General features: G+C 65.3%; 58 protein-coding genes, 1 tRNA gene and 1 other RNA gene (2 of these 60 cut by a window edge). 23 read left to right on the top strand and 37 right to left on the bottom strand.

From position 1 onward, the window contains the following. The 3 genes from ACV7JP_RS10930 to ACV7JP_RS10920 form a co-directional block, all read left to right on the top strand. Positions 1 to 1,648: the 3' portion of a DUF882 domain-containing protein gene (locus tag ACV7JP_RS10930; RefSeq protein ID WP_457795712.1), read on the top strand. Its footprint begins 143 nt before the window's first position; only the last 1,648 of its 1,791 coding nucleotides appear in the window; its start codon lies off the left edge, out of view; the stop codon is at positions 1,646 to 1,648. Between the two features lie 199 nt (positions 1,649 to 1,847). After that, positions 1,848 to 2,450, top strand: coding sequence for a PAS domain-containing protein (locus ACV7JP_RS10925; RefSeq protein WP_457795711.1), 603 nt, complete (start codon positions 1,848 to 1,850; stop codon positions 2,448 to 2,450). A 141-nt stretch (positions 2,451 to 2,591) separates the two neighbouring features. Continuing rightward, a complete protein-coding gene (locus ACV7JP_RS10920) occupies positions 2,592 to 2,810 on the top strand; it encodes an alkylphosphonate utilization protein (RefSeq protein ID WP_457795710.1) in 219 nt (72 codons plus the stop codon). Between the two features lie 513 nt (positions 2,811 to 3,323). Here the strand turns inward: ACV7JP_RS10920 and ACV7JP_RS10915 are convergent. The 3 genes from ACV7JP_RS10915 to ACV7JP_RS10905 all read right to left on the bottom strand — a co-directional run bounded on the left by ACV7JP_RS10915 (position 3,324) and on the right by ACV7JP_RS10905 (position 5,585). After that, positions 3,324 to 3,515, bottom strand: a complete 192-nt coding sequence (locus ACV7JP_RS10915) for a hypothetical protein (protein ID WP_457795708.1) — start codon at positions 3,513 to 3,515, stop codon at positions 3,324 to 3,326. Positions 3,516 to 3,759: 244 nt separating this feature from the next. Next, positions 3,760 to 3,844, bottom strand: a tRNA-Tyr gene (locus ACV7JP_RS10910). Between the two features lie 103 nt (positions 3,845 to 3,947). Then, on the bottom strand, positions 3,948 to 5,585 hold the full coding sequence (locus ACV7JP_RS10905) for an alpha-keto acid decarboxylase family protein (protein ID WP_457795707.1): 1,638 nt from the start codon (positions 5,583 to 5,585) through the stop codon (positions 3,948 to 3,950). Positions 5,586 to 5,698: 113 nt separating this feature from the next. On the opposite strand from ACV7JP_RS10905, the gene ACV7JP_RS10900 reads away from it, so the two are divergent. Continuing rightward, the gene (locus ACV7JP_RS10900; protein WP_457795705.1) at positions 5,699 to 7,300 is read left to right on the top strand and encodes a phosphoenolpyruvate carboxykinase; all 1,602 of its coding nucleotides are present in this window, start codon (positions 5,699 to 5,701) and stop codon (positions 7,298 to 7,300) included. 1 nt (position 7,301) lies between these two features. On the opposite strand, the gene ACV7JP_RS10895 is transcribed toward ACV7JP_RS10900, so the two are convergent. Continuing rightward, entirely contained in the window at positions 7,302 to 10,034 is a 2,733-nt protein-coding gene (locus ACV7JP_RS10895; RefSeq protein ID WP_457795704.1) for a glycoside hydrolase family 2 protein, read from the bottom strand. A 170-nt stretch (positions 10,035 to 10,204) separates the two neighbouring features. On the opposite strand from ACV7JP_RS10895, the gene galK reads away from it, so the two are divergent. Then, complete coding sequence (gene galK / locus ACV7JP_RS10890; RefSeq protein ID WP_457795703.1) at positions 10,205 to 11,395, top strand: galactokinase; 1,191 nt, start codon at positions 10,205 to 10,207, stop codon at positions 11,393 to 11,395. 1 nt (position 11,396) lies between these two features. Next, positions 11,397 to 12,416, top strand: coding sequence for a UDP-glucose--hexose-1-phosphate uridylyltransferase (locus ACV7JP_RS10885; RefSeq protein ID WP_457795702.1), 1,020 nt, complete (start codon positions 11,397 to 11,399; stop codon positions 12,414 to 12,416). Here ACV7JP_RS10885 and ACV7JP_RS10880 read toward each other — a convergent pair. From ACV7JP_RS10880 to ACV7JP_RS10850, 7 genes are all read right to left on the bottom strand, one after another. After that, complete coding sequence (locus ACV7JP_RS10880; RefSeq protein ID WP_457795701.1) at positions 12,413 to 12,868, bottom strand: hydrogenase maturation protease; 456 nt, start codon at positions 12,866 to 12,868, stop codon at positions 12,413 to 12,415. The two genes, ACV7JP_RS10885 and ACV7JP_RS10880, sit on opposite strands and share 4 nt — an antisense overlap. A gap of 56 nt (positions 12,869 to 12,924) precedes the next feature. Continuing rightward, entirely contained in the window at positions 12,925 to 14,217 is a 1,293-nt protein-coding gene (locus ACV7JP_RS10875) for a Ni/Fe hydrogenase subunit alpha (protein WP_457795700.1), read from the bottom strand. Next, positions 14,192 to 14,983 carry an NADH-quinone oxidoreductase subunit B family protein gene (locus ACV7JP_RS10870; RefSeq protein ID WP_457795699.1) on the bottom strand — a complete coding sequence of 264 codons (792 nt, stop codon included), beginning with the start codon at positions 14,981 to 14,983 and terminating at the stop codon, positions 14,192 to 14,194. Before ACV7JP_RS10870 ends, ACV7JP_RS10875 begins: the two co-directional genes overlap by 26 nt. Positions 14,984 to 14,985: 2 nt before the next feature. Then, entirely contained in the window at positions 14,986 to 15,840 is an 855-nt protein-coding gene (locus ACV7JP_RS10865; protein ID WP_457795698.1) for an FAD/NAD(P)-binding protein, read from the bottom strand. After that, on the bottom strand, positions 15,833 to 16,294 hold the full coding sequence (locus ACV7JP_RS10860) for a cyclic nucleotide-binding domain-containing protein (protein WP_457795697.1): 462 nt from the start codon (positions 16,292 to 16,294) through the stop codon (positions 15,833 to 15,835). The genes ACV7JP_RS10865 and ACV7JP_RS10860 overlap by 8 nt, the downstream gene beginning before the upstream one ends. Further along, positions 16,281 to 17,444: a 4Fe-4S dicluster domain-containing protein gene (locus ACV7JP_RS10855; RefSeq protein WP_457795696.1), complete on the bottom strand. Its 1,164-nt coding sequence runs from the start codon at positions 17,442 to 17,444 to the stop codon at positions 16,281 to 16,283. The genes ACV7JP_RS10860 and ACV7JP_RS10855 overlap by 14 nt, the downstream gene beginning before the upstream one ends. 203 nt (positions 17,445 to 17,647) lie before the next feature. Beyond that, entirely contained in the window at positions 17,648 to 18,037 is a 390-nt protein-coding gene (locus tag ACV7JP_RS10850) for an HU family DNA-binding protein (protein ID WP_457795695.1), read from the bottom strand. Positions 18,038 to 18,318: 281 nt separating this feature from the next. Between ACV7JP_RS10850 and ACV7JP_RS10845 the strand changes: the two genes are divergently transcribed. Then, positions 18,319 to 18,768, top strand: coding sequence for a (2Fe-2S)-binding protein (locus ACV7JP_RS10845; protein WP_457795694.1), 450 nt, complete (start codon positions 18,319 to 18,321; stop codon positions 18,766 to 18,768). Positions 18,769 to 18,779: 11 nt separating this feature from the next. Then, the gene (locus ACV7JP_RS10840) at positions 18,780 to 20,954 is read left to right on the top strand and encodes a molybdopterin cofactor-binding domain-containing protein (protein WP_457795693.1); all 2,175 of its coding nucleotides are present in this window, start codon (positions 18,780 to 18,782) and stop codon (positions 20,952 to 20,954) included. On the opposite strand, the gene ACV7JP_RS10835 is transcribed toward ACV7JP_RS10840, so the two are convergent. The 7 genes from ACV7JP_RS10835 to ACV7JP_RS10805 form a co-directional block, all read right to left on the bottom strand. Beyond that, positions 20,926 to 21,534 carry a nucleotidyltransferase family protein gene (locus tag ACV7JP_RS10835; protein ID WP_457795692.1) on the bottom strand — a complete coding sequence of 203 codons (609 nt, stop codon included), beginning with the start codon at positions 21,532 to 21,534 and terminating at the stop codon, positions 20,926 to 20,928. The two genes, ACV7JP_RS10840 and ACV7JP_RS10835, sit on opposite strands and share 29 nt — an antisense overlap. Continuing rightward, positions 21,531 to 22,604 (bottom strand): XdhC family protein, encoded by a 1,074-nt coding sequence (locus ACV7JP_RS10830; RefSeq protein ID WP_457795691.1) that lies wholly within the window; start codon positions 22,602 to 22,604, stop codon positions 21,531 to 21,533. The genes ACV7JP_RS10835 and ACV7JP_RS10830 overlap by 4 nt, the downstream gene beginning before the upstream one ends. A gap of 75 nt (positions 22,605 to 22,679) precedes the next feature. Next, complete coding sequence (locus tag ACV7JP_RS10825; RefSeq protein ID WP_457795690.1) at positions 22,680 to 23,537, bottom strand: HvfC/BufC family peptide modification chaperone; 858 nt, start codon at positions 23,535 to 23,537, stop codon at positions 22,680 to 22,682. Beyond that, positions 23,534 to 24,379: an MNIO family bufferin maturase gene (gene bufB / locus ACV7JP_RS10820; protein ID WP_457795689.1), complete on the bottom strand. Its 846-nt coding sequence runs from the start codon at positions 24,377 to 24,379 to the stop codon at positions 23,534 to 23,536. The genes ACV7JP_RS10825 and bufB overlap by 4 nt, the downstream gene beginning before the upstream one ends. Before the next feature lie 61 nt (positions 24,380 to 24,440). Continuing rightward, positions 24,441 to 24,668, bottom strand: a complete 228-nt coding sequence (locus ACV7JP_RS10815; protein WP_457795688.1) for a hypothetical protein — start codon at positions 24,666 to 24,668, stop codon at positions 24,441 to 24,443. A 67-nt stretch (positions 24,669 to 24,735) separates the two neighbouring features. Continuing rightward, the gene (locus tag ACV7JP_RS10810; protein WP_457795687.1) at positions 24,736 to 25,017 is read right to left on the bottom strand and encodes a hypothetical protein; all 282 of its coding nucleotides are present in this window, start codon (positions 25,015 to 25,017) and stop codon (positions 24,736 to 24,738) included. A gap of 83 nt (positions 25,018 to 25,100) precedes the next feature. Continuing rightward, complete coding sequence (locus tag ACV7JP_RS10805) at positions 25,101 to 25,349, bottom strand: hypothetical protein (RefSeq protein WP_457795686.1); 249 nt, start codon at positions 25,347 to 25,349, stop codon at positions 25,101 to 25,103. Between the two features lie 432 nt (positions 25,350 to 25,781). Here ACV7JP_RS10805 and rpsA point away from each other — a divergent pair, with 432 nt between their 5' ends. Both rpsA and ACV7JP_RS10795 read left to right on the top strand, forming a co-directional pair. Then, positions 25,782 to 27,524, top strand: a complete 1,743-nt coding sequence (rpsA, locus tag ACV7JP_RS10800) for a 30S ribosomal protein S1 (RefSeq protein ID WP_457795685.1) — start codon at positions 25,782 to 25,784, stop codon at positions 27,522 to 27,524. Between the two features lie 132 nt (positions 27,525 to 27,656). Continuing rightward, positions 27,657 to 29,108 carry a hypothetical protein gene (locus ACV7JP_RS10795; protein WP_457795684.1) on the top strand — a complete coding sequence of 484 codons (1,452 nt, stop codon included), beginning with the start codon at positions 27,657 to 27,659 and terminating at the stop codon, positions 29,106 to 29,108. A 27-nt stretch (positions 29,109 to 29,135) separates the two neighbouring features. On the opposite strand, the gene ACV7JP_RS10790 is transcribed toward ACV7JP_RS10795, so the two are convergent. After that, the gene (locus ACV7JP_RS10790; protein WP_457795683.1) at positions 29,136 to 29,888 is read right to left on the bottom strand and encodes a class I SAM-dependent methyltransferase; all 753 of its coding nucleotides are present in this window, start codon (positions 29,886 to 29,888) and stop codon (positions 29,136 to 29,138) included. A gap of 44 nt (positions 29,889 to 29,932) precedes the next feature. Here ACV7JP_RS10790 and ACV7JP_RS10785 point away from each other — a divergent pair, with 44 nt between their 5' ends. The 6 genes from ACV7JP_RS10785 (at position 29,933) to ACV7JP_RS10760 (ending at position 34,852) form a co-directional block, all read left to right on the top strand. Further along, positions 29,933 to 30,694 carry a hypothetical protein gene (locus ACV7JP_RS10785; RefSeq protein ID WP_457795682.1) on the top strand — a complete coding sequence of 254 codons (762 nt, stop codon included), beginning with the start codon at positions 29,933 to 29,935 and terminating at the stop codon, positions 30,692 to 30,694. Positions 30,695 to 30,944: 250 nt separating this feature from the next. After that, positions 30,945 to 31,871 carry a hypothetical protein gene (locus ACV7JP_RS10780; protein WP_457795681.1) on the top strand — a complete coding sequence of 309 codons (927 nt, stop codon included), beginning with the start codon at positions 30,945 to 30,947 and terminating at the stop codon, positions 31,869 to 31,871. Between the two features lie 79 nt (positions 31,872 to 31,950). Continuing rightward, positions 31,951 to 32,322 (top strand): hypothetical protein, encoded by a 372-nt coding sequence (locus ACV7JP_RS10775; protein ID WP_457795680.1) that lies wholly within the window; start codon positions 31,951 to 31,953, stop codon positions 32,320 to 32,322. Between the two features lie 276 nt (positions 32,323 to 32,598). Further along, a complete protein-coding gene (rpsD, locus tag ACV7JP_RS10770) occupies positions 32,599 to 33,216 on the top strand; it encodes a 30S ribosomal protein S4 (RefSeq protein ID WP_457795679.1) in 618 nt (205 codons plus the stop codon). 83 nt (positions 33,217 to 33,299) lie between these two features. Next, entirely contained in the window at positions 33,300 to 34,094 is a 795-nt protein-coding gene (locus tag ACV7JP_RS10765) for a cytochrome b/b6 domain-containing protein (protein WP_457795678.1), read from the top strand. Continuing rightward, the gene (locus tag ACV7JP_RS10760) at positions 34,091 to 34,852 is read left to right on the top strand and encodes a molybdopterin-dependent oxidoreductase (protein ID WP_457795677.1); all 762 of its coding nucleotides are present in this window, start codon (positions 34,091 to 34,093) and stop codon (positions 34,850 to 34,852) included. Before ACV7JP_RS10765 ends, ACV7JP_RS10760 begins: the two co-directional genes overlap by 4 nt. Before the next feature lie 11 nt (positions 34,853 to 34,863). Here the strand turns inward: ACV7JP_RS10760 and ACV7JP_RS10755 are convergent, their stop codons facing one another. Beyond that, entirely contained in the window at positions 34,864 to 35,373 is a 510-nt protein-coding gene (locus ACV7JP_RS10755) for an HPP family protein (RefSeq protein ID WP_457795676.1), read from the bottom strand. 161 nt (positions 35,374 to 35,534) lie between these two features. Beyond that, complete coding sequence (locus ACV7JP_RS10750) at positions 35,535 to 35,966, bottom strand: nuclear transport factor 2 family protein (RefSeq protein WP_457799069.1); 432 nt, start codon at positions 35,964 to 35,966, stop codon at positions 35,535 to 35,537. 125 nt (positions 35,967 to 36,091) lie between these two features. On the opposite strand from ACV7JP_RS10750, the gene ACV7JP_RS10745 reads away from it, so the two are divergent. Then, positions 36,092 to 36,310, top strand: a complete 219-nt coding sequence (locus tag ACV7JP_RS10745; RefSeq protein WP_457795675.1) for a hypothetical protein — start codon at positions 36,092 to 36,094, stop codon at positions 36,308 to 36,310. Between the two features lie 45 nt (positions 36,311 to 36,355). After that, entirely contained in the window at positions 36,356 to 37,057 is a 702-nt protein-coding gene (locus ACV7JP_RS10740) for a thioredoxin domain-containing protein (RefSeq protein ID WP_457795674.1), read from the top strand. Between the two features lie 209 nt (positions 37,058 to 37,266). Here ACV7JP_RS10740 and recR read toward each other — a convergent pair whose 3' ends face one another. The 5 genes from recR to ffs all read right to left on the bottom strand — a co-directional run bounded on the left by recR (position 37,267) and on the right by ffs (position 40,702). Beyond that, entirely contained in the window at positions 37,267 to 37,872 is a 606-nt protein-coding gene (gene recR / locus ACV7JP_RS10735; RefSeq protein ID WP_457795673.1) for a recombination mediator RecR, read from the bottom strand. A 181-nt stretch (positions 37,873 to 38,053) separates the two neighbouring features. Continuing rightward, positions 38,054 to 38,377 (bottom strand): YbaB/EbfC family nucleoid-associated protein, encoded by a 324-nt coding sequence (locus tag ACV7JP_RS10730; protein WP_457795672.1) that lies wholly within the window; start codon positions 38,375 to 38,377, stop codon positions 38,054 to 38,056. A gap of 12 nt (positions 38,378 to 38,389) precedes the next feature. Further along, positions 38,390 to 40,171, bottom strand: coding sequence for a DNA polymerase III subunit gamma/tau (locus tag ACV7JP_RS10725; protein ID WP_457795671.1), 1,782 nt, complete (start codon positions 40,169 to 40,171; stop codon positions 38,390 to 38,392). 53 nt (positions 40,172 to 40,224) lie between these two features. Then, entirely contained in the window at positions 40,225 to 40,581 is a 357-nt protein-coding gene (locus ACV7JP_RS10720; RefSeq protein ID WP_457795670.1) for a GFA family protein, read from the bottom strand. Between the two features lie 24 nt (positions 40,582 to 40,605). Beyond that, positions 40,606 to 40,702: signal recognition particle sRNA small type (ffs, locus tag ACV7JP_RS10715), an RNA gene on the bottom strand. A gap of 194 nt (positions 40,703 to 40,896) precedes the next feature. Between ffs and ACV7JP_RS10710 the strand changes: the two genes are divergently transcribed. The 4 genes from ACV7JP_RS10710 to hisG all read left to right on the top strand — a co-directional run bounded on the left by ACV7JP_RS10710 (position 40,897) and on the right by hisG (position 45,080). Next, positions 40,897 to 41,682 (top strand): bestrophin-like domain, encoded by a 786-nt coding sequence (locus ACV7JP_RS10710; protein WP_457795669.1) that lies wholly within the window; start codon positions 40,897 to 40,899, stop codon positions 41,680 to 41,682. Positions 41,683 to 41,793: 111 nt separating this feature from the next. Further along, positions 41,794 to 42,801, top strand: coding sequence for a hemerythrin domain-containing protein (locus ACV7JP_RS10705; RefSeq protein ID WP_457795668.1), 1,008 nt, complete (start codon positions 41,794 to 41,796; stop codon positions 42,799 to 42,801). 168 nt (positions 42,802 to 42,969) lie between these two features. Beyond that, the gene (locus ACV7JP_RS10700) at positions 42,970 to 44,118 is read left to right on the top strand and encodes an ATP phosphoribosyltransferase regulatory subunit (RefSeq protein WP_457795667.1); all 1,149 of its coding nucleotides are present in this window, start codon (positions 42,970 to 42,972) and stop codon (positions 44,116 to 44,118) included. Further along, the gene (gene hisG, locus ACV7JP_RS10695; RefSeq protein ID WP_457795666.1) at positions 44,115 to 45,080 is read left to right on the top strand and encodes an ATP phosphoribosyltransferase; all 966 of its coding nucleotides are present in this window, start codon (positions 44,115 to 44,117) and stop codon (positions 45,078 to 45,080) included. Before ACV7JP_RS10700 ends, hisG begins: the two co-directional genes overlap by 4 nt. Positions 45,081 to 45,176: 96 nt before the next feature. On the opposite strand, the gene ACV7JP_RS10690 is transcribed toward hisG, so the two are convergent. The 11 genes from ACV7JP_RS10690 to coxB form a co-directional block, all read right to left on the bottom strand. Continuing rightward, complete coding sequence (locus ACV7JP_RS10690) at positions 45,177 to 45,938, bottom strand: WecB/TagA/CpsF family glycosyltransferase (protein ID WP_457795665.1); 762 nt, start codon at positions 45,936 to 45,938, stop codon at positions 45,177 to 45,179. Between the two features lie 89 nt (positions 45,939 to 46,027). Continuing rightward, positions 46,028 to 46,624 (bottom strand): GNAT family N-acetyltransferase, encoded by a 597-nt coding sequence (locus tag ACV7JP_RS10685; protein WP_457795664.1) that lies wholly within the window; start codon positions 46,622 to 46,624, stop codon positions 46,028 to 46,030. Between the two features lie 14 nt (positions 46,625 to 46,638). Continuing rightward, entirely contained in the window at positions 46,639 to 48,045 is a 1,407-nt protein-coding gene (thrC, locus tag ACV7JP_RS10680) for a threonine synthase (RefSeq protein WP_457795663.1), read from the bottom strand. Between the two features lie 92 nt (positions 48,046 to 48,137). Continuing rightward, entirely contained in the window at positions 48,138 to 48,875 is a 738-nt protein-coding gene (locus ACV7JP_RS10675) for an SURF1 family protein (protein ID WP_457795662.1), read from the bottom strand. Beyond that, positions 48,872 to 49,249, bottom strand: coding sequence for a DUF983 domain-containing protein (locus ACV7JP_RS10670; protein WP_457795661.1), 378 nt, complete (start codon positions 49,247 to 49,249; stop codon positions 48,872 to 48,874). Before ACV7JP_RS10670 ends, ACV7JP_RS10675 begins: the two co-directional genes overlap by 4 nt. 93 nt (positions 49,250 to 49,342) lie before the next feature. Continuing rightward, positions 49,343 to 50,233: a cytochrome c oxidase subunit 3 gene (locus ACV7JP_RS10665; RefSeq protein ID WP_457795660.1), complete on the bottom strand. Its 891-nt coding sequence runs from the start codon at positions 50,231 to 50,233 to the stop codon at positions 49,343 to 49,345. A 71-nt stretch (positions 50,234 to 50,304) separates the two neighbouring features. Next, positions 50,305 to 50,898, bottom strand: coding sequence for a cytochrome c oxidase assembly protein (locus tag ACV7JP_RS10660; protein WP_457795659.1), 594 nt, complete (start codon positions 50,896 to 50,898; stop codon positions 50,305 to 50,307). 1 nt (position 50,899) lies between these two features. Beyond that, complete coding sequence (locus tag ACV7JP_RS10655) at positions 50,900 to 51,082, bottom strand: hypothetical protein (protein WP_457795658.1); 183 nt, start codon at positions 51,080 to 51,082, stop codon at positions 50,900 to 50,902. An 11-nt stretch (positions 51,083 to 51,093) separates the two neighbouring features. Continuing rightward, positions 51,094 to 52,026 (bottom strand): heme o synthase, encoded by a 933-nt coding sequence (locus ACV7JP_RS10650; RefSeq protein WP_457795657.1) that lies wholly within the window; start codon positions 52,024 to 52,026, stop codon positions 51,094 to 51,096. Between the two features lie 95 nt (positions 52,027 to 52,121). Next, positions 52,122 to 53,783: a cytochrome c oxidase subunit I gene (ctaD, locus tag ACV7JP_RS10645; protein ID WP_457795656.1), complete on the bottom strand. Its 1,662-nt coding sequence runs from the start codon at positions 53,781 to 53,783 to the stop codon at positions 52,122 to 52,124. A 39-nt stretch (positions 53,784 to 53,822) separates the two neighbouring features. Next, positions 53,823 to 54,692: a cytochrome c oxidase subunit II gene (gene coxB, locus ACV7JP_RS10640; protein WP_457795655.1), complete on the bottom strand. Its 870-nt coding sequence runs from the start codon at positions 54,690 to 54,692 to the stop codon at positions 53,823 to 53,825. Positions 54,693 to 55,042: 350 nt separating this feature from the next. Between coxB and ACV7JP_RS10635 the strand changes: the two genes are divergently transcribed. Beyond that, positions 55,043 to 55,149, top strand: partial view of an invasion associated locus B family protein gene (locus ACV7JP_RS10635; RefSeq protein ID WP_457795654.1) — the 5' portion only. 427 nt of this gene lie beyond the right edge of the window; the window shows 107 of its 534 coding nt (coding positions 1–107); the start codon lies at positions 55,043 to 55,045; its stop codon lies off the right edge, out of view.

The raw sequence follows: 55,149 nt of genomic DNA, 5'->3' as shown, positions 1-55,149 counted from the left end.
CCTGCACCATGCGCATACCGGCGAGGACATCGCCGCGACCTATCTCGTCAACGGCCAATATGACAGCCGCGTCCTCCAGCAGTTGAACTGGTTCCTGCGCGATTGGCGGCGCGACGAACCCACCAATATGGACCCCCGCCTCTTCGACGTGGTCTGGGAGGCCTATCGCGCCGCCGGCGCGGGCAACCAGGTCGTCAACGTCGTCTCCGCCTATCGCTCGCCGGAAACGAACGCCATGCTCCGCGCCCGGTCGCGCGCCGTGGCGAAATACTCCCAGCACATGCTCGGCAAGGCGATGGACACGACCATGCCCGGCATGCCGATGTCCAATATTCGCGAGATCGGCATGCGCATGCAGCGCGGCGGCGTCGGCTACTATCCGAACGCCAATACCCCTTTCGTCCATCTCGACGTCGGCAATGTGCGCTCCTGGCCGCGCATGAGCTACGAGCAGCTCGTTCGGCTCTTCCCCGACGGCAAGACCGTCCATCTGCCGACGAACGGCCAGCCGCTGCCGGGCTATGAGGAGGCGAGAGCAGAGATCGAGGCGCGCGGCAACGGCGCCTATGTGACCGCGCCCCGCCGGACTTTCGGCGGCTTCTTCGCCGCGCTCTTCGGCATGGGCGGCGGAGAGGACGAGGACGCCGAGATGGCGGCGCCGCCGCCCAGCACCCGCAAGCAATGGGCGGCGCTGGCGCCACGCAATGCGCGCCAGGCGCAGGTCGATTACGAAGGCGGCGCCGAGGAAGGCGCGACGGTCGAACAGCCCACGAGCCGGCGCGCCCGCAACCAGATCGCCCGCGCCGAGGCCGACCTTCCCCGCGGCGAGACCGCGATGACGGCGACGGGCGCCGTCGCCGTCTCGCCGCCCTCCGCCCGCGGGCCGCAGACGGCCGCCCCGCCTGTGGACGACGGCGCCGAGGTGCCGCAGGAGGAAGGCAGGCGGCCAAAATACGCCCGCGTGCCCCTGCCCCCGCCGGGACGCCCGGCTTCTCTCGAAAAGCCCACGCCGATCGACGAAAAGCCCGTCGAAACCGCGAGCGCCGAGCCCGGCGCCGCCCAGGATCCGCGCGCTTCCGCCGACGCCCAGGACAGCGGCGCGGAGGAGGCTGACGCGCCCCGCCGCTTTGTCAAGGCGCCCACGCCGCCGCGCAGGCCCTCGTCGCTGGTCGCCGCCGCCATCCCGGAGCCGGAGGCCCCGACGCCCCCCGAACGGCCGCAAACCGGCGCCGCCTCTCATGCGATCGCTCATATGGTCAGCCCGCCCGAGGAACAGCAGGGCAAGGACGACGCCGCGCTCGCTTATGCGCCGCATGGCGGGGTTCGGACCGCGGCGCCGCAGCCGGACGAGGACGAGTCCAAGCCGGCTCGGAAGGCCGACCTGGTGCCGGCCCGTCTCGACCGCTCCAATTTCAATACGCTGACCGGAACGACGCCGGCCGCCCGCGCCTCGGCTCGGTCCGTCCTCGGCGCGCCGATCACGGCCGTACGCTCGGCCGCGCGCGCCGCCGAGCCGAGCGTGCTGCTGCCGCCGGCTCGGCCGGCCAATCTCGCGGGCTTCGCCGCGCCGGCCGCGCCGCCGGCCGATAAATTCGCCCCCGGCGGCGCGCGTTTGCGCCAGAAGACCGACGCCGATCAGAAGAAGTAAGCGTTGACGCGGGGGAACAAGCGGGGGCGATCGCCTTCTTTGGCGCGCCGCGCGCGAAATCACGTTACGAGACTTGTCTTCTTGGACCTGCTAGGCCATTGTTCGAAAAGAACGAATTCGCTAATTGACGCCTAGGATCCCGCCAACCGGCGGAGCGCTCCGGACCGCTGTTCGGGCGTGTGATGGCCAATGTGGTGAGATGGCTCGTCCCAGATGCAAACATCGCGCGGCCGCTCTCGCCGAGCTCGCCGCATTTAAAGAAAATCACCCAGGCGAGCCGGTACCGGCGTCTCTTTTGACCTATTCCGACGAGCTCGGCGTTCGCCGCTACACTATTTCCGGACACGACACGCGGAAGTCGAGCCGGCGCGCCTCCGAAAGATATGCGGCCTTCATGACCCGCGCGCGCCGGAACGAAACGCGCCTGCAACTCGCCCTCAACGCGGGCAATATGGTCTGCTTCGACTGGGACATCGTCGAGGACAGGGTGCGCCGCTTCGATCCGGACAAGCTGGAGCTCGCCGATAGCGGCGCCCACGGTCATTTCGAAGCGGTGCTTAAAGCGGTCCATCATGACGACCGGGAGAAATTCCGGGCCGATATCGAGGAAGCCCTGGCGGACCCTGAGGGACGCTTCGAAAGCGAAATCCGCGTCATTAATTCCGATGGATCGACAGCCTGGTATTGCGAGCGAGGACGCGTGGAGCGCGATTCGCGAGGACGGCCGATGCGGATGATCGGAGTCGCGGTCGACGTCACCGCCCAGAAGCTGGCCGGAAAGATCTTGCGCCGCGGAGGTTAGGCTATCTCGAGTCGTCGATCTTCCGGTCACGAGAAACGACCCCGACGCCGGATGTAAGCGCGGGGCGTTTTGTTTTTCTTCCTCAGCACATGCTGTCGAAGCGCCGCCATGTAAAGGTCGGGCAAGCCATTGGAGTGAAAAATGACTGAGACTGTTAGAGATAGCAACGGAACGGAATTGAAGGACGGCGATTCCGTGACGCTGATAAAAGACCTGAAGGTGAAGGGGACTTCCACGGTCCTAAAGCGCGGAACGTTGATTAAGAATATCCGCCTGACCAGCGATCCAGCAGAGGTCGAATGCCGCGCTGACAAGATCAAGGACCTTGTCTTGAGGACGGAGTTCCTCAAGAAAGCGTGAGGATCCCCTCCCTCGAAATAAGCAACGCCCCACCGTGGATGTAACGGCGGGGCGGAATTTTAGCTTTCGATCGCCGGCTTGATGCGCCGTCTCGACCGACGCCCTCCACCGGCCCCGCCAAGGCCTCCATTATGGGCCGTCTGCGGCCGGCGCGTCACAGCATCGGGGCGGCGCTTCCGGGTCGATCCCAAGCGGCGCGCTCTACCTCCGCCTAATTCAGCAGGTTGACGAAGCCCCATGTGCTGAGAAAGATCAGAACGACAAGCGCCACTCCAATCGAGACAAACAGGACTTGCCTGCGATGCCCAAGGTTTTGCATGGCCCACCTTCGAGGAATTGGCGGCTTTCGGAATCTTCATTTGTGTTTATGCGGCGCAATCGCCAAGTCGCGAACGCTGCGCGCGCTCACGGACATCCACGTGAGTTTGCCGGCCTGATTGAGTTTCCGTCGCCCCGCCGGTAGCATCGACGCCGGTGCGGAGGGGGCGATCTCCGAGACGAAAAATGGAAATCTCACTGGAACAGGCCGTCGAGATACATGCCCGAGCGCTCAGGAAGCGGCATAAACGTCGCGCCCCAGCCGTTGCGCGAGAGCATGCAGAGTCGCTGAGATATTCGAACGATCTGGAGGGCCACGCCGTTTGGCTTCGTGTTGCCGACGTTGCCGAGCGCCTCTTGAACGACGTCCCAGAGCCGGAAAATCACGTCTCCATACTTTACCCGCGCTGATTCAAGTCGCAGCGGCGGGCGCCCGAGCGACATCCGGCCGAACTGGCCGCAGCGTCGGCCGAGCGGGATGGAAAGCGAGGGCGTTCAGGCCCTTCCCATGTCGCATTCTTGTTGCGCGGAGTCGCCAAGCTCTTTGGAGTTCGCTTGATCGCAATAGAAGGCGCGTGAATATTGGCCATATGCGGCCTGCCCAATTCCAGAAAGTGTAAGGAAAACAAAGTGGTGGGGGAAGTAGGACTCGAACCTACGAAGGCTTAGCCAGCGGATTTACAGTCCGCCCCCTTTGCCGCTCGGGACATTCCCCCATCCGTCTCGCAATTTGCGCGAGAGCTGGCGCGCCGTCGGCGGCCAATCGGTAGCGGCATATGCGTTGCTCGCGCCGCCCCTGTCAACCTCAATTTCGGCCGTTCAGCCCTTCGCTCGAACGCGCTCGCCGAGCTTGGCCGTGAGGCGGCGCAAGGCCGGCGATCTGTCCTCGCGATCGAGCATGACCTGGATCAGCGACCAGCCGGACTCATTGGCGCGCGCCTTGGCCAGAGCGGCCGCCATCTCCCGCTCGGTGGCGACCTTGACGCCCAACCCGCCGCCGATCACCCGCGCCAGCTCCGCATATTCCCAGCGCTTAACGTCGTTGAAAGCGCCGTCGAGCATTGGCCGCTCCGTGCCGTAGCCGTCATTGTCGAAAAGGATGACGATCGGGTTCATCGCGAATCGGGCGGCGGTGGAAATCTCCATCCCCGTCATCTGAAAGGCGCCGTCCCCGACGAGCACGAGCGGCCTGAGCCGCGGCGCGGCGGCCTTGGCCCCGATCGACGCCGGAACCGCGAAGCCGAGCGACGTGTAATAGGCGGACGCCATGAAATGCGCCCCGTCGCTGATGAAAAGATCGGAGGCGCCGAGCAGCGCGTCGCCCGGATCGGCGATGACGATCATGTCGCGTTCCAGAAAGGCGTTGATCTGCCGGAACAGCGCGTCAACCGTCATCTTCCGGTCGCCCGGCTCGAAGCGCCCCGGATGCGCCGGATGCCGATAGGGCGCGACGGCGCGCTTTCGCCAGCCTTGCGCGGCGAGCGCCGCGATGAAGTCCTCCATGCGCACGTCGTCATAGGCGTGCAGCCCGATCGCCACACGGTCCTTGGCGGCGTAGATGGCGAAACGGCGGTCAATATTGGCGGTATAGATGCCGAGATTGATGTCGGTCATCATCGCGCCGAGCAGAACGAGGCAATCGCTGCGCTCGACATAATCACGCAGCTCCTCCCGCCCCATCGCTCCCTCATAGACGCCCATATAGGCGGGGTGCGACTCCGGAAAGACCGACTTGCCCATGATGGTCGCGGCGACCGGAAAGCCCGTGCGCTCCACGAGCGCGGCGAGATGCGCCTGCAGGCGGAAGCGATGCAGCTCCTCGCCGGCGAGAATGACGGGATGCTTGGCCTGCCCCATTTTTTCGACGGCCTCAGCGACAGCGCAAGCGAGCGCTTCGGCGTCGCTCGTCTCCGGCGGCAGCGGACGCGGCGCGGCGGACGCGATCGGCGCGAGCGTCATATCGCGCGGCAGCTCGATATAGACCGGCCGGCTGTGGCGTCGCGCGAGCGCGATCATGCGGTCGATCTCGCTCGCGGCCGTCGCGGGATCGTCGAGCACGGTCGCGCCGACGGTGAGCTCGCGGAAGACCTTGAGCTGCGTATCGAAGTCCCGGACGCGGTGATGCAGCAGCGGATTGCGCTGCTGCTCGCGCGCGCCGGGGGCGCCGCTGACAAGGATGACGGGAGACCGCTCGGCATAGGCCTGAGCGATGGCGTTCGCCGCCTTCAGCCCGCCGACGCAATAAGTGAGCGCGACGACGCCGAGGCCGTTGAGGCGCGCATAGGCGTCGGCCGCGAAGCCGGCGCCCTGCTCGTCGCAGGCGTTGACGACCTTGAGCTGACTCTTTTCCAGCAAGGAGAAGAAGGCGAGGCAATAGTCGCCGGGCACGCCGAACACATGGCCGACGCCCTCCTCGCCAATGCGCCTGATAAGATAGTCGCCGATGCTTTCGGTCATGGATCCCCGTCTCCAGATCGCGCCGCCGCGCCAATGCAAGGTCCGCGGTGGAACATCCGATTGCAAGACGACGTTTTTTGCAAGGTGACGATCCTTGCAGGGGGCGGAGATACATGACGGCGCAGTCGAGGGTAACGGCGGATCGCGCGATTGACGTCTTCTCCCTCCACCAATTGCAGCCCGCTTTCCATGATCTCGAAGCGCCGCGCCTTTATGAAGAAGCCCTGAGGCGCAAGGAAGGGCTGATCGCGCGCAGCGGCGCGCTCATTGTCGAAACGGCGCCGCATACCGGGCGGTCGCCCGCCGACAAATTCATCGTGCGCGACGCGCTCACCGACGAAGCCGTCTGGTGGGACAATAATCAGTCCATGTCGCCCGAACATTTTTCCCGTCTTTACGCGGATATGGCGGCGCATGCGCGCGGCCTCGACATTTTCGCGCAAAATTTGCAGGCCTGCGCGGATCCCAGGCGGCGCCTCGACATTCGCGTCTACAGCGAATTCGCCTGGCACGCGCTTTTCATCCGCAATCTGCTGATCCGGCCCCTTGCGCCGAGTGCGCGGGCGCCGGACCTCACCATCCTCGCTCTGCCTTCCTTCCGCGCCGATCCCGAGCGCCATGGATGCCGGTCGCAAACCGTCATCGCGCTCGACTTCACGCGCCGCGTTGCGCTCATCGGCGGCACGCGCTACGCCGGCGAGATCAAGAAGGCGGTTTTCACCTTCCTGAATTTCCTGATGCCTGCAAAGGGCGTGCTGCCGATGCATTGCGCCGCGAATGATCACGCGAGCGGCGCGGCGGTCTTCTTCGGCCTCTCCGGCACGGGGAAAACCACGCTTTCCGCCGACGCCGGGCGCATGCTCATCGGCGATGACGAACATGGCTGGGACGAGAACGGCGTCTTCAATTTCGAAGGCGGCTGCTACGCCAAGGCGATCCGATTGTCGGCCGAGCACGAGCCGGAGATTCACGCCGCGTCCAACCGCTTCGGGGTCGTGCTCGAAAATGTCGGCTTCGATCCCGCGACGCGGCGCGTCGATTTCGACGACGACTCAAGGACGGAGAATACGCGCATCGCCTATCCGCTCGATTTCATCTCGAACGCGTCGACGGAAGGCCGCGCGAGCCATCCCCGAAACATCGTCATGCTGACCTGCGACGCTTTCGGCGTGCTGCCGCCGATCGCGAGGCTCGATCCGGCGCAGGCCATGTATCATTTCCTCTCCGGCTACACCGCGCGCGTCGCGGGGACCGAGAACGGCGTGCGCGCGCCGCAGGCCGTCTTCTCCACCTGCTTCGGCGCGCCCTTCATGCCCCGGCGCCCTTCGGAATATGGCCATTTGCTGCGCGAGCGCATCGGCGCGCACGGCGCCGATTGCTGGCTCGTCAATACGGGATGGACGGGCGGCTCCTATGGCGAAGGGAGCCGCATGCCGATTCATGTGACGCGCGCGCTGCTGCGCGCCGCGCTCGATGGATCGCTCGCCCGGGCCGGCTATCGCCGCGATCCTTTCTTAGGCTTCGAGACCCCGCTCGCGGCGCCCGGCGTCGAGCCGGGCATGCTCGACCCCGCCGCCACCTGGTCCTCGCCCGCGCGCTACGCCGACGCCGCGGCGCGCCTCGTCGATATGTTCCGCGAAAATTTCCGCGCTTTCGCGCCCTCCGTCGATAAGGACGTGCGGGACGCGGGGCCGCGCCATTCGGACGCGGCCTAAGCTAGGCCGATTCGAGCTTCGCCGGCTGCAGCGCCGGAACCGAAAGATTTGCGCCCGCCGCGGCGATCAGCGCGTCGAAGAGCGCCGTCGCCGTCGGATCCGCGCCGGGCGGATCGCGCATCATCCGGAAGGTCGAAATGACGATATGGCCCTCGCCATAATTGCGCTCGACCGCAAGACCGACAGGCTTGTGAATCCACCCCACGGCCAGGGCCGCGTGCACGCGCGCATGGAAGTCGAGCAGATTGCAGCCCGAGATCACATGGGTCGGAATCACGCGGTCGAAGGTCTGGTCGATCATCGGCCCGCCCGGCAGGGCGCGGAAGGGGCCGCGCCGACGCAGCCAGGCGAAGGACGAAGCCCAATCGCCGCGCCACAGCGTGCCGTCCCGCGCGAGCACTTTCACATTCTGCCAATGCGGAAAGAAAGGCGTCAGAGTCCCTTCCTCGTCCGGCAGCAGAACCGCGCGTCCGCCGCCGCGCACATAGGCGGCAAGATCGGGCGTGTTGCGCAGCGCGATGACGATATCCGCCTCGCGAATGCTCGCCGCAAGGCGATAGCCGAGCGCCTGAAGGCGCACGCGCACATCCGGCTCGGGCGACCAAACCGCATAACCGGCGCATTGCGAACGCGCCGGGTGAATCGCGAATTCGATCTCGTTGCGCGCGAGGACGCGGCCGTCGGCCGCGCGCAGATGGAAGGAGATCCGCCGCATGGACGGCCGATCGACCTCCGGCAATTGCAGCGGCGTGACTCCGAGATCCGCGACCGAGCCCGCCTCAATGCGCGGCGTCGGCATCGTCTGCGGCCAATCCGACAGGATTTCGAGCGCGCCCGCCTCCAGCGCCTCGCCGCCGCCATGGGCGATGCGCAGCGGGAGCTGCAGCGTCTCGCCCGACCAGTAGGACGCGCGTTCGAGACGCGGCGCGATTACGGTGTCGGCGTTGATCGTGCGAAAGACGTCGTGAAAGGCGCGCGGATTGGACCGCATGTCGAGAAGGCCGTTCGACTCCCAATGGCAGTCGGTCAGCTCGGTGACGACATAGCCTGCAATCTCGCCGCGCCGGCGCATCGCCTCGATCTCATATTTCAGCGCGCGAAACTGCTGCCACTGCGTGGCCTCGACGAAACCCTCGAAGCTGCCGAAGACGCGGTCGAGACTCCAGTCGTGGAAACGATTCTGCACGCCATGCGGATACATGACGCCTTCGCCCCAGTCATGGCCCGTCTCGAACCACCAGGGCTCGCGGCCATTCGCGTCTTTGAGCTTCTCGGGATCGGGCAGGCCCCAATTGCCGAACTCCGAGCACAGCAAGGGCTCCTCGCCCGTCGTCACCGCGTCGCCCTCCGGGCTGAACAGCCAGTCGCCGCGATCGGCCAGCGCATCGACGAAACGATCCCAATCAAGCCGGCTGTCCGGAATAGCCGCGTAGAAATGATAATCCGCGAGATCGCTCTGCACATGGAAGCTCGGCGCGAGCGGCGAATTATCGACGACGAGGCGCGTCGGATCATAGGCCTTGAGCCATAGATAGAGTCGACGCAGCCAGGCGCGGTGCTTGGCGTCGTGCACGAGATCGACGCCCCAATTCTCGTTGATGAGCGTCCAGCAGAAAATCGACGGATGATTGCCATCGCGGTCGATGATGCCCTTGAGAGTCGTCTCCTTGCGCTCGCGCGAGCGCTCCGTCGAATAGCCGCCATTCGGCAGCTCCGCCCAGATCAGCAGGCCCAGCCGATCCGCGGCGTCGTAGTAGCGCGGGTCCGGCGCCTTGATGTGGCAGCGCAACGCGTTGAGTCCGAGCGCCTTCGCCTTGCGGAAGCGGTCCTCGATGAATTCGAGCGTGGGCGGCGTGCAGATCGTGTCGGGATAGTAGTCCTGATCCAGCGCCGCGCGCAGATAGAAGGGCTTTCCGTTGAGATAGAGCTTGCCGTCGCGCGTCTCGATCTTGCGGAATCCGAAATTCGTCTCGCCTTCGTCGACGATCTCGCCGTCGCGCATCAGCGTCACGCGTAGCGAATAGAGATTGGGCGCGTCGGGCGACCAGGCCTGCGGCTCGGCGACATGCGCGCGCAAGGTCGCATGTTCCGCGCCGACGGCGAGCTCCGCTTGCGCCACGGCGACGCGCGCGCCCTGCGCGCACAGCACTTCGACGACGGCCTCGGTGCGACCGCAGAACGCACGCTCGAATTTCAACTGCGCCGAGACGTCGCCGCTATCGAGATCCGCGCCGATGCGCAGCCCCGTCAGGCGGTCGGCGGCATTGCGCTCAAGATAGACCGACTGCCAGACGCCAGAGAGCGGACCGTACCAGCTCTGCTTGCCGAACGGCATTTCGGCGAAGGGCGTGTGCGGAAATTCCGAAGGATCGTCCGTCGGACTTTCGACGCGAACCTCGATCTCCGCGCGTCCGCCCGCGAGGCGGTCGGTCACGTCGAAATGAAACGGCAGAAAGCCGCCGACATGGCTGCCGACCAAGGCGCCATTCACGAAGACATGCGCTATATGAAAGACGGCGCCGAAATGGAGGAAGACGCGGCGCTCCAGCCAGTCGGCGGGCACGTCGACGCTCCGGCGATAGAGCGCGACCCCGCCTCGCATGCTCAGATCAGGAAACTGAGCCTGCCAGGGACTCGGAACATCGACGCTCCTCTTCCCGGCGAACGCCGACGCGCCATTGCCGAGATATTGGAACTCCCACACGCCATCGAGGCTGATACGCGCTTTCGTCACCGACGTCGTCCCCGGCCGGAAATCCGGCCCGCTTCACAGGGTCGAAATGAAGATGATGCTGGATAACGAATATTGCGATCCGTGCGACATGAAATTCCCTACGCGAAACTACGTAAGAAGGCCAGAGAATTTCACCGCCGGCCTTCAGCGCGACATGAGATTTTCGTAAAATGAAAGCTAAGCTGCCGTCAGCCGACCGGACGCCAATGCTCGACCCCAAGGACTTGCCGCATCTCTTCGAAACCCGCTTCGGCCGCGCGCCGCGACTGTTTCGCGCGCCGGGACGCGTGAATTTGATCGGCGAACATACGGACTATAATGACGGCTTCGTGCTTCCAGCCGCGCTCGAGCTTGCGACCTATGTCGCGATCGCGCCGCGCGAGGACCGGGTGATCCAGGTTCACTCCGTGAATCTGAGCGAGGATTTCCACGCGAATATCGATCAAGCGCGGCATCCTCGCGGCGACTGGAGCGATTACGTTCTCGGCGTCGCGCTGGAGCTCGAGCGAGCCGGCCATCGTCTGGCGGGCGCCGATATGCTCGTCATGAGCGTCCTGCCGATGGGCTCGGGCCTGTCGGCCTCGGCCGCGCTCGAGGCGTCGGTCGGCTATGCGCTGCTCAGCGCCGCCGGCGCTAAAGTCGATCGCCTCGAACTCGCCAAGCTCTGCCAGCGCGCCGAGAACGAGTTCGTCGGCATGCGGTGCGGCGTCATGGATCAGTTCATCTCCTGCCACGGCGTCGAAGGCTGCGCCTTGCTGCTCGATTGCCGCAGTCTCGAGGCGCGACCCATCCGTCTCGATCCAAAGCTGCGGATCCTCGTCTGCGACACCATGGTGCATCACCGCCTCGCCGGCAGCGAATATAATTTGCGGCGCCAGGATTGCGAGACGGCCGTCGCCCTGCTCGCCGATGTGATCGGCGGCGTGCGCGCGCTACGCGACGTGAGCGCCGCCCAGCTCGAAGCGCATGCCGCGCGCTTGCCCGAAACGATTTTGAAGCGCGCCCGGCACGTCGTCACCGAAAACGCCCGCGTGCTGAAAGCCGTCGCGGCGCTGGAAGCGGGAGATTTCGCGAAAGCAGGACGCCTGATGAACGCCTCCCATGAGAGCCTGCGCGATGATTACGAGGTGAGCTGCCCGGAACTGGACCTCATGGTCGCGCTATCGCGCGCGGCGCCCGGCGTCTATGGCGCGCGCATGACGGGCGGCGGCTTCGGCGGCTGCGCGGTGAGCCTTGTCGATGCGGAAGCGGCGGCGCGCTTTGCCGAGAGCGTCGGGCCCGCCTATGAAAGGGAGACGGGTCTCAAGCCCATGATCTTTTCCTGCTACCCTGGCCCCGGAGCCGGGCCGGCGGTTCTTTGACATGCTCAATCTGCAACAAGACTCCCATCGCCGCCTCAACGCCTTGACAGGCGAGTGGGTGCTCGTCTCTCCGCATCGCACCAGCCGGCCCTGGCAGGGCCAGACGGAGGCCAAGAGCGAGACGGCGGCGCTGTCCTACGATCCGGGCTGCTATCTCTGTCCGGGGAATCTCCGCGCCAATGGCGAGCGCAATCCCGCTTATGAAAGCGTCTTCGCCTTCGACAATGATTTCGCCGCGCTCGTCGCCGACGCGCCGCAAGAAGAAATAGACGAAGGAGGCTTGATCGTCGCGAAGGGCGAACCGGGCCGTTGCCGCGTCGTCTGCTTCTCACCGCGGCACAATCTCGCTTTGTCGCAAATGCGCGTGGAGGATATTGCGAAGGTCGTCGCGCTGTGGCGGGAGGAATTCATGCGCCTCGACGCCGATCCGCTCGTTGGGGCCGTGCAGATCTTCGAAAATCGCGGCGCCATGATGGGCGCGAGCAATCCGCATCCGCATTGCCAGATCTGGGCGACGCATGGAGAGCCGAACGAGCTGGTAAAGGAATCCTTCCGGCAGCGCGACTATGCGGCTCAGCGGCAGTCATGCCTGCTATGCGACTATCTGACGCTCGAACTTCGCCAGGGCGAGCGCATCGTCTGCGAGAATGACGGCTTTGTCGCGCTCACGCCCTTCTGGGCGACCTGGCCGTTCGAAACCATGCTGCTGCCGCGCCGCCATCTTGGCGCGCTCGACGCATTCAATGAAAGCGATATGCGCGCCCTCGCCGATATATTAAGCCAGGTCACGCGCCGCTACGACAATCTCTTTTCGACGCCCTTCCCCTATTCCATGGGCTTCCATCAGCGGCCAAGCGACGGCGGCGCGCATCCGCATTGGCATTTCCACGGCCATTTCTATCCGCCGCTCCTGCGTTCGGCCACGATCCGCAAATTCATGGTGGGCTTCGAATTGCTCGGCGCGCCCCAACGCGACATCACGCCGGAAAGCGCGGCGGAGCGATTGCGGGCCGCGCGTTAATCGAGCTTCGCGACTTCCGCTCGGATCTCCCGAGCCACATGGTCGATCATAGTCGACACGCTTTCGGACAACGACGCGCCGACATCGAAGCGTTCGCCCTCGATCGCATAGACGACGCAGCGCGGCGGCAAAGTCCCGAGCGCTCTCGCCAGCTCGATCGCCTCGGACAGACCGAAGCCATGCGACGACGAAGCGAAGGCTCCGGTCGGCAAAGGCGTTTCGGCGACGTCGAAGCGGCGAACCGTTCCCGACGCCGCGCCCGAAAGGCAGGCGTCGATCAGGATCGCCGCGCTTGCGCTTTCGAGATGCGCCAGCACAGCCGTGGCCTCGCCGTCGCACTCGACAATCGCGGCTTTCTCCATCCCCAGGGCGCGCAGCCGCCGCGCCGCCGCCCTACCGGCGCCGTCATCGGCTCTGTCGGGATTGCCTACGCCAATGACGACGATCGTCATACCATTTGACTCCGTCGTTCATCCGTCCTCGGCTCGCAACGGCGCGGCATTGAATGTCATCCCCGGTCCATTTCGAGTTTGAGGAAATGCGTCGCGCAGGAGATGCAGGGATCGTAATTGCGCACCGTCTGTTCGGCGCGGTACTGTAGTTGCTCATCCGGCAGGTCGAGAAAGCCGCCGATGAAGTCGATCAGATCTTCCTCGAGACAGGCCTGATTCTGGGACGTCGGCGGCACGATCCGGGCGTCCGTGATCGTCCCTTCGTCGTCGATCCGATAGCGATGATAGAGCATGCCGCGCGGCGCCTCGGTCGCGGCGTAGCCCACCCCTGCGCGCGGCGCGGCCGGGACGAAGGGCTTCTCCGGCTCTTCGTAATTCTCGATGACGCGCAACGCCTCGTCGCAGGCGTAAAGCGCCTCGATCGCTCGGACCATGATGCTGCGATAGGGATTGCGGCAGCTTTCGCCGAGCCCGATCTCCCGCGCGGTTGCTTGCGCCAGGGGCGAGAGCTGATCAAAACACAAATTGAAGCGCGCGAGGGGTCCGGTGAGATAGGCGCCGCCGCCATCCTTCAGATGCGAGTGCAGCGCCGTCGAGTGCGCGACATGACTCTCCTCGAAATGCGCGTCATATTCCAACGCCGCAATGTCGAGCCCACGATTGGAGACGATGCGGCCCTCATTGAAGGGATATTCCGCGGGATGCTTGAGCGTGACGAAATTATAGTCGCGCTCGCGCTGAGGAAAATCGAAGGTCGCGACCCAGCGCGCCGTCTCCAGCGCGGCTTCGCGCGCCCATTTCAGCTTCTCGGCCAGCGGCGCCAGTTCGCGGCGGCGCGGGGCGCGGTGAAAGCCGCCGACCCGGACATTGACGGGATGGATTTCCCGCCCGCCCAGCAGTTGGAGAATCTCATTGCCCGCTTTCTTCAACTGCAGCCCGCGCCTCACGGCGTCGCCATGGTCGCGCGCCATCTGGACGCCGCCGTCATAGCCGAGAAAATCCGGCGCGTGCAGCATGTAGATGTGCAGCACATGCGACTCGATCCATTCGCCGCAATAGAGCAGCCGCCGCAACTCGCGCAGCGGTCCGTCGACCGTCGCGCCGAGCAGGCTCTCGAGCGCATGCACCGCGCTCATCTGGTAGGCGACGGGACAGATGCCGCAGATCCGCGCGACGATGTCGGGCGTCTCGGCGAAAGGCCGGCCGCGCAGAAAAGCTTCGAAAAAGCGCGGCGGCTCGAAAATGTTGAACTCGGCGCGCCGCACCTTGCCGTCGCGCACGACGACCTTCAGCGCGCCCTCGCCTTCCACGCGCGCGAGAAGATCAACCTTTATTGTCTTGGTCGACATGGCGCTCGCTCTCCGTGCGGAAGGGTTCGGCATTGGCGTTGAAGGTGCGATAGACGCGCTCCAGCGCCTTCGCGTCCATGCCCATCCCGGCGAGCCAGCCGCTGAGCGACGGCGCGTTCGGGGTCTCCTTGGGGCCGAAGCAGCCATAGCAGCCGCGATCATAGGAAGGACAAAGAGCGCCGCAGCCCGCATGCGTCACGGGACCGAGGCATGGCGTCGCCTTCGCAACCATGACGCAGACATTGCCCTTCAGCTTGCATTCGATGCAGACGCTATGCGCGGGCGTGTTCGGGCGACGGCCCGAAAGGAAGGCCGAGACGACGTCGACGAGCTGAGCCTTGCTGATCGGGCATCCGCGCAATTCGAAATCGACCGGCACGTGGTCGGAAATCGCCGTCGACGTTGCGAGGGTCTCGATATATTCCGGATGCGCGTAAACGATGGCCGCATATTCGCGCACATCCGCGAAATTGCGCAGAGCCTGAACGCCGCCCGAGGTCGCGCAGGCGCCGATGGTGATGAGCTTCTTCGAGCGGCGGCGTATTTCGTGGATGCGCTCCGCGTCATGCGGCGTGGAGACCGAGCCTTCCACGAGCGAGAGATCATAGACGCCCTTCGCTTCGCCGCGCGTCGCCTCGGGGAAATAGGCGATGTCGATCGCCCCCGCGATCGCAAGAAGCTCATCCTCGCAATCGAGGAGGCTCAACTGGCAGCCGTCGCAGGACGCGAATTTCCAGACGGCGAGGCGCGGCTTCCTGCGCTCCATCGCTAAAGCTCCTTGACGGCGAGGAGCGGCTTCAGCCGCGCATAAGTGAAAACCGGTCCGTCGCGGCAGACGAAGGTCGGCCCGAGCTGGCAATGGCCGCAATGGCCGATGGCGCATTTCATGTTGCGCTCCATCGAGAGATAGACCGCGTCCGCCGCGAGGCCCTTGTCGATAAGGGACAGGGCGACAAAGCGCATCATCACCTCCGGTCCGCAGACCATTGCGACGCTCTTCGCGGGGTCGGCGTCGAGGCGCGAGATCAGCGTCGTCACCACCCCGACATGGCCATGCCATTCCGAAGCGGCGTAATCGACCGTCACTTCGACGTCGATATCGAAGCGGCCGCGCCAGCCTTCGACCTCGCGGCGGAACAAAATGTCCTCCGGACGGCGCGCGCCGAACAGCAGCGTGACCTTGCCGAAGCGCGTGCGCTCGGCGAGCAGGCGATAGAGGGCGGGACGCAGCGGCGCGAGGCCGAGACCGCCGGCGACGACCACGACATCCTTGCCTTCCGCCCGCGCCATCGGCCAGCCGACGCCGAAAGGACCGCGCACGCCGATCGGATCGCCGGGGCCGAGCTGCGTAAGCGCGCGCGAGACCGGGCCGACAGCCCGGATCGTATGGACGAGCGGACCGGAAGCGGGATCGCCGCTGACGCTGATCGCCGCCTCGCCCACGCCGAAAGCGGTGAGCATGTTGAACTGGCCGGGCGCATATTCGAAGCGGGCGCCGTCGGCCATTTCGAGCTCGAGCGTCCAGACGTCCGGCGCGTCATGGCGCCGCCGCCGCACATAGGCGACGCGGGGAACCATGGGCTCCGCCGCGACCGGTCGGAAAAGATCCGCCGTTTCAGACATGGGAGCCGTAAAGGTCGAGGAATTGCAGCCGCGTCGTGTGCAGGCGCTCGATGAGCACCGGCATGAGACGCTTCATGATGTCATAGCCCAAATCGTGGTCCGCCTCGCATTTGTTGCGCAGGCACTTCGCATCCATGGCGACGGCGCGCGTCAGATCGAGCGCCTTGGCGTCATAGACCCAGCGATAGGGCGGCACGAGCCAATTGACGCCGAAAACTTCTCCCGGCCCGAGCGTGAGAAAGGTGGCGGCGCCGCGGCCGGGCGCCGAGACCTGCAAGGCCATGCGGCCCTCCCGGATGAGATAGAAATGATCGGCCGCCTCGCCTTCGTGGAACGCATATTGTCCCGCCTCGAACCGGACATTGCTGGCGCAGCCGCAGGCGAGCTTGATGAATGAATCGTTGAGCCCGGCGAAGAAGGGGTGTTGCGAGAGGATGCGCTCAAGATTTTCCATCGAGGCCTCCTCGCGCTTTCTCCTCCTCGCTGATCGCTCGCGTCTCCTCCGTAATGTCGATGCCGACCGGACACCAGGTGATGCAGCGGCCGCAACCGACGCAGCCCGGCGTGCCGAACTGTTCATGCCAGGTCGAAAGCTTGTGCGTCATCCACTGGCGATAGCGCGAGGATACGCTCGGCCGCACCGACCCGCCATGGATGTAGGAATAATCCAGGGTGAAGCATGAGTCCCAGCGGCGCGTGCGCGACGATTCGACGCCCGCGAGATCGCTATGCTCCTCGACCGAGGTGCAGAAGCAGGTCGGGCAGACCATGGTGCAATTGGCGCAGGACAGGCAGCGCTGCGCCACTTCGTCCCAGCGCGGATGCTGGAGATTGCGCATCAAAAGCGCGGGAACGTCGTCGTCCGGCATGCGCCGGCCCATCGACGCGGCCGTATGCGCGACGACGCTCTCCGCGGCGTCGAGGTCTTCCGCCGTCGCGGGCCGGCCCGGCAATTCGGAGAGGAGGCCAGCGCCGGCGCTCGAGCCGGCCTCGACGAGAAATTCATGCGCGCTTTCCGAAACCAGCTCCGTCAGCGCGAGGTCGAAGCCTTTTTCGACCTTCGGGCCGGCCTTCATGGAGACGCAAAAGCAGGTCCCGCCCGCCTTGCCGCAATTCAGCGCGACGATGAAGGCGCCGTCGCGTCGCGCCTTGTAATGTGGATCGACATAATCGCCGCCCATCAGCACCCTGTCCTGGATGGCGATGGCGTTCAATTCGCAGGCGCGCACGCCGAGAAAGGCGAAGTCCTGCGGCTCGGGCGCTTCTGCCTCGACCGTGACCTCGCCGCCCTTGCGCTCGGCGCGCCACAGACGCAGCAGCGGCTTGTGCAGGAACTTCTTCCATGACTGGGGACCGACGGCGTAGCCGAAGAGCGCGCCGTCGCCGCGCGGCGCGAGCTTGTAGCGCCCCGCCTCCTGCTCGTCGGTGACGCCCTGCGGAAGATCGTCGCGCCCGTCGATGTCGTCATAGACGATGGCGTCGTCGGAGACCGTCGGGGCGATGACGCGGCGCCCGCCGCGGCGCAAGGCCTCGATCAGGGCGCCAAGTCCCTCGACATTGACGACGCGGCGCTCGGGAACGGCGCGGCTGGTTGCTTCCGGCATTGCTTATTCGTCTGGCGTAATCGGACGGCGCCGACACTGTACCCCGAATATGAACGCCAAGCGACGATAAACCGCGCTGTCGCGCAAATCGCCTTTCGCCGGAGAACGCGCGAACCGGCCGCATGACAGGGCTCTACCCCGGCATAAGCGGGCCCGCAGGCCGGCCCGCGCGGCGCGGACCGACGCGTGTCGCAGAAAACGCCTTACTTCGTCGCCGCGGATTTCAGCTTCGAGAGCGCGCGGATCTTCACGCGCACGCTGGCGGGCTTCGCCGCCGCCTTCACCATCTCGCCGGTCGCAGGATTGCGCACGAGCGTGCCCGCCTTGCGCGCCGGAACCTTGCGCAGCGTGACTTTCAACAGGCCAGGCAGGGTGAATTCGCCGACGCCCCTGGGATGGACCGAGCCCAGGAACACGCCTTCCAGCGTGGCGTAGACGGCGGCCGCCGTCTTGCGGGGCAGCTCGTTCTGCTCGGCGATGTAATTGATCAGCGCCGACTTCGTCATGGTTTCCTTGACCGGACGAATGGCGGGCGCTTCGGCCCTGCTGACCTTCGTGGTCGCGGCAGCCTTGGTGGTTCTTGCCTTGGCCATATGAATGCTCTCCTCGTCGCAATCGGCCCGCAAAATCCCGCGCGCCGGCGCCAACAATGCAAATTGCTAACGATTTGCAGGGTGATTCGCAATCAAACCCTCGCATTCCCTTCATTGCGCCGCGCGATTCTTTCGCCGCCATGAAAAAGCGGCGCCGCTCGCGCATTGACGCAGGCGCGCTAGATAAGCGCTCAGGCGACACGAATGGCTTGGCTTAACCCTTCTAATCCGGTAGGATTATATAGAAGGCCAAACAGACCGCGCGGCGGGAGAGGAAGCGCATGACGATTCTTTTCGTCAATGGAAAAACAGTCGACGCCGACGTCGAGCCGGACACGCCGCTCCTCTGGGCGATCCGCGAGAATCTCGGCCTGACGGGAACGAAATATGGCTGCGGCGTCGGCCAGTGCGGCGCCTGCACGGTCCATATTGACGGGCAGGCCGTGCGATCCTGCAGCGTGACGGTCGCCGACGCGGCCGGCAAGAAGATCACGACGATCGAGGGCCTCGCCGAAAATGGCGCGCTTCATCGCGTGCAGCAGGCCTGGATCGATCTCGACGCGCCGCAATGCGGCTATTGCCAGAGCGGCATGATCATGGCGGTCGCGGCGCTGCTGAAAGAGACGCCGCATCCGACGGACGCGCAGATCGACGCCGCCATCTCCAATATCTGTCGCTGCGGCACGTTCCAGCAGGTGCGCGCGGCGATCCACGCCGCCGCCAGCGCATGAAGGCGATCGACATGAAGCAAGGGATCGAGATCGGCCGACGGGACTTCGTCATTGGCGGCGCGGCGTTTGGCGGCTTCGCGCTGGGCTTCGACATTCCTTTCGGCCCCGAGGGCGCCAAGGCGGCGCAAGCGGCGCCGGAGGTCAACGCCTGGGTCGTCGTGAAGCCCGACGATACGGTGGTCATTCGCATTGCGCGTTCGGAGATGGGCCAGGGCACGCTGACGGGCCTTGCGCAGCTCGTGGCTGAAGAGCTTGACTGCGACTGGTCGAAGGTCACGACGGAATATCCGACGCCCGGCGAGAGCGCGGCGCGCAATCGCGTCTGGGGCGATTTCTCCACGGGCGGCAGCCGAGGCATCCGCAACTCGCACGATTATGTGCGCAAGGGCGGCGCCGTCGCGCGGCAGATGCTGATCCAGGCCGCCGCCAATGAATGGAAGGCGCCCGCGAGCGAGTGCAAGGCCGAAAGGAGCGTCATCACCCACGCCGCCTCCGGCCGCTCGACGACTTACGGCAAGGTCGCCGAAGCCGCCGCGAGACTCGCTCCCCCGGCGGATGTCGCGCTGAAGGATCCGAGGGACTGGAAGATCGCCGGCAAGGGCCTCAAGCGCCTCGACACGGCCGACAAGACGACGGGCAAGATGATCTATGGCGTCGACGTGACGCTGCCCGGCATGCTCCATGCGGCGATCAAGGCCTGCCCCGTCTTCGGCGGCAAGCTCGCAAGCTATGACGAAAGCAAGATCGCGACGTTCAAAGGCGTAAAGAAGGTGGTGCGGGTCGGCGACAATGCGGTCGCCGTCGTCGCCGATAGCTGGTGGCGCGCCAAGACCGCGCTCGACGCCTTGCCGATCGTGTGGGCCGAAGGGCCGAACGCCAATTCCTCCAGCGCGGAGACGGCCAAATGGCTGGCGGAGGGCTTGAGCGATTCGCAGCCCGCCGTCACGGGCAATCAGAACGGCAACGCCCATGCGGCCATCGCCTCCGCGCCCAAGATCGTCGAGGCGGTCTACAGCTATCCGCACCAGAACCATGCGGCGATGGAGCCCTTGAACGCGACGGCGCTTTACACAAGCGAGAGATGCGAAGTCTGGACCGGCACGCAGAATGGCGAGGCGGCCTTGGACGCCGTCGCCGCCGCCTCGGGCCTGCCGCGCGAGAAATGCGACGTGCATAAGGTGATGCTCGGCGGCGGCTTCGGGCGCCGCGGATTCACCGACTATGTGACGCAGGCCGTGCTTGTCGCCAAGCAGATTCCCGGCGCGCCGGTGAAGCTTCTATGGTCGCGCGAAGAGGACATGACGCAGGGCAAATATCACCCGGTCACGCAGTGCAAGCTCACCGGCGCCTTCGACGCCGACAACAAGCTGACGGCGTTGCATATGCGCATTTCCGGCCAGTCGATCTTCTCGGTCGTGCGGCCGCAAATGGTGAAGAACGGCCTCGATCCGGCCGTCTTCCAAGGCCTCGTGACCACCGGCGACGCGCAGATCGGCTACGACGTCCCCAATCTTCTGATCGAGCATTCCATGCGCAATCCGCCCGTTCCGCCCGGATGGTGGCGCGGCGTGAACATCAATCAGAACGCGATCTATCTCGAATGCTTCGTCGACGAGCTCGCTCATGCGGCGGGCGAAGACCCGGTCGCCTTCCGCCGCAAGCTGATGGCGAACCATCCCAAGCATCTCGGCGTTCTGAACGCGGTCGCCGAACGCGTAGGTTGGGAGAAGCCCGCGCCCGAAGGCGCGCATCGGGGCGTCGCGGTCTTCATGGGCTATGGCAGCTATGTCGCCGCGGCGGCGGAGATCTCGGTCGCGCCCGACGGCAAGATCAAGATCCGCCGCATCGTCGCCGCCACCGACCCGGGCTACGCCGTGAATCCGGCGCAGATCGAGCGGCAGATCGCGGGCTCCTTCGTCTATGGCCTTTCCGCGCTCTTCCATGGCGGGATCACCATCAAGAACGGACGCGTCGAACAGGAGAATTTCGACAGCTACGAGTCGATGCGCATCAAGGACATGCCGCAGGTGGAATGCATCGTCATGCCGAGCGGCGGCTTCTGGGGCGGCGTCGGCGAGCCGACGATCTGCGTCGCGGCGCCCGCCGTGCTCAACGCCTATTTCGCGGCGACGGGCAAGCGCATCCGCTCCATTCCGCTCAAGGATGCGAATATCGGCTTCGTGTAAGCCGCGCGAGATCGGCGGGCGTGTCGACATCCGCCAGGACGGCGTCGTCCTCGAGCGGAAGCTCGACGACGCCCTCGATCGAGCGCAGCAGCTTGCGCGCGCCCTCGTCGCCTCCGAGCATGGCGATCCGCGGAAAGATCGCGCGGGCGAGCAGCACGGGATTGCCGCGCCGGCCGCCGCATGTCGGAACGACGGCGGCGGCGCCCGGCGACCTCTCGAAGGCCGCGATCAGCGCGTCGATCACGAGAGGCGACACGCCCGGCATGTCGCCGAGCAGCACAAGCGCGCCGTCGGCCTCGATTGCGGTTGCAAGCCCGGCGCGCAGCGAGGAGGCGAGGCCGCTCGCGAAATCCGGATTATAGGCGAAGCGGACAGGCAAACCGGCGAGCGCCGCCTCGATCGCGCCGCGCGCATGTCCGGCGACGACGATGGTCTTCTTCGCGCGCGAAGCCAGCGCCGCCAGCGCAACGCGCCGCACAAGAGGCTGACCGTCGATCCTTGCGAGAAGCTTGTTCCGCTCGGCGCCAAATCGCGCGCCGCGCCCCGCGGCAAGAATGACGGCGGCGATCCCGGCGCTCATCCGCGCGCGTCGCAGCTTGCGAAGGCGGGCGCGGCTTGCGGGATGAGGCTTCGCAACGGCTTCTGTTCGCGCGCGCGAATCAGCTCGGCGAGAATCGACACCGCAATTTCCGCCGGGCCGAGGGCGGCGATGTCGAGACCGATCGGCGCGCGCAGGCGCTCCAAGGCCTGAAGCGGAACGCCGCTCGCCTTCAGCCGCTCGACGCGCCGCGCATGGGTCGCGCGAGACCCGAGCGCCCCGACATAGAAGCAAGGGGCGTCGAGCGCGAGCAGCAGGGCGGGATCGTCGATCCTGGGATCGTGGGTGAGAACCGCGACCGCCGTGAAGGCGTCGAGTCCGATCGAGGGAAGCGCCTCGTCCGGCCAACGCGAATCGAGCCGCGCATTCGGGAAGCGCGCCTCCGCGCCATAGGCGCCGCGCGGATCGACGACGATCACGTCGAGCCCGGCGAGCGTCGCCATGGGCGCGAGCGCCTGGGCGACATGGACGGCGCCGACAATAATGAGGCGCGGGCCCGGCCGGTAGCAGTTCACGAATAGCCGCCTTCCGCCCTGCGTGACGAGGCCGCTCTTGCCGATGCGCAATTGCCGGTCGATCTCAGGCGTTTCGCTCGCCGCGCCGGCAAGGTAAAGGCGCGCGTCGCCGCCATCGATCGGCGTCGCCAGAGCGCAGGCGCGGCGCGCGGCGCATTCCGCGTTCACGCGCGCAAGCAGTTCGAGGCGATCCGCGTCCAGCCGCTCGACATGGACGGCGATGCGGCCGCCGCAAGAAAGACCCGCGCGCCAGGCGGTTTCGTCGGCGACGCCGAATTCGAGAAAGCGCGGCGCGCCGTCGGCGACGGCGTCGAGCGCCGCCGCGATCACGTCGCCCTCGACGCAGCCCGCGGAGACCGACCCGCAGAACAGGCCGCTCTCCTCGACGACGAGATGCGAACCGACCGGCCTCGGCGCCGAACCGAACGTCTCCACCACGGTTGCGACGCCGACGCCCCTGCCCGCCCGCCGCCATGCTTCCGCCTGCATCAGAACGCCGGCGTCGTTCACCGGGGCCGGCCTGCTCGTTTCGGTCACGCAAAGCGCCTCTGCTTGGAGGGCGGATCGCCCGAGACCGTTAATTACAGTAAAAGCGTAGGATTTGTAGCCCCTTCAATCGCGCAGGGAAACGCCGACGACCATGCCGTCCTCGAACCAGCTCGCGAGGAACTGCGCGAGCCGCTCTGGCGCGATCTCGCCGGATTGCTGGAAAGCGGCCATCTGGCAAATATCGCCGAAGGCGCGGCCGGCTTTGGCTTCGCTCAGGGCGACATATTCATCGCCCTCGAGCTCGCGAAACGCGGTTTCCTCATTGCAGCGCCAGACCACGACGGTCTCGGTCGCGTCCGGCGCGAGGGCCTCGACGCCTTCCGGCTCGGGCGCCTCGCCGGCTTGAGCGGTTTCTTCCTCTCCGCCGCCCTTCTCCGCTTCATCCTCCTCGCCGGACGCCTGATAGGCCGCCACGGCGCCGGCGGAGAGCTCGAGCAGGATGAGGCTCGGATGAAAGTCGAAGACGAGGCGCGGCGACTCCCCGGGCGCAAAGCCCGCAAGCGCCTTTATGCTCAGCGGCTCGACATTCGGCGCATCGAAGGCGTCGATCATCGCCCGCTCGAACAGCGCCATCGACAGGGCGCGGCGGTCGTCGCGCCATGGCGCGGTCGCCGCCATATAGTCCGGCAGTCCCGTCGTGTACCAGCGCGCATTGCGGTTCTTGGGCGGGTTGGCCTCCACGAAGTCGCGAACCAGCGTCTCGAAATCCTCGTCGCCGAGAAGCGTGCGCAGCCCCGAATGATCCTCGTAAAGGAAGCTCTCCAGCCGGACGCGATAACCGGTCTGATAGACGCGCAGCAGCTCCTCGCGCGTCGCGCCGCGTTCCGATTCGCGCAGCGCCGCGAGCAGCGGCGCGTCCGCTTCGCCCGGTCCGGCCAGGATGCGGGCCTGAAAAAGGGATTGGAACTTGGCGAGATTCATGCGGCGCTCAGGGAATGCCCGGCGGCGATGCGCACATCGATGTCGCGCATGCGCTGCAATTCGTCGAGCAGCTCCGAGAAGGGCGGGAAATTGTCGTCGCGCTCGATCATGGCCGAAACGTCGCCGAAGCGGCGCCGCGCATGTTCATAGAGCGCCCAGACCTCCTCGCAAACCGGCTGGTCGTGGGTGTCCACGCGATGCGTCTCGTGATTGGTATGTCCGGCCATGTGGAACTGCACGACGCGCTCGACCGGAACGGCGTCGATGAAGGCGACCGGATCGAAGCCATGATTGAAGCTCGACACGAAGACATTGTTGACGTCGAGCAGCAGCAGGCAATCGGCGCGCTCGGCCATCTCCTTCACGAATTCCTGCTCGCTCATCTCCGAGGCGGAGAAGGAGACGTAAGTCGAGGCGTTTTCCACGACGAGCCGGCGCTTGAGATAGTCCTGCACGCGACAGATGCGCTCGACGATATGGGCGAGCGACTCGCACGTATAGGGAATCGGCAGAAGATCGTGGAGCGTGAGGCCATGCACGCCCGTCCAAGCGACATGATCCGAGACCCAGGCCGGCGCGACGCGCTCGATCAACGCCTTGAGCTGCGCGAGATAGTCGAAATCCAGCGGATCGGTCGAGGCGAGGGACATGGAGACGCCATGCATGACGACCGGATAATCGGCGCGGACGGCGTCCAGCATGGAGAGCGGCTTGCCGCCCGAGACCATGTAATTTTCGGAGATGATCTCAAACCAGTCGACCGGCGGGCGGGTCGACATGATCTCGTCGAAATAGATGGGGCGGAGGCCAAGACCGTAGCCGAGCGGCGCGGGCTTCTGCATTCTAAAAATTCCCTGCCCGGATATTTGCGCCGGACCCCGAGCGGGAGCCGGCGCATCGCTTTTACTTGGTGTGACACATGCTCTTCATATTGCAATGCCCTTTATGGTGATGGCATTGCGACTTATGGTGGCACTTGACCTTGTGGCGGCAGGAGCCCTTCGCTCCGCAATGCGCCTTCGCATGCGTGGCGGAAGCATGCGCATGGGCCGGAGCGACGGCGGCGCCGTTCAAAGCGAGCGCAATGGCGGCTGCGGCGAGCGCCGAGCCGGAAACGACCTTGGTCTTCATATGCTTCTCCCCTGAAAGATCCCTTGCGGGGCGATACCGGGCGCGCGCCGAAGGCCGCGCCGCAATGTTACCGGCTGTGGCACTTGCTCTTCATGTTGCAGGCGCCCTTGCTGTGGTGGCAGGAAGCCTTGTGATGGCAGCCATGGCGGCAGGCGGCCTTGCTCTTGCCGACATTATGCTTGCAGACGCCGGTCTTGGTCATGCAGGCGCTCTTGCCGCCGCACTGGCCCTTGGCCATCTTGCACACATGCGCGCCATGAGCGGCCGCAGGGGCGACGATCGCGCCGCTCAGCGCCAGGCCGACGGCGGCGGCGGCCAGGGCCGAACCCGAAACGATCTTGGTCTTCATATACTTCTCCTCTGCAAAACGCCCCAAGCGGGGCGGAAGACGGCGCGCCTTTTCAAACCGTCCGAAAGGCGCGCCGAAGCGGGTTACTTCGCCTCGGCGGGCTTGTCGCCGGCGGGAGCGGGCGAAGCCGACGGCGCGGCGGTCCCGGCCGGCGCGGCGGCCTTTTCCTCTCCGGCCTTGGCGGGGCAGCCATTCTTGCCGCCGCAATTGTGCTTTTCGGCCGTCGCCTTGGTCGTGCGCGCCTTATGCTTGGCCGCGGCCGGCGTCGCGGCGAGAGCGAGGGAAATCGCGGCGGCCGCGAGGGCGGCTCCGGAAATCACGCGTGCTTTCATTTTCATTGCTCCCCTGATCGCAACGGCGCCTCCGCGAAACGCGGTTCAGTTGATGAGATTATCATCGGGCGCCGCTTTCGCTAGCAGGATTTTGGCCATATGGCGAACGGGCCCGCCGGCGGGATGGGGCTGGCGCCGAAGCGAAATCATTGCTGCGACGCAATAGTCTATCTTGGGCGCCGCAGCAACAAAGGCGCCCCCGCCGCGCTTGCCGCTGGGACCGACCGCTGTTACATAGCAGCCGCGCGCCAAGCCTTTCGCTCGACGCGCAAATCACTGGTTTCCGTCCATCGGGCCGCGCCGGCCAGTTCGGTTACGAACTTTTCGTCCCAATCTTGCGCCGCAGGCGCCGGGACGTTCCGATCGCCGGGAGCCGACCGCAACGCCAACCGCAAGCCGGCGCCGCCCCGACCGGGGCCCCCAGGAGAAAGAATGTCCGCCACGACCGATCGCGCGCCGACGCGCGAAGATTTTGCCGCTCTGCTGGAGCAGAGCTACGGCGATAACGAGGCTTTCGAAGGTTCCGTCATCAAGGGGCGCGTCGTCGCCATCGAGAAGGACGTCGCCGTCATCGACATCGGTCTGAAGACCGAAGGCCGCGTGCCCCTCAAGGAATTCACCGGCTATGGCCGCGACCCGGCGCCGAAGATCGGCGAGGAGGTCGAGGTCTATCTCGAGCGCGTCGAGAACGCGCTGGGCGAAGCCGTCATCTCGCGCGACAAGGCCAGACGCGAGGAGAGCTGGGTCAAGCTCGAAAAGGCCTTCGAGACCAATGAGAAGGTCGAGGGCGTCATCTTCAATCAGGTCAAGGGCGGCTTTACCGTCGACCTCGACGGCGCCGTGGCCTTCCTGCCGCGCTCGCAGGTGGACATTCGTCCGATCCGCGACGTCGCGCCGCTGATGAACGTGCCGCAGCCTTTCCATATCTTGAAGATGGACCGCCGCCGCGGCAATATCGTCGTCTCGCGCCGCACGGTGCTGGAGGAGAGCCGCGCCGAGCAGCGTCACGAGATCGTCGCCAATCTCGAAGAGGGGCAGGTGATCGACGGCGTCGTGAAGAACATCACGGATTACGGCGCCTTCGTGGATCTCGGCGGCATTGACGGCCTGCTGCATGTCACCGACATCGCCTGGCGGCGCGTCAACCATCCGTCCGAGGTGCTGACCATCGGTCAGACCGTCAAGGTGAAGATCATCAAGATCAATCACGAGACGCACCGCATCTCGCTCGGCATGAAGCAGCTGCTCGAGGATCCGTGGCAGGGCATCGAGGCCAAATATCCGATCGGCGCGAAGTTCCATGGCCGCGTGACCAACATCACCGACTACGGCGCCTTCGTCGAGCTGGAGCCCGGCATTGAGGGCCTCGTCCACGTCTCCGAGATGAGCTGGACCAAGAAGAACGTCCATCCCGGCAAGATCGTCTCGACGAGCCAGGAAGTCGACGTTCAAGTGCTCGAGGTCGATCCGGTCAAGCGCCGCATTTCGCTGGGCCTCAAGCAGACGCTGCAGAATCCGTGGGAAGCCTTCGCCGAGAAGCATCCCGTCGGCTCGGCCGTCTCGGGCGAGGTCAAGAACAAGACCGAGTTCGGCCTCTTCATCGGCCTCGACGGCGATGTGGACGGCATGGTCCACCTTTCCGATCTCGACTGGAACCGTCCGGGCGAGCAGGTCATCGAGGAATATAAGAAGGGCGACGTGATCAACGCTCAGGTTCTCGACGTCGACGTCGAGAAGGAGCGCATCTCGCTCGGCGTCAAGCAGCTCGCGGGCGATCCCTTCGCTTCCGTGGGCGGCGGCGAGGAGGGCGGCGATGTCCGCAAGGGCGCCGTGGTCACCTGCGAGGTGATCGAGGTCAAGGATTCCGGCGTCGACGTCAAGATCGCCGGCACCGATCTGACGACCTTCATCAAGCGCAGCGAGCTTGCCCGCGACCGCGCCGACCAGCGCCCCGAGCGCTTCGCCGTCGGCGAGAAGGTCGACGCCCGCGTCACCCTCTTCGACCGCAAGGCGCGCAAGATCGCCGTCTCGATCAAGGCGCTGGAAGTCGCCGAGGAGAAGGAGGCGATCGCCCAATACGGCTCCGCCGATTCGGGCGCCTCGCTCGGCGACATCCTCGGCGCGGCCCTGAAGGCTCGCGAAGAGGGGCCGAAGAAGGGCAAGAAGGAGGAGTAAGGTCTCGCGCCTTTTCGCCCCTAAGAATGAAAGGGCCCGCGCCGAAAGGCGCGGGCTTTTTGCGGAGCGGCGCGGAAAAGCCCCGGTTCCGCGTTACGCTCGCGGCGGTTCCCAACTGTCGCGAGGTCGGCAATGAATGCGAAGCGGATCGGACCGGCGGCGCTCGTCGCGCTCGCGCTTTTGGCGCAGATGGCGCTGGCGTTGGATCCCGAACGATCCCCCGACCAAGCCCCGGCGCCTCAGGGCCGCGCGAGAGACGAAGAGCCCCCGCCGGTCGTCCAATATTTGCAAGGCCGCGGCAAGGCGCGGTTCGGCTGGGCGATCGATCTGCCGGACGAAGCCGATCTTAAGAACGCGGACCTGCCTTCGCCCTATCAGGACTTCGCCATCAATTACCTGCCGCGCGACGCACAGGTGCTGATCGGGCAGCCAAAAGGCGGCTATGGCGTCGTCACGATCGGAAAGGCCAGCGATTATTCCGGCGGCGCGGGCAAGTATCACGTGTCGTCCGGCTATGGGTGCTTTCAAATCTCCGACGTTCCGGGCGTAGGGCAATACGCCTATGCGGAATGTCTTTACTCGGAAGTTGCGAGAACGGCCGCCGGCGCCAATGCGGTCGGCCACGAAATCGCCATGCCGAATTACGCCGGCTTCCCGCCCACCATCAACCCGTTTCAGGTGAACAACGCCGGATGGCAGGCCCATCTGCAGCTCGACCCTGGCGGCGGCTCCAACCCGACGCGCGACTTCTGGCCCTCTTCCGCCTTGATCGCCGCGCCCAATTTCGGCGGCCAGGCGCTGCGCGGCCTCATTTTCGGCAGCGCCTCGCTGGCGGGCTCGAACGGCGCCCGAAACGTTTCGACGACGATAAGCGCGACGGCCGGCGGCAGGGTCGTCACGCTTCCCGCTTCGCCTCAATCCTTGGGCGTCGTCGCGGGCCAAATCGTTCAATCGCGAGTTTCCCCGCGGGGCGCAATGGTCACCGCGGTCTTTACCAAGGGGAATCGCATTGAGCTCTCGTCGCCCGCGACGACGAGCGCCGAGGCGACGCCGGCCGTTTTCGTCAATCCGGGAGCCGTCGCCGTCGAATTGGCGCCGCATCACGAAATCCGTTGGACCAACGACACCTACGGGGCGCGCGGCGCCTTCATCCGCAATGACGGCGCCGCCGGCGAATCCTCCCTCGGCCTACGCTTTCACGCAAATGGCATGTCCTGGGTCGATGCGAAAACCGAGGCGGAGGCGGCCGGGTTGACGCGCGAAGGCGACGCCTATGCGCGTCGATTCCTGACCGTCGGCGCCGCGCCAACCCTACGCGATTGCGGGAGCGCGGCGCCCCCGCCCCACTCCGATTCGACGCCCGCAGCGGGACAATTTAGGACCGGCGCACGCGCGGCCGGCTGCACAATTGAATTTGCGACAGCATTTCCCAATGCGGTCTTTTGCGTTTTGACCCCAACGAATCCGGCCGCCGCCGCGAGCGGCTACTTTGTCAGCACGACAGAAAAAACTCACTTTCGCGTGACGTTCGTCACGCAAGCCAACGGGGCGGGCTTCAATTATCTCTGCGCGAGCAAGAGATAGAGAGCGGCGGAACGAGGCGCGCGTCTGTCAAGAACGTTTTAATATCAACGCAAGAAAATGCCGGTTCATGTCCTCCCAATCACCGCATAGGTTTTCGGGCTTTACATAACCTCTGAGAATCATCTCGCAATAAGCATCAAATATCCATTCGCAATCCACATCATCGAGAATGAGATGAGACGCAGAGTCGCCAGCCAGGAGCAGTGTATTAAACAGGTCAGTGCGACAGATATTCACTTCATGTCCGCCATCGACGTGAAGCAAATCAAATGAGCCGCGCGAATTGCTATTAATCAATCTCGGCAGCACCTCTCTTGAATCGCCTCTTACAAGCTTAAAGCGACCCGGGAATTGGGAAGCCAGATAGGCCGCACACTCTTCGACATATGGATTCAAACAGATGTCTACCCCTAAATATGTGCAGTCAGGATTGGACATAAGCACCAAAAGAGCCGTATGGCCGGCATTGAACCCGATTTCGAAAACAGATTTCTTATATCGCGTTACGCGCCAGAAATTCCTGCGCGCAGGGGCGAGTGCTGGCAAGGGAAGGAGATTTTCCTCAATAAGAGTCTGGTGCCAGTAAAAATTACTGCCTTCAAACTTATTGCCCGTCTCGATAATAATTTTATTAAGCTGCCGGAGATGACCAAGCATTTCCTCTGAAAAGCGCTCCTCGCCATTCTTACGATCAAAAAAATAACCCTGGCCAGTTTCAGCCCTGTAACCACTCATGGTTGGATAATCAGCATTGAAAATTTGGAGGTTGCGACCCGCCATTCTCAGACTCCTGATTGACTGGCGGCCTCAATACCTTATTTATAATGAACAATCTAGTGGCTTCTGCACCCAACGATTGCATGCTGCCCACGGATCGGAAAATCCCTGGAGTTCTCGAAGTGATCCCCGCCCAAATCCATCAACTTTGGATTTCGCCTTTCGAAGCGTACCCTCTGCTTCCGGTTCCTGCCGATGTTGAGCCCCAATGCGCGCTCTGGCGAGACATGCACGAAGGTTTTGCGTACAAGTGCTGGAAGCTGAGTGAAGTCCTGGAATTTTGTCGGTCCAACGGCTTGGAGGACACGGGGCGCGCAATCCGCCTTTGTCGGCTGCCCGCTATGCAGGCCGATTTGGCGCGCCTTGCATTATTGTCGGTTCAGGGCGGCTTTTGGGTTGACCTCAAGCTATTTCCTCGAGTCCCTTTCCTGAGAGAGCTATTGAATTTCGATCTTATTCTGATCGAGCATTTCCCGAAAGATGACTTTCCTGATCCAACCGACTTTCTAATCAACAGCTTGATAGGGTGCCGGCCGGGATCGGCCACCATTCAAAGAGCGATGGAAATTGCGACTCAAAATGTATTGGAGAAAAAGCCTGGAAACGTCTTCCATTTGACCGGCCCAACGGTTCTCCAAGCGGCCTTCCATGAAAGCATATTTCAAGGTAAAGCCAACGAGAATGAAATAAAATTGCTTAGATTCAGAGAAACATGGGATCGACTATTCTCTATCGGCTCATCGTCATACAACGATGGCGCGAGACATTGGACCGCCCGACAGGAGCTAGACTGCGGTTTGTATTTTTAATATCCGCCCTAACGAAGGCTTTTACCTCTCGTTCACCATGACGCAACATGTAGGCGCATTGTTAACCCTAACTCCATAACGCCCGGCGAGACTCCTCCCATCCAGAGCGCGCGGCGAAAAAGGCGGAAGCCGGCTTTTCGCGAGACGCGCGCTCCAAACTTGGGAATTGATCGCGTTTCCCTGTTTGGGCGGTTCCGCCCAATCGCGGCGCGATCCAGACCTTGCTTGCCGAAGCCGCCGGAGTAGCGTGATGAGTGCGACCTCTTTCGACCGTGAATATGACGAATCACCCTCAGGCCCGCTCCGGGCGCGGCCGGCGGGCGTGAAGGCCGCCTCGGGGATGGGTCTCGGCGCCTCGGTCATTCTCGCGGCGGCCGCGCTTCTGGTCCGCCATCCGGCGCAGGCGCCCGTCATCGCGGAGACCGGCGCGGGCGTCGAGGCGCCGGCGAAAATCGCCGCCAAGGCGAGCACGGAGCTCGAATCCGCGCTGGGCGGCAAGCCCTCCGCCGCCGCGCTCGACATCGACGCGCCCGAATTCGAGCATGAGAAGAAGGTCGTCGCGGTGGGCGACGCCAAGGATGGCGGACCGCGCGTCGACCGTCTCACGGCCGGCCAGTTCGCGATGGGCGCGCCCTTCCTGCGCGTCGACATCCATCCCGATCTCGATCCCAAAACCACAAATGCGGATTTCTTTCTGGATATGAAGAACCACGCCCAGGCGGCGGGCCTCAATGTCGCGAAGATCGGCCAGCGCGCGACGCTGACGACCCGCTTCGGCGCCTTCGAGGCCGCCGACATCCGCCTCGCCCAGCCGGGCGGCGAGGGCGTGGAGGCGAGCGAGCGCGCCTGCCTCGCCGCGCGCATGGTCGAGACCAAAATCCCGCTCGAAATCGCCGGCATCGCCTGCGGGGCCGCGACCAAGCCGATCGACCGCGTCGCCTTCTCCTGCCTCCTCGACAAGCTGAATTATTCGGCCGGGGGCGACAACAGGGCGCTCAACGACTTCCTCCTCAATGCGGAGCTCGGCCGCGGCAAGGGCTGCGCCAATGTCTCGCGCGACGACCTCACCGCCGCGATTCCCCAAAAGGCGGCGCGCGCCAAGCCGGCGGCGCATGGCAAGAAGGCGCCCGCCGTCGCGCGTTCGGCTCCCCTTCACCTTGACGCCGCGAAAAACTGAACCGGAGGGAAGCCTCGTCTCGCTTTTGCCGAACGATCCTATATGATGCGTATGAAGCGTCGAGCCTGAGAGGATGGAGATGCGCAAGGGTCTTAGAATGTCGGTGGGCCTCGCCTGCCTGGTCGCGATGGCCGCGGGCGGAGACGCGCTCGCCAAGTCGCGCGGCCGCCAGCCCGCCGGTTATTCGATTTCCCATAACAGGGACGAGCCCTTCAACCGCTCGGTCCGGCTGGCCCCCGGCGTCCCGGGCGCCACGCAGAGCTGGCTCGATCCGGGCACGAAGGTCCCCGTCGGCAGCACCAACCGCTACATGCTGCAGCAGACCTTCTACAATCAGGACCCGATCGAGGCCAATCAGCGCAGCTGGTACATGCAGGAGACGCTCCCGCAGCGCCCGCCGACGGACATCGTCGTTCCCTATAATGAGGGCCTGCCCTTCGACTGGCCGTGAATCGGCCTCGCCATCCTTGACTTGGGGAGCGGCTTCCTTTAGCTCCCCTCCAGCCTGACGCGGCGGCGCCCGCGACGGGCGAGCACCCGTGGCGTTCCAATGGACGCCTGTCGGCCGGATTTTCCGGCAGAGGAGGGCGCGTTCCCAACGCCCCGGCCCCGCCGGGCGCGTGCGAGAGACGCGGATCTGGACGACGCCCGGGCAAGAGCGCTCCGGGCGCTTTTCGTCTTTTCGCCTCTCGCGCGCAAAACGCGACCATGAGAGGACGAAAGTAAAGTGACGAAGCGCGCAGAAGCCAAATACAAGCTCGACCGCCGCCTGGGCCAGAACATCTGGGGCCGCCCGAAGAGCCCCGTGAACCGCCGCGAATACGGCCCCGGCCAGCACGGCCAGCGCCGCAAGGGCAAGCTCTCCGACTACGGCACGCAGCTCAAGGCGAAGCAAAAGCTCAAGGGCTATTACGGCAATATTTCCGAGAAGCAGTTCCGCAAATATTACGCCGAAGCGATCCGCATGAAGGGCGATTCGGGCGACAATCTGATCGGCCTGCTGGAGCGCCGCCTCGACGCGATCGTCTATCGCGCCAAATTCGTGCCAACGGTCTTCGCCGCGCGCCAGTTCGTCAATCACGGCCATATCCGCGTCAATGGCAAGCGCGTCAACATTCCGTCCTATCTCGTAAGGATCGGCGACGTGATCGAGGTGAAGGAATCCTCGAAGCAGGCCGTGACGGTTCTCGAATCCGTGGCGCTCGCCGAGCGCGACGTGCCGGAATATTACGACGTCGATCACTCCAAAATGACCGCCAAGCTTTCCCGCGTTCCGCACGCGACGGAAGTGCCCTACCCGGTCCAGATGGAGCCGAACCTCGTCATCGAGTTCTATTCGCGCTGATCGCGACCGTGGTTCCACGGCATTGGCGGGCTCCTCCGGGAGCCCGTTTTTGCCATCGCCGACGCGGCAGCGAGAATGTCGCTTTGCGCCGGCTCACGCGGATTTTTTCGCTCGCGGGCGCGCGCGACCGGACATTGGCCGCCTATCGGGATATTTTGGCGAAGGCCTTCCTCACGGGGCGGCGGCCGCTAATATATTCGGCGGCGAAATGGGGTCGAAAGTTGCTGCGGCGGATCGAACAGAAGGCGTCCGGGCGAGGAGAGCGGATCATTCATCCGCTCTTCGTGCGGATTGCCCATTGGATCAACGCTTTCGCCGCCATCGTGCTGCTGATAAGCGGCATGAGGATCTACAACGCCTCGCCTCTCTACCCGTTTCTGTTTCCGCCGGAAATAACGCTTGGCGGGTGGCTCGCCGGGGCGCTCGCATGGCACTTCGCCGCGATGTGGCTGCTCGTCGCCAATGGTCTCGCCTATCTGCTTTATGGCGTTTTCTCAGGTCATTTCGCCCGCCGGCTTCTGAATGTCGGCGCGATCGCGAGCCGCCACGGCTTCAAGCGCGCGATAAGGCGTCCGCTGATCCATGGAACCGGCGAATATAATCTCGTCCAGCGCCTTCTATATGTCGTGGCGATAGGAGACGTCGTCCTTCTCGTCCTGTCGGGCCTCGCTTTGTGGAAGCCGGTTCAATTCCAGGACTTGTCGGAGTTCCTCGGCGGCTATGAGGCGGCGCGCCACATCCATTTCTACGGCATGGCGGTCCTCGCGGCGTTTTTGTTCGCGCATGTCGCCATGGCCTTCATCGTCAAGGACGCCGTCAAATCCATGTTTACGGGGCGGCTGACCATGGACCGGCCGGAAAGGCTGCGCGGCGGATGAGAAAATTCAGAGAGTCGCGCCGCGTGTCGCTGGCGGATTTCCAGCCGCGGCTGGAACGGATCGAACGGCGGCTGTTTCTGAAGCAAGGGCTTTCGCTCGGCGCCTTGTCGCTCCTTTCCGGCTGCACGCTGAGGGATGAAGACGCGATCGACCGCGTTCTTTGGGCGATGTCGCGCTGGAACGATCGGGTTCAGGCCGCCTTGTTCGACCCAAACAAGCTGGCCCGCGCCTATTCGGAGGACGAGCTGACGACGCCGTTCCCGTTCAACGCCTATTACGAGGAGGCGCTCGCGCCGAAGATCGACGGCGCGTCCTACCGGCTGGCTTTGTCCGGGCGGATCGCGGACAAGCGCAGCTGGACGCTCGACGAGCTTCGAACCCTTCCGCAGGCGAGCCAGATCACGCGCCAGGTCTGCGTCGAGGGGTGGAGCGCGATCGGCAAATGGGCCGGCGCGCCTTTCAGAACGTTTCTCGAGCGCGTCGGAGCCGATCTGACCGCCAAATATGTCGGCTTCCAATGCGCGGACAAATATTGGACGAGCATCGACATGCCCACCGCCCTGCATCCGCAGACGCTGCTCGTTCTGGATTTTCCCGGCAAACCCGACGAGACCAAATACGGCTATCCGGTCAAGATTCGAGTTCCGACGAAGCTCGGCTTCAAGAACCCCAAATTTGTCGCCGAGATCTTCGTCACGAACGATTATCCGGGCGGCTATTGGGAAGATAAGGGCTATAACTGGTTCAGCGGCTCATAGCGCACGCTCGCCTATTCTTCCGCGTTCGGGGAGCCGCCCAGCGCCGCCCTGGCGGCGTAGCCCAGCCCCGCCGCCAGCATGACGCCGACGGCGATCGCAACGATCGTGCTCCAGGCGGGCTTCATGCCCCCGAGCGTGATCAGCATCGTCGTTGCGGCGGCCGGCGGATGCATTGCGCCGGCTCTGCTTTGCAGCAGCATGGTCGCGCCGACGGCGAGCCCCGTCGCGGCGGCGCGGCTGATCGAGACGGCGTCGGCGGCGAAGACGGAGGGCGTCTCCTGCGCGCCGCAGAAAAACAAGGCGCCGAAGCCCGCACATGCGCCGATCGCGTGGCCGACGAGAATGTTCCAGGGGCGGGCGGCGGGATCGGCCGCATTCGCCGTCAGCAGGAAAACCGTCGGACCGAGGCTTGGAAAAAGCCAGGGCTGCCGGGCCGCGATCCCCAACGCGCCGACAAGGCTTATGACCAGCGCGGAGAGCAGAGCCGGCGCGGCGGCCAAAGCGATATCACGGCGCGTCATCGAACCATCCCCTCGGGGCGAAGCGCGAGGAGTCTAGGAGGCCCGGCGCGCAACGCTAAGGTCCAGCGGCGCCGCGAACCGGCCGCGCGAGCGGACCAGAAACGCCCCGGCTTCCGGATTGTGTCTCGGCTTAAATCGCCGCCAAGCGTGGAAGGCGGACGTCAGATGACGCCGTGCTTCCTTAGAAGCGCCTGTTCGTCGCCCGTCACCCAGCCGAAGACCTTCGGCTCCCCCTCCAGCGTCTGGACGAAGTAATGAACGTCGAAATCTATCGCCGCGTCCGGCTGATCCTTGCGGGCATAGGTCGCCGTCCAGGCGACATGGGCGACGCAATGACGGTCATCTATGGCGGAGAGGCGAATATTGCGTATTCGCGCTTCCTTCGTCCCCATCGCCCGATAGCGCGCATAGCCTTGCGCCATGAGCCGCTTGAGCTGATCGTCGTTCTTTCCGGCCGTCACCCCGGCAGGCGAGGCCGCTATGAACTCGGACGCATATAGCGCCGCGACCTCGTCCATGCGCATATCGCCGCCAAGCGACTGATTGAAGAGGCTCTCGTATCGCTCAAAGAACTTCCTTACGCTCGCTTCCATCATCTGCTCTCCAAGCGCAGCCATGGCGTGTGTGGTTCGGAGACGGAAATTCAAACTGAGACGCCGCCGGCTTCCGCCGAGAGGGGAAGACGGGCTATGATCGCCCGAAAAGAACAGGGGGAGAAATGTCTCAATCCACGAACAAAAAGCCGCAGCCTCGGGAGCGCAGCCAGAAGCCGCTGTGGTTCGCCATCGGGAGCCTGGTCGTCAGCCTTGCAAGCTTCAGCGCGCAGGATCTCCAGATCGGCGACGTCGTCTTCTGGGCCGGAGCGGTCGTCGCGGTCATCGCGCTGATCTATTATTTCGTCCAGCCGACCCACGGCTTTCCCGCAAAGCGGAAATAGCGCCGCCCCGCGTCGAAAGCATTTGCCAGCGTCGGCGGAGCGATTATGTTCGCTCCGCCGTTCAAGACAGAAATGGGCCGCTCCATGTCCTTCCCGATTTTCGCTTTTTCCCGCCGACGCTTTTTCGCCTTCGCCGGCGCGCTCGTCCTCGCCGCCAGCCCGGCCCTCGCCGCGGAGAAGACTTCGGCGGGCAAGGTTCCGGTCGAAGAGCTGATGGCGCCGAACGCGCTCCCCGACATTGTCGAGGGCGACGCCAACGCGCCGGTGACGATCGTGGAATACGCCTCGATGACCTGCAGCCATTGCGCGGCCTTCCACAAGGACGTCTATCCGGCGCTGAAGAAGAACTATGTCGATACGGGCAAGGCGAAGTTCATCCTGCGCGAGTTCCCGCTGGATCCGCTGGCCTTCGCCGCCTTCATGCTCGCGCGCGAGCTCGGCGACAAGCGCGACGCCGTCGTCGATCTTCTCTTCGCGCAGCAGAAGAATTGGGCCTTTGTCGACAATCCCCTCGACGGCCTCGCCAATGTGCTCAAGCAGGCGGGCCTGGGGCAGGACAAGTTCGACGCGGTCCTGAAGGACAAGGCGCTCTATGAAAAGATTAACGCCGTCCGCACCCGCGCCAATGAGAAATTCGGCGTGAACTCGACGCCGACCTTCTTCGTCAATGGCGACAAATATACGGGCGAGATCAGCGTCGACGATCTCGGCAAGATCATCGCGGCGCATACGCCGGCCGGGAAATGATGCGGCTTCCGCCCGGGCGCTTCGCCAGCAAGATGATTGAAAGCAATCCGGGAACGGCTATTGCGGCGCTGGATTGCTTCGTCGGCCTCGCCTCCTCGCAATGACGCGACGAACGGCGTAATTCGTCATTGCGAGCGAAGCGAAGCAATCCAGCGCGGCGATGACGCCCCCGCTCGCTTCGTCGCTTCGCTCCCCGCCATAGCTGAGAATTAAAACGCCGTGCGCCGCGCCAGCGCCGCGGCCAGCGTGCCCTCGTCGAGATAATCAAGCTCGCCGCCCACCGGCACGCCATGGGCGAGGCGCGTCACCTTCACGCCCGTCGGCGCCAATAAATCCGCAATGTAATGCGCGGTCGTCTGGCCGTCGACCGTAGCGTTGACCGCGAGCACGATCTCGGCGATCTCGCCGGCCCGCACGCGCTCGATCAGGCTCGCAATGGTCAGGTCCTCCGGCCCCACGCCGTCGAGCGGCGACAGAACGCCGCCCAGAACGTGATAGCGGGCGTTGAGAAGGCCCGCGCGCTCCAGCGCCCACAAATCGGCGACGGTCTCCACCACGACGAGGATCGACGGATCGCGCCGCGCGTCGCGGCAGACGGCGCAGGGATCGCTCGTGTCGATATTGCCGCAGACGGAACAGGCGACGATCTTCTCCCGCGCGACGTTCATGGCGTCGGCGAGCGGCCCGAGCAGTTCCTCGCGCTTGCGGATGAGATGCAGCACGGCGCGGCGCGCCGAGCGCGGCCCGAGACCCGGCAATCGCGCGAGCAATTGCACGAGACGTTCGATTTCAGGACCAGCGACGCGTTCGGCCATAAGTTCTCGCTTCACGCGCGGCGCCAAAACCCCCTCTCCCCGCTTGCGGGGAGAGGGCTGGGGTGAGGGGCGAGGCCACAACCGCCAGCGTCCGGGATTTTCCGCTCATCGATCTCGATAGGTTCGCCGAACCCCCTGCCCCTCACCCTGACCCTCTCCCCGCAAGCGGGGAGAGGGGGAATCAGAATGGCAGCTTGAGGCCCGGCGGCAATTGCAGACCGCCGGTCATCGCCTTCATCTTCTCCGCTGTGATCTCATCGGCCTTGGCGCGCGCCTGCATATGGGCGGTGAGGATGAGGTCCTCCAATATTTCCTTCTCTTCCGGCTTCGCCAGGCTCGGATCGATGAAGATCGACTTCATCGCGCCCTTGGCGGAGAGCTTCACCTTGACGAGGCCGCCCCCCGCCTCGCCCTCAACCTCGGTGTTTTCGAGCTCGAGCTGCGCTTCGGCCATCTTAGCCTGCATCTGCTGCGCCTGCTTCATCAGGCCCATGAAATCCATCATCGACGCTTCTCCTCAATCCTCGTCGGGCGGCATGTCGTCATATTGCGCCTCGGGCGCCTCTTCCGCGTCGGTTCGCGCGGCTTCCCGGCTGCGGACGGCGACGATCTGCGCGCCGGGGAAATGCGCGAGCACGCTCGCCACGACCGGATCGGCCTCGAGCCCCGAACGCTCCTCGCGCTCCCTCTGCTCGCGCTTTTCCTTCAGCGACGGCGCGCCGCCGGAGGCGACGATCGACACCATCCAGCGTTCATTCGTCCATAGCTGCAATTTCTGCGTCAGCGCGGAGGCGAGATCGCGCGAGCCGCCGGGCGCGAGCTCGAATTCGATTCGCCCTTGCTCGAAGCGCACCAGCCGCACGTCGGATTCGAGCGCGATCTTCAAGCGGATTTCACGCTTCTCCTCCGCCATCGCCACGAGCGCCTCGAAGCTCGCAATGGCCGCGCCCGGAGCCGCCGGCGCCGGCTGCGCGACAGCGGGCCTGGCGGCCGGCCCGCGCATTGCCGGCGAGGCGGCCGCGACCGCGACGGGCGCGCCGCGCGACGGGCTCGCGGGAGCCGCCGCGCCGGGCGCCCCCCCGCCGGGCGCGCCAAGGCCCAATTGCTTCAGCGCCTCGGCCGGCGTCGGCATGTCGGCGGCGTAGGCGAGCCGCACCAGCACCATGTCGGCCGCCTGCAAGGGCCGCTGCGAGCCGCGCAGCTCCTCGACGCCCTTCATCAGAATCTGCCAGGCGCGGGTGAGCGCGGGAACGGACAGACGCCGGGCGGCCTCGCCGCCGCGCCGCTGCTCCTCCGGCGTCAAGGCGGCGGATTGCGCGGTCTCGGGCGCGAGCTTCAGGCGCGTCGCGAGATGGGTGAATTCCGCCATCTCCAAGAGCGCCTGCGCCGGATCGGCGCCGCCATTATACTGGTCCTCGAGCAGCGCAATGGCCTTGGCGACGTCGCCCGCCATCGCCGCCTCGAAAAGATCGATCACGCGCGACTTGTCCGCGACGCCGAGCATGAGGCGCAGATCGTCGGCGCGGATCGCGCCGTCCGCGCCATGCGCCGAGCCATAGGCGATCGCCTGATCCAGCAGCGAGAGAGAGTCGCGCACCGAGCCTTCCGCCGCGCGCGCGATCATGGCGAGCGCCTCAGGCTCGATCCCGACGCCTTCCTTCTCGCAAATCATGCGCAGATGCTCCGCAAGCAGCCCCGGGTCGATGCGGCGCAGGTCGAAGCGCTGGCAGCGCGAGCGGACCGTCACCGGCACCTTGTCGATCTCGGTCGTCGCAAAGATGAACTTCACATGCTCCGGCGGCTCCTCCAGCGTCTTCAGGAGGCCGTTGAAGGCGGCCTTGGAGAGCATGTGCACCTCGTCGATGATATAGACCTTGGTGCGCGCCATCACCGGGCGGTAGCGGGCGTTGTCGATGATCTCGCGAATGTCGTCGATGCCGGTATGCGACGCCGCGTCCATCTCCAGCACGTCGACGTGACGGGAATCGATGATGGCCTGGCAATGGACGCCGAGCTCCGCCATGTGGATCGTCGGCTTGTCGACCCCCTTCGAAGGCGCCTCGTAATTGAAGGCGCGGGCGAGGATGCGGGCGGTCGTCGTCTTGCCGACGCCGCGCACGCCGGTCAGCAGATAGGCCTGATGGATGCGGCCGAGATCGAAGGCGTTTTCGAGCGTGCGCACCATCGGCTCCTGGCCGATGAGATCAGCGAAGCTCGAAGGGCGGTATTTGCGCGCGAGAACGCGATAGGCGGCCGGCGCGCCGCCGCCTGGAGGATTGTTGAACAGGCCGTCGTCCATGGGAGGATTCTAAAGGCTCGCGCGCGCCATTTCCACCGCGGCGCGGCGGAAACTCAAAGGCTCCGCCCGTCGTAATGCGTCGATTTCAGCGCGCGCGGATCGACGCCTTCGAGGCAGTTGACGTTCACGGCGACGATCGGCGTCCCGTCCGGGCGCGCGCCATAGGCGAAAGGCTCGATCCCGCACGCCTTGCAGAACTGGTGGCGGATCTTCTTCGCGTTGAAGAGATATTCCGTCAGCGAGTCCTCGCCTTGCGCAAGCCGAAACTTCTCGGCCGGCGCGAAGCTCAGGACGGAGCCGAGGCGCTGGCAGCGCGAGCAGTTGCAGGTGATGGTGTGATCGAGGTCGAGCGTCACGTCGAAGATGACGGCCTGACATTGGCAGGACCCGCGGTAGGACGCCTCGCTCATGCGCCGGACTCCCCAAAAAACCACGGTAGGAGGCTGGACGAAGACCCGCTCAAGCTCGTTAGGGCTGCTTCCTTCCGGATCTGACCCGGTTGGCGAGTGAAACGTCCAACGCCAACCTCCCGGCCCCTATGTGGCAGAGGATCGGCGCCGACGCAAGGGGCGCCCGCTAGGGGAAATCGGACGAAGGCCTCCTGCCTGAGGCGTGGATCGCCGCCCGTCGCCCCGACCGCTCTCCGCGAGCCCGAGAAAGCGCTGGCGCGGCTGCCGCTTCATGTCCTATGCCGGCGGCCGAGAATGATTTGCGGAGAGGCGGGCGTGCTCGTTCACATCGAGATTCTTCATTTCTGGATGACGCAGTCGACGGAGATGATGGCGCTGACGCTCGGCGGCGCCTTCGCCCTCTTCGCGCTGTTTCTCTGCTGGCTCACCTTCGCCTCGCCGCTGGCGCCCATGATGGCGAGCTGGAAGGGCGTCGCCCCGCCCTTCGTCGGCGTGCCGGCCACGCTCTTCGGCCTCTTGATGACCTTTCTCTCGCAGGATGTCTGGGACGCCAATCGGCGCGCCTATCGCGAGATCGCGATGGAGCGCGAGCAATTGGCGACGCTTTCCGCCCTGGGCGAAAATCACGGCGGCGACGCCAGCGATCTTCCGCGCGCCGTTCGCGGCTATGTGGAGGCCGTCGTCGGGCTCGAATGGAAGGCGATGGAAAACGGCGAGGAATCGCCCGAGGCCGAGGCGGCGCTCAATACGCTGACCCGCGCCGCGAGCAGCGCCAGGATCGAGCCCGCCTTCCAGCGCGCCCTGATCGATACGGTGATGAAACTGCGCTCGGCGCGCGAGCAGCGGCTCGCCATCGCCGGCGCCTATCCCGACGACCGCAAATGGGCGGCGATCATCCTCATCGCCTTCATCACCCAGGCGAGCCTCGCCGCCGTGCATCTCGACCGGGCGCGGCCGCAGCTCCTCGCCCAAGCCCTTTTCGCGGCGGCGGCCGTGGTCGCCATCGCGCTCGTCGCGGCGGTGGAGGAACCCTATTCTCCGCCGAAAGCCGTCAGCTCCGAGCCTCTGGAGCAATTGCTGGAGAAGCTGCCCGGGAGGTGACGGCTCTCAAAACAGCTTCGGCAGCCCTTTGGAACAGGCCAAGCAGGCCCCGCGTTACCCGCTTCATGCGGCTGAGCGGGGCGTTGCTGGCTTGAGCGTCGAGGGATCCCAATGGCGAGGCAAATGGACGAGCGGGACGACGAAAACATTCCCGCAAAGAGCGCGCAGGAGAAGCCGAGCGCCAATGGCGGCAAGCGGAAGGCGGACGCCATCGAGATGCTGAAGGCGGATCACAGGCGGGTCGAGGAGCTGTTCGATCGATATGAGCAAGCGAAGCGGCGCGCCGAGAAATCGAAGATCGCGCAGCAGATCTGCCTGGAGCTGACCATTCACGCCGAGTTGGAGGAGGAGATTTTCTACCCGGCCTGCCGCGAGCATGTGGACGACCCGTTGCTCGACGAAGCGCAGGTGGAGCACGACACGGCGAAGATATTGATCGCCGAGATCGCGATGGGCGCGCCCCAGAACGATCCCTTCTTCGACGCCAAGGTGATGGTGCTCGCGGAATATATCCGCCACCACATACAGGAGGAGGAAAAGAACGCGGACAGCATATTCGCCAAGGCGCTCGAAGGCGGCGTGGACACGGACAGGCTCGGCCAGCGCATGATGACGCGGCGCGAGGAGCTGATGGACGAATTTTCCGAGGAGCTGCTGCTGCCGCAGCCCAAGGCGCTGCATATTCAGCTCGCCCAGGAGGAAGAAATCTGGACCGAGCCGCCCGGCCGCGCCGGCGCCCGTGGCCGAGGGCGCGAGATGCGGCGGGGGCGCGCGGCCCCGGAGAGCCGGGGCGCGTGGGAAGGCCGTGAGGAAGGCGCGGATTGGGACGAGGAGGCGGCGGAACGCGACGAGCGCGGCTATTATGACGAGCGGCGCGCGGCGCGCGGCAGCGGCGGCCGCGAGGAGGAAGGCCGCGGCTGGCAGGAGCGGCAAGGCCGCGAAATGCGCGGCGCGCGGGCGCGCGAATCCGAGCGCGGCGCGAGCCGGGACGAGGCGGGCCGCCGCGACGAGAGCCGGGGCGCCATGGGACGCGGCGGCGGCCAGGAGCAGCGCGGCTGGCACGGCGATCCCAAGCGCCATTCGGAGGCCGCGCGCCGGGGCTGGGAGCACCGGCGCTGACGGTCCGCCGTCGCGCATTGAAGACCGATCGAGCCGCGGCCGGCGCCGCGGCTCTTCTTTTGCGGGCGCGAAAAAGGGCGGCCGGCGTTCACCTTTCGCGCCGAAAGCGGGTGCGCCGCGGCGGGGCAGTTGCTAAAGAAAGCGCAAAATCGGGAAGGAAAATTGCGCGTGACCGCCGCCACATCACAGACCCGTCAGGCCACGGACCGACTTGCGGTCCTTCTCGCGCATTTCGAGCAAGCGGGTTTTGCGCGCCACGAGCCGAAGCTGCTGCAGCCGGCGGGCGTCTTTCTCGACCGCTCCGGCGAGGATTTTCGCGGCCATCTCTATCTGACGAGCGACGCCTCGGGCGCGGAGCTTTGCCTGCGGCCCGAATATACGATCCCCGTCTGCCTCGACTATCTCGCCTCCGCGCAGGCGGGCGCCGCCGCCTCCTTCGCCTATGGCGGCTCGATCTTCCGCGCCCCGCTGCACGGCGCCGCCGGCGACGGCGAATTCCTGCAGGCGGGAATTGAAAGCTTCGGACGCGACGATCGCGAGGCGGCGGACGCCGAGATTCTCGGCGCGGCGCTCGACGCCGCTCGGGCCGCCGGCGCCAGGGGCCTTTCCGTGCGCATCGGCGACGCCGGTCTCGTCGCGGCCTTTCTCGACGGCCTCGACCTGCCCCCGGCATGGCGCCGGCGCGTCGAGACGGGACATGCGCGCGGCCAGTCCGTCGCCGATATTTTCACGCCGCCGCGGCGCAACGGCGCCGAGCAGGCGGGCGTCCTCGCGGCGCTGACCAAGGCCGATCCGGCCGATGCGCGCCGGCTCGTGGAAGATCTTCTCTCCATCGCCGGCATCGCGGCGGTGGGCGGCCGCAGCGCGGCCGAGATCGCCGAGCGCTTCCTGGATCAGGCGACGCTCGCCGAAGGCGTGGGCGTTTCCTCCGAGAAGCGCGCTTTGGCGGAAGCCTTCTTCGCGATCGAGGGCGCGCCCGACATCGCCTCCGCCGCTTTGCGCAAGCTCGCCGAAGACGCGAAGCTCGACCTGACGGCGGCGCTCGATTCCTTCGACACGCGCGCGAGCTTCATCGCCGCGCGCGGCCTCGATCTCGACAGCATGGCCTTTTCCGCGAGCTTCGCCCGCCATCTCGATTATTATTCGGGCTTCGTCTTCGAGGCGCGCCATGCCGCCGAAAGCGAGCCCGTCATCGGCGGCGGGCGTTACGACCGCCTGCTGAAGACGCTCGGCGCCGAGGCGGACATTCCCGCCGTCGGCGCCGCCATCTGGATCGACCGCCTGGACAGCGCCGCGCGCGCGGGAGTCGCGGCATGACGCAGAAACTCATCGTGGCGACGCCCTCCAAGGGCCGCCTTCAGGAAAACGCCAACGCCTTTTTCGCCCGCGCCGGGCTCGAGCTGACGCAGGGACGCGGCGCGCGCGACTATCGCGGCGCCATCGCCGGCCTCGAAGGCGCCGAGATCGCCTATTTGTCGGCGTCCGAAATCACCGGCCGTCTGGCGCGCGGCGACGTGCATTTCGGCGTCACCGGCGAAGACCTCCTGCGCGAGGAGATCGCCGATCCGGAGCGCAAGGTGGAGTTGCTCGCCCCGCTCGGCTTCGGCCACGCCAATGTCGTCGTCGCCGCGCCGCAGGCCTGGATCGACGTGCGCGTCATGGCCGATCTCGCCGACATCGCCGAGGGCTTCCGCGCCAGACATGGCCGCGGCCTGCGCGTCGCGACGAAATACATCAACACGACGCGCCGCTTTTTCGCGCAGCATGGCGTCGGCGACTATCGCATCGTGGAAAGCTCCGGCGCCACCGAAGGCGCGCCGGCCGCCGGCTCCGCCGACCTCATCGTCGACATCACCACGACCGGCGCGACGCTCGCCGCCAATGCGCTCAAAGTGCTCGACGACGGCGTGATCCTGCGCTCGCAGGCCAATCTCGTCGCCTCGCTCGGCGCACGCTGGAGCGAGACCGCGCGCGAAGCCGCCCGCGTCATCCTCTCGCGCATCGCCGCGGAAGAAGTGGCGCGCACGACGCGCGAGGTGCGCGCGGCCGCGCTTTTGAACGAGGAAGGCTTGCAGGAGGCGCTGACGAAATTCGGCGCCGTCCTGCGCGATCGCAATGGCGAAACCGCGATCTTCGCCTGTCCGACGAGCCAGGTGGCGGCGCTGGCCGATTGGCTGATCGCCAAGGGCGCCCAACGCGTGACGAGCGCGAGGCTCGATTACGTCTTCCTCGCAGGCAATGCGCTGTGGGGGAAGCTGGCGGGACGTTTGGAGAAATAGTTTCAGTCCGTCCGCCGTCATTGCGAGCGAAGCGAAGCAATCCAGCGCCCCATCACGGCTCTGGATTGCTTCGCTTCGCTCGCAATGACGGATGAATCACCGCGTCTGAGTCAGCAGCAGAAACGCCGCGACCGGATTGGTCGTCAGATAGCGCTTCAACAGGCGCCTCGGCTCCAACCCCAAACGAAACGCCCATTCGAGCCCGGCGTTCTGCATCCATTGCGGCGCGCGTTTCTTGGCGCCGGCGATGAAATCGAAGAGCCCGCCCGAGGTCTTGATCATCTTCACATTCTTGAGCCGGCGCGCATGGTCGCGCACGAATTGCTGCTCCAGCGGCACGCCCATGGCGAGCCAGAGAATGTCCGGCGCGAGCGCATTGATCTCCTCCAGCTTCGCCGCCAGCTCGGCGCCCTTCAGATAGCCATGCGAGCGGCCGAGGATTTTCACGCCCGGCGCCATGCGCAGCGTGTTCTCATAGGTCGCGCGATTCACTTCCTCGCTGGCGCCGAGCAGATAGAAGGTCGCGCCCGTCTCCTGCGCCATGCGGGCGACGATCGGATACAGGTCGGTCGTGGCGACGCGCTCCGGCAGCGGCTTTTTCGAAAGGATTTTCGACGCCGCGACGAGCGGCTGGCCGTCGGCCGCGATCAAATCCGCGCAATCGACGAGCGCCGCAAACTCCCTGTCGAAGAAGCGGCGCGCCAGCACTTCGCCGTTAACGGAGGACAGGTAATAGGGTCCCCGCTCCCGCGCCGGCCGTTTCGCGAGATCGAGCATCAGCCGCGCCGTCTCTTCGAGGCCGAGCCGCGCGACGTCGGCGCCGCCGACGAGCAATTTTTCAACGTCATCAATGGTCACGGCGACTTCCTGCTTCACGAACCCGCGCAAATTTACGCGAAGTCTCGCCGAGGCTCAGCAGCGACCTTTCAGCATGGTCAACGGCGGCTTCAGCCGGGCTTGCCGGGCGGGATCGGGTCGGTCTCCAGGAGCGCGAACAGCAGATGGTCGCGCCATTCGCCGTTGATGTTGAGATAGGCCCGCGCATAGCCTTCCTGCCTGAAGCCGACGCGCTCCAGAAGCCGCCGCGAGGGCTCGTTATTGGGCAGGCAGGCGGCCTCGATGCGATGCAGGCCCTGCTTTTCGAAAATATAGGCGCAGGCCGCGCGCACGGCCCGGGTCATATGGCCCTTGCCGGCATAGGGCTCGCCCATCCAATAGCCGAGCGTCGCCGCCTGCGAGACGCCGCGCCGCACATGGCCGAAGGACAGGCCGCCGACCAGCGCGTCGTCCTCCTCGCGGAAGATGAAGAAGGAATAGGCCTCGTCGCGCGCCATCTCCTCCGCATGGCGGCGCACGCGATAGCGGAAGCTCGCGCGGGTGAGGTCGTCGACCGGCCAGATCGGCTCCCAGGGCGTGAGAAAGGCGCGGCTTCTCTCGCGCAGCGTCGACCATTCGACATAGTCGCGCATCTCGGAGGGACGCAGATAGACGCCGTCGCCCCGAATGGGCATGTCGCGTCGGCCGATGACGCCAAAGAGAGCCATGCTGAAACTCGCCGTCATGCCTTGGCCGCGCGCGCGCGCTCTGAGATGAACGCGGCCACGCGCGCCTCGTCATTTTCGAGAATGGTAAATCGCTCCGTCCCTTCAAGCCGCGCCGCGATCGCGTCGGGCAGACGCGGCCGATGCCCGATGGCGCGCTCGATCGCCTCGGGAAATTTCGCCGGATGAGCGGTCGAGAGCGCGACGACGGGCGTCGCCGGATCCTGCGCGAGCCGCGCGCGCGCGGCCCGCACGCCGGTCGCCGTATGCGGATCGAGCACATAGCCCGCCTCGCGCCAGGCGCGCGCGATCTCGTCCGTGGTCTCGGCTTCGCCGACCGACAGGGCGTCGAATTCGGCGCGGATCGCCGAAAGCGCGGCCGCGGGAATCTCGAAAGCCCCGGATTGGTCGAGCGAGGCGAAGGCGGCGCGCACGGCGGCGTGATCGCGACCCGTCGCGTCGAACAGCAGGCGCTCGAAATTGGACGACACCTGAATATCCATGGACGGCGACTGCGTGGGCGTCACGCCGCGCGGCTCGTAGCGGCCCGTCGCCAGCGCACGGGCGAGAATGTCGTTGGCGTTGGTCGCGACGATGAGGCGCTCGACCGTCAGGCCCATATGCTTGGCGATATAGCCCGCGAGCACGTCGCCGAAATTGCCGGTCGGCACAGCGTAGGACAGATGACGATGCGGCGCGCCGAGCGCGACGCCGCTCGTGAAATAATAGACCGTCTGCGCGACCACGCGCGCCCAGTTGATCGAATTGACGCCGGCGAGGCCGACGCGCTCGCGGAACGACTGATTGCGGAAAAGCCGCTTCAGAATGTTTTGCGCATCGTCGAACGTCCCCTGCAGGGCGATTGCGTGGATATTGTCGTCGGCGACCGTCGTCATCTGCTTGCGCTGCACGTCCGAGACCCGGCCATGCGGATAGAGGATGAAGACGTCGACGCGCGGAAGGCCTCGAAAGGCCTCGATCGCCGCCGCGCCCGTATCGCCCGATGTCGCGCCGACGATGGTGGCGCGCAAATTCCGCTTCTCCAGCACGTCGTTCATCATGCGGCCGAGAAGCTGCATCGCCAGATCCTTGAAGGCGAGAGTCGGGCCGTGGAACAGTTCGAGCACGAAGAGATTGTCGCCGATCTGCGTCAGCGGCGCGATGGCGCGGTGCCGGAAGGTCGAATAAGCGGACTCGGTCTGTTCGCGCAGCGCCGCGCGGGCGCCCTCGTCGGTCAGGAAAGGAGCGATGAGCCGCGCGGCCGCCTCGGCGTAAGGCGCGCCGGCGAGCGCCGCGATGTCTTTCGGCGCGACATGGGGATAGGCGAAAGGCGCGTAGAGGCCGCCGTCGGTCGCGAGGCCGGCGAGCAGAACGTCGTCGAAGGCGAGCTGCGCGGCCTCGCCGCGCGTCGAAAGATAGCGCAATTTTGAATCCGTCAGGCAGGAGGCGCGAGGGAAGCGCGCCACTTCCTTTCATAACATATTCGCCGCCGCCGCAAGGCGCTCTCGGCGACCGCTCAGGCGCCGCGGGCGAGCCTTCCGCGCGCATAGAGCGCGAAAACCACGAGCAGCGCGGCGGCGAGCGAGTACCAGGTGAAGGCGTAGGAGAGGTGGTTGTTGACGAATTCGGGGATGGCCGCGACGCGGCGCGGAAAGCCGTTCGGCCCGGCGGCGGCAGGCTCCTCGAGCGCGAGGGTGAAGGGCGCCGAGCCGGCAAGGCCCAGCGCCGCGGCCATGGCGCCGGGGTCGCGCGTAAACCAGATGCGGCGCTCCGGCGTGTCGGCGGGGGTGAACATGTTGCGCGTCTGCGGCGCGCGCAGGAGGCCGGAAATTTCGATCTCGCCCGAAGGCGGCGCGCGGCCGGCGGCGTCCTCCGCCCGCGAGGCCGGAACAAAGCCGCGCTCGACGAGAACCGCGCCCCCCGAGGAGAGCTCGAAGGGCGTGACCACCATATAGCCCGGCTCGCGGCCGAAGCCTTCCGGCGGCTTCATGAAAATCAGCGCGTCGCGGCCTTCGAGATAGCGGCCGGAGGCGCGCGCATGGGTGAATTCGTAATTTTCCGGCGTCAGCGCGGCCCATTGATCGCGCGCCGGAAGCGCCGCCGGGGCGAGATGGGCGCGCGTCTCGACGCGGGCGATGAGGCTCTCCTTCTCGCCGAGGCGCCGCATCTGCCAGGAGCCGAGCGAAACGAGCAGCGCGAAGGCGAGCGCCGTCGCGATCCCCGGCCACAGCAGCGCCCGCGCGGCGCGCCTCATGATTCGCGCCGGCCCTCTTCCGCCTTGTTGAAATATTGCAGGGCGATCAGCAGCCCCTTGGCCGGCCGCAGCAGGCCGATGCAGACCAGCGCCGAGAAAGGCAGGAAGATGAGGGCGTGGACCCAGTAAGGCGGCTGATAGACGACCTCGATATACCAGGCGAGGCCGACAATGATGAAGCCGGCGATGGTCATGACGAAAATGGCGGGGCCGTCGCCCGTGTCGGCGAAAGAGAAATCGAGGCCGCAAACCTCGCATTTCGGCGCCACGTTCAGCAGGCCGCGGATCATATGGCCCTTGCTGCAGCGCGGGCACCTGCCGAGCAAACCGTCAATATAGACTCGCGCCGGAGGGTAAATCTGCTCTTCCGCCATCTTCAAGCTCGCTTTTCATAACAAAACGGCCACGGCGCGCCGTGACCGTCGGTATTCGGAGAGGGGGCGGGGCGCGCGGGACGCGCCGCGCGCCTACTCCATCGTGCCGCCCCAGTTCCCCCACACATATATGCAGCAGAAGAGGAACAGCCAGACCACGTCGACGAAGTGCCAGTACCAGGCCGCGAATTCGAAGCCGAGATGCTGGTCCGGCTTGAAATGGCCCCGATAGGCGCGGATGAGGCAGACGATCAGGAAGATCGTGCCGACGATGACGTGGAAGCCGTGGAAACCGGTCGCCATGAAGAAGGTCGAGCCGTAATTCGTGGCCGCCGGATGCGCGGGGTCGAAGGAGAAGGCGAAAGGCGCATGGGCGTATTCATAGCCCTGCACCAGGGTGAAGAAGAGGCCCAGGCCGATCGTCGCGATCAGGCCCTTCTTGAGCTGATCGCGATTGCCGTGCAGCAGGCCGTGATGCGCCCAGGTGAGCGTCGCGCCGGAAGTGAGCAGGATGATGGTGTTGAGGAGCGGCAGCTTCCAGGGGCTCAGCACTTCCATGCCCTTGGGCGGCCAGACGCCCTGGAAGAGCTCGGTGCGGGTCGTCTGCCAGACATCGTCCGGGAAGATGGACGAGTTGAAGAAAGCCCAGAACCAGGCGACGAAGAACATCACCTCGGAGAGGATGAAGAGGATCATGCCGTAGCGGTGATGCAACTGCACGACCGGCGTATGATGGCCCTCGACCTGCGCCTCGCGGACGACATCGCTCCACCAGGCGTACATGACGCCGAGAATCGCGGCGAGGCCGGCGAAGAACAGCGTGCCGCCCCAGGTCTGGCCAAGGATCGGCGCGCCCTTGTGCTGCGCCATCCACATGATGGCCCCGATGGCGGTGAAGAGCGTGGCGAAGGCGCCGGCGATCGGCCACGGACTCGGATCGACGAGATGATAGTCGTGTTGGGGTTTCGCGTGTCCGTCGGCCATATCTATTTTCCTCGTCATTCGCCGGTCGCCCGGCGTGTTCCAGGTTTATGCGCCCCCGGCGCCGCCGGGGGTCAGGACTTGGGCTTCTGCCCGGCCGCGTCGCTGGTCTTGGCTTTCGCCGGCGTCTTGGTCGGATAGAAGGAATAGGAAAGCGTGATCTCCTCGACGCGGCGCATCGCTTCGTCTTTTTCGAGCGCCGGATCGAGATAGAAGACGACGGGCCATTCGGCCGTCTCATGCGGGCCGAGGCGCTGCTCGTCGAAGCAGAAGCACGCAACCTTCACGAAGAAGGCGCCCGCCTGATCGGGGCTCACATTATAGGCCGCCTGCCCGCTCGTCTCCTCGCCGGCATTGTTGACGACCTTGTAATAGACGGTCGCCGTTTCGCCCGTGCGCAAGGAGATTTTCGGGACTTCCGGCTCGAAGCGCCAAGGCAGGTCGCGCGCCACATTCGCGTCGAAGCGCACGGCGAGGCGGCGCTCTCCCTGCCTGGCCGCATTCGCCTTGGCGATCTGCGGCGTGCCGCCGAAGCCGGTCGCGGCGCAGAAGGCGCGGTAGAGCGGCGCGGAGGCGAAGGACAGGCCGAGCATGCCCACCGAGCCGGCAATGAGCGCCGCGGCGATGGCGCGGGGGCTCTTATTGGTCTGGCGGGCGGGCTCGGTCATGTCAGATCTGCCGGTTGGCGACGGCGCCGCCGAGCTTTACGAGCGTGACGGCATAGAACAGCACGGCCAGAAGGGCGACCATGATTCCGATGGCGATGTTGCGGGCGCGGCGGCTTTTCTCCTGCTCGGGCGTCAGCACGACGCCGTTCTGCGGCGCAGCCTTGTCTTGTTGTTCGATGCTCATCTCACCTCCCCTTAGACGACGCCGGCGAGATGTAGCGCGCGCTCGCCGACGATGACGAGGAACAGCAGGAAGAGATAGGAAATCGAGAAAAGGAACAGCCTCAGCGAAGCTCTGCGGGCCGAATCGCCTTCGCGCTTGCGGTAGACCTGCAGGGCGAGCCAGAGCAGATAGGCGCCCGAAACGACCGAGACGGCGCCATAGGCCGGCGACGCAAAACCCATGAGCCAAGGGGTCGCGCCGAGGGGCGCGAGCAGGGTCGAATAAGCGAGGATCTCAAGGCGCGTGCGATCGGGGCCGAACACATTGGGCATCATCGGAATGCCGGCGCGCGCGTAATCGTCATGCTTCATGAGCGCGAGCGCCCAGAAATGCGGCGGCGTCCAGACGAAGATGATTGCGAAGAGAACGATGCTGGCGAGGCCGACCTCGCCGGTCGCCGCCGCATAGCCGACCATGGGCGGGAGCGCGCCCGCCGCGCCGCCAATGACGATGTTCAGGGGCGTCGCGCGCTTCAGCCACATCGTATAGATGGCGACATAGAAGAAGATGGTGAAGGCGAGCAGCGCGGCCGCGAGCCAGTTGGTGGCGAAGCCCAGCGTGAACACTGAGAGCATCGACAGAACGAGGCCGAAGGCCAGCGCCGACTCCGGCTCCATGCGGCCGGCCGGAATGGGACGCTGCGCCGTGCGCGCCATGATCGCGTCAATATCCGCGTCGTACCACATATTGAGGGCGCCGGCGGCGCCGGCGCCGACGGCGATGGCAAGCAAAGCCGTAAAGGCGATGAGCGGATGCGGCGGAACCGGCGCCAGCAGAACGCCCGCGAGCGCCGTCAGCACGACGAGCGACATGACGCGCGGCTTGAGCAGACGGAAATAATCCGACGGCGCCGCCACGGGAATGTGAGGGGCGTTGGCGTCGTCGAGATAGGAAGCGTCGCTCATCGCTGGGTTGCCTCGAAGGGACAAATACGCGGCGAGACCGCGAAATACGCTGAGGGAGGCCGGCGCGAGAAGGACGCGCGCCGGCCCATGTCGGGTTACTGGTGGCCGGGTCCGGAGATGCGCGGCAGCACTTCGAACTGATGGAAGGGCGGCGGCGAAGGCAGCGTCCATTCCAGCGTCGTGGCGCCCACGCCCCACGGATTCGCGCCCGCTTCACGCTTCTTCAGGAAGGCCTCGACGACCGCATAGAAGAAGATCAGCATGGAGAGGCCGCCAATGAAGGCGCCGATCGACGAGATATAGTTCCAGAGCGCGAAAGCGTCCGGATAGTCGATATAGCGGCGCGGCATGCCGGCGAGGCCAAGGAAATGCTGCGGGAAGAAGGTCAGGTTGATGCCGATGAAGAGCACGATGAAGTGAAACTTCGACAGCGTCTCGTTGTAGAGATAGCCCGTCATCTTCGGGAACCAGTAATAGAAGCCCGCGAAGACGGCGAACACCGCGCCGAGCGACATCGTGTAGTGGAAATGCGCCACCACGAAATAGGTTTCGTGGAGCTGGCGGTCCGCCGAGGCGTTCGCCAGAACGACGCCGGTGACGCCGCCCATGGTGAACACGAAGATGAAGCCGATCGCCCAGACCATCGGCGCGCGGAACGAGATCGAGCCGCCCCACATCGTCGCGATCCAGGAGAAGATCTTGATGCCGGTCGGCACCGCGATGACCATGGTGGCGAAGACGAAGTAGCGCTGCGCGTTCAGCGACAGGCCGACCGTATACATGTGGTGCGCCCACACGATGCAGCCGAGGAAGCCGATCGCGACCATGGCGTAGGCCATGCCGAGATAGCCGAAGACCGGCTTCTTGGAGAAGGTCGACACGATGTGGCTGATGAGGCCGAAGGCCGGCAGGATCAGCACATAGACTTCCGGATGGCCGAAGAACCAGAACAGATGCTGGAACAGCAGCGGGTCGCCGCCGCCGGCCGGATCATAGAACATGGTGCCGAAATTGCGGTCCGTCAGCAGCATGGTGATCGCGCCGGCGAGGACCGGAAGCGTCAGCACCAGCAGGAAGGCCGTCACCAGCATGGCCCAGGCGAAGAGCGGCATCTTATGCAGCGTCATGCCCGGAGCGCGCATGTTGAAGATCGTCGTGATGAAGTTGATCGAGCCGAGGATCGACGAGGCGCCGGCGAGATGCAGCGACAGGATGACGAAATCCATCGCCGGGCCGGGATGGCCGATATTCGAGGAAAGCGGCGGATAGAACACCCAGCCGCCGCCAAAGCCCATCATGCCCGGCGCGCCCTCGACGAACATCGACAGGACCAGAAGGATCAGCGAGACGGCGAGGAACCAGAAGGAAATATTGTTGAGGCGCGGGAAGGCCATGTCCGGCGCGCCAATCATGATCGGCACGAACCAGTTGGCGAAACCGCCCATCAGCGCGGGCATGACCATGAAGAAGATCATGAGCACGCCATGTGCGGTGATGAAGACGTTGTAGAGGTTCTTGCCGGCGTCGAGGCCCATCGACGGATCGGCGTGGTTGATCAACTGCGCGAGACCGGGAAACACGCCGATGCCCGGATACATGAGCTCGGCGCGGATCGCGATGGACATCAGCAGACCGACCAGACCGCCGATGACGGCGAGGATCAGGTAGAGCGTGCCGATGTCCTTGTGGTTCGTGGAGAAGAGAAAGCGGCGCAGCCCCCTGGGGTGGTCATGCGCTCCGGCAGTCGAACTCGCCATCGTTTTTTCCTCGATGTCTTATGTTGTCTTGCGTCGGTTTCAGCGAGCCTGTTCGCTCGAAGCGAGGCGCGTCGGAGACTCGGCGGCGGCGAACTTCTTCTTCGACTCGGCCAGCCACTCGTCATATTTCTCGCGGCTCACGACGCGAATCGCCATCGGCATGAAGGCGTGGTCCTTGCCGCAGATCTTGGAGCACTGGCCGTAATAGACGCCTTCCTTCTCGGCCCGGAACCAGGTTTCGTTCAGGCGGCCCGGGACCGCGTCCATACGGACGCCGAAGGCCGGGATGACGAAGGAATGGATCACGTCATTGGCGGTGATCTGCAGCTTCACCACCTCGTTGATCGGAACATAGGCCTCATTGTCGACGGCGAGGAGGCGCGGCTCGCCTTCCTTCAGCTCGTTCTCCGGCTTCATGAGCTGGTCGAAGCCGAAGCCGCCGCCCTGATCCTCGGGATATTTGTAGGACCAGTACCACTGATTGCCCGTGACCTTGATCGTGATCTTCGATTCCGGAATATCGACCTGATGGGCGAGAATGCGGAAGGAGGGGATGGCGATGGCGACGAGGATGAGGATCGGAACCAGGGTCCAGACGATCTCGAGGCCCGTATGGTGCGTCAGTTTCGACGGAACGGGGTTGGATTGCTCGTTGTAGCGCCAGGAGACGTAGAGCAACAGGCCCAGAACGGACAGCGCAATGAAGGTGATGATCGGGAGCAGGAGGGCGTTGTAGAACGCCTGGGTCTCGCGACCGACCTCGGTGACCGTCGCCGGCAGGCCGATGCCGCCGGGAGTCGGCTGCCCCTCCACCTGGGCGTAGGCGAAGCCGGCAAAGAGGACGACCGGTAGCGCGACTGCCGCCGCAAGCGCTCGGCCAGAAAGGTAGTTTCGATTGCCCGTGGACATGCAGGTCGCCTTTCGCACCTTCTCGTCAGTCAGTCTGGTTTTTATGCAAATTTCGGACGCGCTTCCGCCGCCGAGAGCTTTCGCCCGACATGGCCCGGTTCAACCACAAACGCTGGCCCCGCGCAATTGCTGCGTCGCCCTATTTTGGCTGACAAAAAGTCGCGCCCGACGGGCGCCCGCGCGGTTGCGGCCGCGATTTCCCGGACGCCGTCGCGCGCGCCTCGCGTCTTGACAGTCCGGGCCCATTTGCTAGGCAACAGCGGCCTCTCCCGCGCGGCGCGCCGCCGCGATGCGGCCTGTTTTTGCCGGCAAAGTCGACGCATGGAGGCGCGTCCGCCGCTGGAGCGATCATGAAGTCTTTGCGTGCTGCGACATCCTTCGTCCCGTTGCGACAACTCGTCGCGGGCGTCGCCGGCTCCCTTCTCGCAATGGCGGCCGCCGGGGACGCTCCGGCGCA

Source organism: Methylocystis sp. S23 (assembly GCF_054106005.1).
This window is presented reverse-complemented; position numbering and strand designations above follow the sequence as displayed.

Coding starts and splice junctions, on each gene's coding strand:
- ACV7JP_RS10670 (WP_457795661.1), bottom strand. CDS start 49,249: ATGGCGGAAGAGCAGATTTACCCTCCGGCGCGAGTCTATATTGACGGT.
- ACV7JP_RS10875 (WP_457795700.1), bottom strand. CDS start 14,217: ATGTCGACCAAGACAATAAAGGTTGATCTTCTCGCGCGCGTGGAAGGC.
- ACV7JP_RS10705 (WP_457795668.1), top strand. CDS start 41,794: ATGGCGAGGCAAATGGACGAGCGGGACGACGAAAACATTCCCGCAAAG.
- ACV7JP_RS10660 (WP_457795659.1), bottom strand. CDS start 50,898: ATGACCGAGCCCGCCCGCCAGACCAATAAGAGCCCCCGCGCCATCGCC.
- ACV7JP_RS10810 (WP_457795687.1), bottom strand. CDS start 25,017: ATGAAGACCAAGATCGTTTCGGGTTCGGCCCTGGCCGCCGCCGCCGTC.
- ACV7JP_RS10885 (WP_457795702.1), top strand. CDS start 11,397: ATGCTCAATCTGCAACAAGACTCCCATCGCCGCCTCAACGCCTTGACA.
- ACV7JP_RS10845 (WP_457795694.1), top strand. CDS start 18,319: ATGACGATTCTTTTCGTCAATGGAAAAACAGTCGACGCCGACGTCGAG.
- ACV7JP_RS10785 (WP_457795682.1), top strand. CDS start 29,933: ATGAACAATCTAGTGGCTTCTGCACCCAACGATTGCATGCTGCCCACG.
- ACV7JP_RS10730 (WP_457795672.1), bottom strand. CDS start 38,377: ATGATGGATTTCATGGGCCTGATGAAGCAGGCGCAGCAGATGCAGGCT.
- ACV7JP_RS10775 (WP_457795680.1), top strand. CDS start 31,951: ATGCGCAAGGGTCTTAGAATGTCGGTGGGCCTCGCCTGCCTGGTCGCG.
- ACV7JP_RS10745 (WP_457795675.1), top strand. CDS start 36,092: ATGTCTCAATCCACGAACAAAAAGCCGCAGCCTCGGGAGCGCAGCCAG.
- ACV7JP_RS10925 (WP_457795711.1), top strand. CDS start 1,848: ATGGCTCGTCCCAGATGCAAACATCGCGCGGCCGCTCTCGCCGAGCTC.
- ACV7JP_RS10835 (WP_457795692.1), bottom strand. CDS start 21,534: ATGAGCGCCGGGATCGCCGCCGTCATTCTTGCCGCGGGGCGCGGCGCG.
- ACV7JP_RS10850 (WP_457795695.1), bottom strand. CDS start 18,037: ATGGCCAAGGCAAGAACCACCAAGGCTGCCGCGACCACGAAGGTCAGC.
- ACV7JP_RS10685 (WP_457795664.1), bottom strand. CDS start 46,624: ATGGCTCTCTTTGGCGTCATCGGCCGACGCGACATGCCCATTCGGGGC.
- ACV7JP_RS10740 (WP_457795674.1), top strand. CDS start 36,356: ATGTTCGCTCCGCCGTTCAAGACAGAAATGGGCCGCTCCATGTCCTTC.
- ACV7JP_RS10880 (WP_457795701.1), bottom strand. CDS start 12,868: ATGACGATCGTCGTCATTGGCGTAGGCAATCCCGACAGAGCCGATGAC.
- ACV7JP_RS10905 (WP_457795707.1), bottom strand. CDS start 5,585: ATGACCGAAAGCATCGGCGACTATCTTATCAGGCGCATTGGCGAGGAG.
- ACV7JP_RS10755 (WP_457795676.1), bottom strand. CDS start 35,373: ATGACGCGCCGTGATATCGCTTTGGCCGCCGCGCCGGCTCTGCTCTCC.
- ACV7JP_RS10815 (WP_457795688.1), bottom strand. CDS start 24,668: ATGAAGACCAAGGTCGTTTCCGGCTCGGCGCTCGCCGCAGCCGCCATT.
- hisG (WP_457795666.1), top strand. CDS start 44,115: ATGACGCAGAAACTCATCGTGGCGACGCCCTCCAAGGGCCGCCTTCAG.
- ACV7JP_RS10840 (WP_457795693.1), top strand. CDS start 18,780: ATGAAGCAAGGGATCGAGATCGGCCGACGGGACTTCGTCATTGGCGGC.
- bufB (WP_457795689.1), bottom strand. CDS start 24,379: ATGCAGAAGCCCGCGCCGCTCGGCTACGGTCTTGGCCTCCGCCCCATC.
- recR (WP_457795673.1), bottom strand. CDS start 37,872: ATGGCCGAACGCGTCGCTGGTCCTGAAATCGAACGTCTCGTGCAATTG.
- ACV7JP_RS10725 (WP_457795671.1), bottom strand. CDS start 40,171: ATGGACGACGGCCTGTTCAACAATCCTCCAGGCGGCGGCGCGCCGGCC.
- ACV7JP_RS10795 (WP_457795684.1), top strand. CDS start 27,657: ATGAATGCGAAGCGGATCGGACCGGCGGCGCTCGTCGCGCTCGCGCTT.
- ACV7JP_RS10825 (WP_457795690.1), bottom strand. CDS start 23,537: ATGAATCTCGCCAAGTTCCAATCCCTTTTTCAGGCCCGCATCCTGGCC.
- ACV7JP_RS10675 (WP_457795662.1), bottom strand. CDS start 48,875: ATGAGGCGCGCCGCGCGGGCGCTGCTGTGGCCGGGGATCGCGACGGCG.
- ACV7JP_RS10720 (WP_457795670.1), bottom strand. CDS start 40,581: ATGAGCGAGGCGTCCTACCGCGGGTCCTGCCAATGTCAGGCCGTCATC.
- ACV7JP_RS10870 (WP_457795699.1), bottom strand. CDS start 14,983: ATGGAGCGCAGGAAGCCGCGCCTCGCCGTCTGGAAATTCGCGTCCTGC.
- ACV7JP_RS10790 (WP_457795683.1), bottom strand. CDS start 29,888: ATGGCGGGTCGCAACCTCCAAATTTTCAATGCTGATTATCCAACCATG.
- ACV7JP_RS10805 (WP_457795686.1), bottom strand. CDS start 25,349: ATGAAAGCACGCGTGATTTCCGGAGCCGCCCTCGCGGCCGCCGCGATT.
- ctaD (WP_457795656.1), bottom strand. CDS start 53,783: ATGGCGAGTTCGACTGCCGGAGCGCATGACCACCCCAGGGGGCTGCGC.
- ACV7JP_RS10865 (WP_457795698.1), bottom strand. CDS start 15,840: ATGTCTGAAACGGCGGATCTTTTCCGACCGGTCGCGGCGGAGCCCATG.
- coxB (WP_457795655.1), bottom strand. CDS start 54,692: ATGTCCACGGGCAATCGAAACTACCTTTCTGGCCGAGCGCTTGCGGCG.
- ACV7JP_RS10920 (WP_457795710.1), top strand. CDS start 2,592: ATGACTGAGACTGTTAGAGATAGCAACGGAACGGAATTGAAGGACGGC.
- galK (WP_457795703.1), top strand. CDS start 10,205: ATGAAAGCTAAGCTGCCGTCAGCCGACCGGACGCCAATGCTCGACCCC.
- ACV7JP_RS10650 (WP_457795657.1), bottom strand. CDS start 52,026: ATGAGCGACGCTTCCTATCTCGACGACGCCAACGCCCCTCACATTCCC.
- ACV7JP_RS10860 (WP_457795697.1), bottom strand. CDS start 16,294: ATGGAAAATCTTGAGCGCATCCTCTCGCAACACCCCTTCTTCGCCGGG.
- ACV7JP_RS10760 (WP_457795677.1), top strand. CDS start 34,091: ATGAGAAAATTCAGAGAGTCGCGCCGCGTGTCGCTGGCGGATTTCCAG.
- ACV7JP_RS10855 (WP_457795696.1), bottom strand. CDS start 17,444: ATGCCGGAAGCAACCAGCCGCGCCGTTCCCGAGCGCCGCGTCGTCAAT.
- rpsA (WP_457795685.1), top strand. CDS start 25,782: ATGTCCGCCACGACCGATCGCGCGCCGACGCGCGAAGATTTTGCCGCT.
- ACV7JP_RS10780 (WP_457795681.1), top strand. CDS start 30,945: ATGAGTGCGACCTCTTTCGACCGTGAATATGACGAATCACCCTCAGGC.
- ACV7JP_RS10655 (WP_457795658.1), bottom strand. CDS start 51,082: ATGAGCATCGAACAACAAGACAAGGCTGCGCCGCAGAACGGCGTCGTG.
- ACV7JP_RS10750 (WP_457799069.1), bottom strand. CDS start 35,966: ATGGAAGCGAGCGTAAGGAAGTTCTTTGAGCGATACGAGAGCCTCTTC.
- ACV7JP_RS10900 (WP_457795705.1), top strand. CDS start 5,699: ATGACGGCGCAGTCGAGGGTAACGGCGGATCGCGCGATTGACGTCTTC.
- ACV7JP_RS10665 (WP_457795660.1), bottom strand. CDS start 50,233: ATGGCCGACGGACACGCGAAACCCCAACACGACTATCATCTCGTCGAT.